Annotated in this window: 42 protein-coding genes; 28 read left to right on the top strand and 14 right to left on the bottom strand. The window is 48.5% G+C overall.

The window, feature by feature from the left end; translation table 11 throughout:
- The 3 genes from H141_RS21245 to pdxR form a co-directional block, all read right to left on the bottom strand.
- On the bottom strand, positions 1 to 188 hold a 188-nt coding region (locus H141_RS21245; RefSeq protein ID WP_019674993.1), incomplete at its 3' end, for a transposase domain-containing protein.
- A gap of 128 nt (positions 189 to 316) precedes the next feature.
- Positions 317 to 2,440: a TonB-dependent siderophore receptor gene (locus H141_RS0117340; protein ID WP_026349534.1), complete on the bottom strand. Its 2,124-nt coding sequence runs from the start codon at positions 2,438 to 2,440 to the stop codon at positions 317 to 319.
- Positions 2,441 to 2,535: 95 nt separating this feature from the next.
- A complete protein-coding gene (gene pdxR / locus H141_RS0117335) occupies positions 2,536 to 3,996 on the bottom strand; it encodes a MocR-like pyridoxine biosynthesis transcription factor PdxR (protein ID WP_019677556.1) in 1,461 nt (486 codons plus the stop codon).
- A gap of 122 nt (positions 3,997 to 4,118) precedes the next feature.
- On the opposite strand from pdxR, the gene H141_RS0117330 reads away from it, so the two are divergent.
- A complete protein-coding gene (locus H141_RS0117330) occupies positions 4,119 to 4,517 on the top strand; it encodes a GNAT family N-acetyltransferase (protein WP_019677555.1) in 399 nt (132 codons plus the stop codon).
- 15 nt (positions 4,518 to 4,532) lie between these two features.
- On the top strand, positions 4,533 to 5,153 hold the full coding sequence (locus H141_RS0117325; RefSeq protein WP_019677554.1) for an FMN-binding negative transcriptional regulator: 621 nt from the start codon (positions 4,533 to 4,535) through the stop codon (positions 5,151 to 5,153).
- Positions 5,154 to 5,174: 21 nt separating this feature from the next.
- Here the strand turns inward: H141_RS0117325 and H141_RS0117320 are convergent, their stop codons facing one another.
- Complete coding sequence (locus H141_RS0117320; RefSeq protein ID WP_026349532.1) at positions 5,175 to 6,482, bottom strand: short-chain fatty acid transporter; 1,308 nt, start codon at positions 6,480 to 6,482, stop codon at positions 5,175 to 5,177.
- A 37-nt stretch (positions 6,483 to 6,519) separates the two neighbouring features.
- Between H141_RS0117320 and H141_RS0117315 the strand changes: the two genes are divergently transcribed.
- On the top strand, positions 6,520 to 7,329 hold the full coding sequence (locus H141_RS0117315) for a hypothetical protein (RefSeq protein ID WP_019677552.1): 810 nt from the start codon (positions 6,520 to 6,522) through the stop codon (positions 7,327 to 7,329).
- Positions 7,330 to 7,725: 396 nt separating this feature from the next.
- The gene (locus H141_RS0117305; protein ID WP_019677550.1) at positions 7,726 to 8,514 is read left to right on the top strand and encodes a putative porin; all 789 of its coding nucleotides are present in this window, start codon (positions 7,726 to 7,728) and stop codon (positions 8,512 to 8,514) included.
- 75 nt (positions 8,515 to 8,589) lie between these two features.
- Here H141_RS0117305 and H141_RS0117300 read toward each other — a convergent pair whose 3' ends face one another.
- Positions 8,590 to 9,183: a hypothetical protein gene (locus H141_RS0117300; protein WP_019677549.1), complete on the bottom strand. Its 594-nt coding sequence runs from the start codon at positions 9,181 to 9,183 to the stop codon at positions 8,590 to 8,592.
- Complete coding sequence (locus tag H141_RS0117295; protein ID WP_019677548.1) at positions 9,173 to 9,697, bottom strand: RNA polymerase sigma factor; 525 nt, start codon at positions 9,695 to 9,697, stop codon at positions 9,173 to 9,175. Before H141_RS0117295 ends, H141_RS0117300 begins: the two co-directional genes overlap by 11 nt.
- Positions 9,698 to 9,879: 182 nt before the next feature.
- Between H141_RS0117295 and H141_RS21675 the strand changes: the two genes are divergently transcribed.
- From H141_RS21675 to H141_RS0117275, 3 genes are all read left to right on the top strand, one after another.
- Positions 9,880 to 10,035, top strand: a complete 156-nt coding sequence (locus tag H141_RS21675; protein ID WP_019677547.1) for a hypothetical protein — start codon at positions 9,880 to 9,882, stop codon at positions 10,033 to 10,035.
- Positions 10,036 to 10,038: 3 nt separating this feature from the next.
- Positions 10,039 to 10,317 carry a superinfection immunity protein gene (locus H141_RS0117285; protein WP_019677546.1) on the top strand — a complete coding sequence of 93 codons (279 nt, stop codon included), beginning with the start codon at positions 10,039 to 10,041 and terminating at the stop codon, positions 10,315 to 10,317.
- Between the two features lie 371 nt (positions 10,318 to 10,688).
- Positions 10,689 to 12,167, top strand: a complete 1,479-nt coding sequence (locus H141_RS0117275; protein ID WP_019677545.1) for an amidohydrolase family protein — start codon at positions 10,689 to 10,691, stop codon at positions 12,165 to 12,167.
- A 234-nt stretch (positions 12,168 to 12,401) separates the two neighbouring features.
- Here the strand turns inward: H141_RS0117275 and H141_RS0117270 are convergent, their stop codons facing one another.
- On the bottom strand, positions 12,402 to 14,246 hold the full coding sequence (locus H141_RS0117270; RefSeq protein WP_019677544.1) for a coiled-coil domain-containing protein: 1,845 nt from the start codon (positions 14,244 to 14,246) through the stop codon (positions 12,402 to 12,404).
- 169 nt (positions 14,247 to 14,415) lie between these two features.
- Between H141_RS0117270 and H141_RS0117265 the strand changes: the two genes are divergently transcribed.
- From H141_RS0117265 to H141_RS0117250, 4 genes are all read left to right on the top strand, one after another.
- Positions 14,416 to 16,473 carry a DNA topoisomerase III gene (locus H141_RS0117265; protein ID WP_019677543.1) on the top strand — a complete coding sequence of 686 codons (2,058 nt, stop codon included), beginning with the start codon at positions 14,416 to 14,418 and terminating at the stop codon, positions 16,471 to 16,473.
- Between the two features lie 90 nt (positions 16,474 to 16,563).
- On the top strand, positions 16,564 to 17,328 hold the full coding sequence (locus H141_RS0117260; RefSeq protein ID WP_019677542.1) for a peptidylprolyl isomerase: 765 nt from the start codon (positions 16,564 to 16,566) through the stop codon (positions 17,326 to 17,328).
- Between the two features lie 201 nt (positions 17,329 to 17,529).
- Positions 17,530 to 18,228 carry a nucleotide-binding protein gene (locus tag H141_RS0117255; RefSeq protein ID WP_019677541.1) on the top strand — a complete coding sequence of 233 codons (699 nt, stop codon included), beginning with the start codon at positions 17,530 to 17,532 and terminating at the stop codon, positions 18,226 to 18,228.
- Complete coding sequence (locus H141_RS0117250; protein ID WP_019677540.1) at positions 18,215 to 18,526, top strand: globin family protein; 312 nt, start codon at positions 18,215 to 18,217, stop codon at positions 18,524 to 18,526. Before H141_RS0117255 ends, H141_RS0117250 begins: the two co-directional genes overlap by 14 nt.
- A gap of 30 nt (positions 18,527 to 18,556) precedes the next feature.
- Here H141_RS0117250 and H141_RS0117245 read toward each other — a convergent pair whose 3' ends face one another.
- Together H141_RS0117245 and H141_RS0117240 are read right to left on the bottom strand one after the other, a co-directional pair.
- Complete coding sequence (locus H141_RS0117245; protein ID WP_019677539.1) at positions 18,557 to 18,979, bottom strand: DUF3010 family protein; 423 nt, start codon at positions 18,977 to 18,979, stop codon at positions 18,557 to 18,559.
- A 28-nt stretch (positions 18,980 to 19,007) separates the two neighbouring features.
- A complete protein-coding gene (locus tag H141_RS0117240) occupies positions 19,008 to 19,373 on the bottom strand; it encodes a hypothetical protein (protein WP_033425633.1) in 366 nt (121 codons plus the stop codon).
- Positions 19,374 to 19,521: 148 nt separating this feature from the next.
- Here H141_RS0117240 and ccoG point away from each other — a divergent pair, with 148 nt between their 5' ends.
- From ccoG to H141_RS0117225, 3 genes are read left to right on the top strand one after another with little or no spacing between them, the layout of a single operon-like run.
- Entirely contained in the window at positions 19,522 to 20,949 is a 1,428-nt protein-coding gene (ccoG, locus tag H141_RS0117235; protein WP_019677537.1) for a cytochrome c oxidase accessory protein CcoG, read from the top strand.
- Positions 20,936 to 21,955, top strand: a complete 1,020-nt coding sequence (locus H141_RS0117230) for a serine/threonine protein kinase (RefSeq protein WP_019677536.1) — start codon at positions 20,936 to 20,938, stop codon at positions 21,953 to 21,955. The genes ccoG and H141_RS0117230 overlap by 14 nt, the downstream gene beginning before the upstream one ends.
- Before the next feature lie 51 nt (positions 21,956 to 22,006).
- Positions 22,007 to 22,648, top strand: coding sequence for a thiol:disulfide interchange protein DsbA/DsbL (locus H141_RS0117225; protein WP_019677535.1), 642 nt, complete (start codon positions 22,007 to 22,009; stop codon positions 22,646 to 22,648).
- A gap of 96 nt (positions 22,649 to 22,744) precedes the next feature.
- Here the strand turns inward: H141_RS0117225 and H141_RS0117220 are convergent, their stop codons facing one another.
- Positions 22,745 to 23,608, bottom strand: coding sequence for a DUF817 domain-containing protein (locus H141_RS0117220; RefSeq protein WP_019677534.1), 864 nt, complete (start codon positions 23,606 to 23,608; stop codon positions 22,745 to 22,747).
- 117 nt (positions 23,609 to 23,725) lie between these two features.
- Between H141_RS0117220 and H141_RS0117215 the strand changes: the two genes are divergently transcribed.
- Together H141_RS0117215 and H141_RS0117210 are read left to right on the top strand one after the other, a co-directional pair.
- Positions 23,726 to 24,265: a DUF6942 family protein gene (locus H141_RS0117215; protein WP_019677533.1), complete on the top strand. Its 540-nt coding sequence runs from the start codon at positions 23,726 to 23,728 to the stop codon at positions 24,263 to 24,265.
- On the top strand, positions 24,258 to 24,728 hold the full coding sequence (locus tag H141_RS0117210) for a hypothetical protein (protein WP_019677532.1): 471 nt from the start codon (positions 24,258 to 24,260) through the stop codon (positions 24,726 to 24,728). Before H141_RS0117215 ends, H141_RS0117210 begins: the two co-directional genes overlap by 8 nt.
- Here the strand turns inward: H141_RS0117210 and H141_RS0117205 are convergent.
- Complete coding sequence (locus H141_RS0117205; protein WP_019677531.1) at positions 24,725 to 25,111, bottom strand: DUF4920 domain-containing protein; 387 nt, start codon at positions 25,109 to 25,111, stop codon at positions 24,725 to 24,727. The two genes, H141_RS0117210 and H141_RS0117205, sit on opposite strands and share 4 nt — an antisense overlap.
- Before the next feature lie 241 nt (positions 25,112 to 25,352).
- Here H141_RS0117205 and H141_RS0117200 point away from each other — a divergent pair, with 241 nt between their 5' ends.
- The 9 genes from H141_RS0117200 (at position 25,353) to H141_RS0117160 (ending at position 34,853) form a co-directional block, all read left to right on the top strand.
- Positions 25,353 to 26,141 (top strand): putative porin, encoded by a 789-nt coding sequence (locus H141_RS0117200; RefSeq protein ID WP_019677530.1) that lies wholly within the window; start codon positions 25,353 to 25,355, stop codon positions 26,139 to 26,141.
- A gap of 112 nt (positions 26,142 to 26,253) precedes the next feature.
- The gene (locus H141_RS20565) at positions 26,254 to 26,607 is read left to right on the top strand and encodes an RES family NAD+ phosphorylase (RefSeq protein WP_019677529.1); all 354 of its coding nucleotides are present in this window, start codon (positions 26,254 to 26,256) and stop codon (positions 26,605 to 26,607) included.
- A 93-nt stretch (positions 26,608 to 26,700) separates the two neighbouring features.
- Entirely contained in the window at positions 26,701 to 26,910 is a 210-nt protein-coding gene (locus H141_RS0117190) for a hypothetical protein (protein WP_019677528.1), read from the top strand.
- A 149-nt stretch (positions 26,911 to 27,059) separates the two neighbouring features.
- Positions 27,060 to 28,289, top strand: coding sequence for a DNA cytosine methyltransferase (locus H141_RS0117185; protein ID WP_019677527.1), 1,230 nt, complete (start codon positions 27,060 to 27,062; stop codon positions 28,287 to 28,289).
- Between the two features lie 183 nt (positions 28,290 to 28,472).
- Positions 28,473 to 30,011 (top strand): McrB family protein, encoded by a 1,539-nt coding sequence (locus H141_RS0117180; protein ID WP_157610999.1) that lies wholly within the window; start codon positions 28,473 to 28,475, stop codon positions 30,009 to 30,011.
- A gap of 15 nt (positions 30,012 to 30,026) precedes the next feature.
- Positions 30,027 to 32,408: a DUF2357 domain-containing protein gene (locus H141_RS0117175; RefSeq protein ID WP_019677525.1), complete on the top strand. Its 2,382-nt coding sequence runs from the start codon at positions 30,027 to 30,029 to the stop codon at positions 32,406 to 32,408.
- A 24-nt stretch (positions 32,409 to 32,432) separates the two neighbouring features.
- Positions 32,433 to 32,885 (top strand): very short patch repair endonuclease, encoded by a 453-nt coding sequence (locus H141_RS0117170; protein WP_019677524.1) that lies wholly within the window; start codon positions 32,433 to 32,435, stop codon positions 32,883 to 32,885.
- Positions 32,886 to 33,048: 163 nt separating this feature from the next.
- On the top strand, positions 33,049 to 34,377 hold the full coding sequence (locus tag H141_RS0117165; RefSeq protein WP_019677523.1) for an ATP-binding protein: 1,329 nt from the start codon (positions 33,049 to 33,051) through the stop codon (positions 34,375 to 34,377).
- A 14-nt stretch (positions 34,378 to 34,391) separates the two neighbouring features.
- Positions 34,392 to 34,853, top strand: a complete 462-nt coding sequence (locus H141_RS0117160) for a methyltransferase family protein (protein WP_019677522.1) — start codon at positions 34,392 to 34,394, stop codon at positions 34,851 to 34,853.
- Here H141_RS0117160 and H141_RS0117155 read toward each other — a convergent pair.
- The 3 genes from H141_RS0117155 to uvrA all read right to left on the bottom strand — a co-directional run bounded on the left by H141_RS0117155 (position 34,850) and on the right by uvrA (position 38,432).
- On the bottom strand, positions 34,850 to 35,224 hold the full coding sequence (locus H141_RS0117155; protein WP_019677521.1) for a hypothetical protein: 375 nt from the start codon (positions 35,222 to 35,224) through the stop codon (positions 34,850 to 34,852). The two genes, H141_RS0117160 and H141_RS0117155, sit on opposite strands and share 4 nt — an antisense overlap.
- Before the next feature lie 14 nt (positions 35,225 to 35,238).
- Positions 35,239 to 35,541 carry a type II toxin-antitoxin system HigB family toxin gene (locus H141_RS0117150; RefSeq protein ID WP_019677520.1) on the bottom strand — a complete coding sequence of 101 codons (303 nt, stop codon included), beginning with the start codon at positions 35,539 to 35,541 and terminating at the stop codon, positions 35,239 to 35,241.
- A 68-nt stretch (positions 35,542 to 35,609) separates the two neighbouring features.
- Entirely contained in the window at positions 35,610 to 38,432 is a 2,823-nt protein-coding gene (gene uvrA, locus H141_RS0117145) for an excinuclease ABC subunit UvrA (protein ID WP_019677519.1), read from the bottom strand.
- A gap of 396 nt (positions 38,433 to 38,828) precedes the next feature.
- On the opposite strand from uvrA, the gene H141_RS0117135 reads away from it, so the two are divergent.
- From H141_RS0117135 to H141_RS0117125, 3 genes are all read left to right on the top strand, one after another.
- Complete coding sequence (locus tag H141_RS0117135) at positions 38,829 to 40,193, top strand: MFS transporter (RefSeq protein ID WP_019677517.1); 1,365 nt, start codon at positions 38,829 to 38,831, stop codon at positions 40,191 to 40,193.
- A 19-nt stretch (positions 40,194 to 40,212) separates the two neighbouring features.
- Positions 40,213 to 40,800: a single-stranded DNA-binding protein gene (gene ssb, locus H141_RS0117130; RefSeq protein WP_019677516.1), complete on the top strand. Its 588-nt coding sequence runs from the start codon at positions 40,213 to 40,215 to the stop codon at positions 40,798 to 40,800.
- Positions 40,801 to 40,945: 145 nt separating this feature from the next.
- On the top strand, positions 40,946 to 41,614 hold the full coding sequence (locus H141_RS0117125) for a hypothetical protein (RefSeq protein WP_019677515.1): 669 nt from the start codon (positions 40,946 to 40,948) through the stop codon (positions 41,612 to 41,614).
- Positions 41,615 to 41,684: the final 70 nt, after the last annotated feature.

Raw genomic sequence — 41,684 nt, 5'->3', positions numbered from 1 at the left:
AACAGAGCCATTCCCAATACGGCCCATACCATTTGCTCCATAGGCAGCCGACGGGTCCGGATGGTTGATACGCCTGCAATACCAAGTCCTGTCTCAATAAGTGCAGGGTCTAGAACATCCGACAGACTGTCGAAACTAATGGTATGGCTGTTTACTAAAACGGTCTCAAGAGCTTGGCTAATGTGCATAAAAAAGGCCTACAGGGTTTATTCTGTAAGCCTTTATATACCAGCCCTTGGATCGGTCAACCGATCTGAAAAACTCTTATCTGATCGGCATTACGCAGACGCGGCCGTTTTTATTGTCAGCTTTTTATTTAAAACGACCAGGTTACGCCGAGGCTGAAGTTACGTGGTGCGCCATAGTTATATTGTTGGGTTAAACCGTTGTAATAGGTTTCATCAAACAGGTTATGCACGTTCAATTGTACCGAGAATTGCGCGTTAATGTCGTAGCGGGCCATCAGGCTGGCCAGCATAAAGCTGTCCTGTTTTATCTGATAGGTTTGATCGCTCAGTAACAGCGGCAGCACATCACTGTACGATTCACTCTCCCAACTGACGCCTGCGCCCACAGTTAAGCCAGCCAGCGCATCGAAAAACTGGTAGGTGGTGAACAGGTTAAGTTTTTTACGGGGATGGTTAACATTGATATCTGCACCGTTACTGGCTTCAGCTGTAAACTGCGAATAGCCGGCACTGATATTCCAGCTGTCATTAACCCGGCCTATAACTTCCAGTTCAAAGCCTTCACTGGTGGCGCCTTTGGCGGCAAACGACGGGAAAAAATTATTCTCCGGGTCATTATACGCGGCATCGGCCTGAGCTAAATTATCCTGCTCAATCCGGAATAGCGCCAGCGCCGTTTGCACTGCACCGTCCAGATAACTGCTTTTCAGGCCAAGTTCCTGATTACTGCCAATCACCGCATCCAGAAAATCGCCGTTGCGATCATAAGCATTTTGCGGGCTGAAAATTTCGGTGTGGCTGGCGTATAACATATGGTTATCGGTTAACTGATACGTCAGGCCAACATAAGGGACAAACTGGTCGTCGCCAAAATCCTGTACTGCGCCATAGTTGGTGCCGGAACGTTGCCAGTCAGTGTAACGGCCACCGGCAATCAGTTTCAGCTGTTCAGTTATGGCAACGCGGGTTGCGGCATATAAGCCGTGCTGCTCAGTATCTAAATCGACATCTTTAGTCGGGGTGGCTGCCCAGCCGGGTTCGGCGACACTGCCGTCCCAGTTATAGAAATTACCGGTGCCAGGCCATTCTAATGCAGCATACACCAGTACTTCTGACTGCTGTTTACTGTGCAAGGCGCCCAGTACCAGTTCGTGTTCACGACCCAGCAAGCTGTAACTGCCCTGTAGTTGGATATCCAGGCTATCCTGCTTGCTGAAGCCTTCACTGTTGTATGGCCAGGCAATCAGGCCTTCACCAGTATCGATATCAGCGGCACCATAAATGTACAGCAGGCGGGTGTCAGCGGTATTCTTGTTATGGTTGTAGTTGGCTTTTAGCTGCCAGCCGTTATTGAACTGCTTTAACAGGCTGACAAAGTGGTTTTTGCTGGTCGAATCCCAGCGGGTCCAGTTGGCAGCGGTGGTAGTTGCACGGTCCCAGTTAGTTGGCGTGTCGTCACTGAATAACGGCGGCAAGGCACCCCAGGTAGAGGCCGTCGGGTTGTTATCCTGATAGCTGCTGCCAAGGCTAAGCGAGATGCCATGCTCAAAATCGGCATCCACTACCCCGTACAAGACGGTTTTATCTTCTTTTGCTAAATCGCGGAAGCTGTCGCTGTGCTCTTTCTTCGCTACCAGCCGGGCCCGGATATTGCCGTCGCTAGTGAGTGGTGTGCTGATATCAGCAGTGATATGACGCTGATTCCAACTGCCAATACCGCCTTCGACGCTGCCACTTAATTCGCGGGCATTGGCATGCTTGCGTACCAGATTAATTGAAGCTGACGGCTCGCCCACGCCGGTCAGCAGGCCGGTGGCACCGCGTACTACTTCTATCCGCTCATAAATGACAACATCGGTAATGGTTTCACCGGAATCGCCAGCTAAACTCCAGGCCAGCGGCACACCGTCCAGCTGAAATTTATCGATATCAAAACCGCGGGCACTGAAGGTATTGCGGGTGCTGTCAAAGGATTTAGATGTCAACCCCGGCGTTTGCGTTACCGCATCCGCAATTGAACTGATATCTAAATCTTTAATCCGCTGCGCTGTCATCACACTGACTGACTGCGGGGTTTCCAGTAACGTCAGGCCAAGGCCAGTGGCAGTATCAATGGTTTCGTTTACCGTGTACTGACCACGCACGGTAATGGTTTCAATGGTTTTCTCATTGTCATTTTCTGCTACTGCAGCAAAAGTCGCTGTTGGCAGACAAGCCAGCTGGACCGCGATGGCCAGTTTTAATTTATTCATGGTTAACTGCATACTCACCTCCGAAATTGGCGATGATCATACAGTAATGATAACGATTATCAATACCGTTATCATCTGTGATGTTAAATATTATTTCAGGAACAAGTCTGCGCTTGTGTAGTCTCCGGATCTGCGCCGTTCAGGGCAGCTTTTAGCAAACTGATCAGCTTTAACAAAAAGGCTTCATCAGCATCGGCAATACCAATCACTAAACCGCGTTCTGGCTCATTTAAAAAGCAGTAGCGGCTGAATGGCTGCAGTTTAAAGCCGTGCTGGTTCAGGTGCTGGCACAGTGCCACATCGTCGGTGAGCCCCGGCAGTAGCAGGGTTAAGTGCAGGCCGGCGTCCTGGGCCAGTATGCTGCCGGTTGGAAAATGCTGTTGCAGCAATTGCACAGCCAGCAGTTTTTGCTGCTGATAACAGCGGCGCATTTTACGCAGGTGGCGGTTAAAGTGGCCTTCGCTGATAAAGTCGGCCAATACCGCTTGCGGCAGCAACGGAACATCGCCGTGCAGTGCCTGCAAAATGGCGCTGGCTGTGCCAACCAGTTCTGCCGGCAGCACCAGGTAGCCCAGGCGCAGCGCCGGAAACAGGGTTTTACTGAATGAGCCGGCAAACAGTACGCCTTTACCGTCAGCTAATCCCTGTAAGCTGGCAACCGGCCGGTGCCGGTACTGAAACTCGCTGTCGTAGTCATCCTCAACCAGCCAGCATTGCTCGGTGCGGGCCCATTGTAATAAAGCCATGCGCTGACTGAGCGGCAAAATGCCACCACAAGGATATTGATGTGATGGCGTTAAAAACAGCGCTTTGGCATTGCTCTGTAACGGCAGTGCTGTTGGATCTATTCCGGCGGTACCGGCTGCCGGCAGATAAGCAATATCCAGCTCTGCCAGTTGCAGCGCCTGTTTTAATCTGGGGTAGCCTGGTGATTCCATCAATACTTGCTGGCCGCTACGGCCAACAAGTTTGGCGGCGATAAATAGCGCCTGCTGTGCACCAGCCGTGATCAATACGGTGTTTTCATCACAGACCAGTTGTCGTGACTGGCGCAGATACTGCACCAGCGCCTGGCGAAGTGGCAGATAGCCCAGCGGATCGGCCATACCGCATAACACCGTGCGGTTAGCGTGGCGTTGCAGCAGTTGTTGCCATATTCGGAATGGAAAGTGCTGTACATTGGCTACACCCGGCTGCAAGCGGCCGCTATAGCCCGTTGCTTTGGCCGTTAAACCATAATCCTGCGTCGGTAAGTTGGTGCTTGCTGCCACTGAGGTATCGCTGGCGGCAAAAAAGCCGTCTGGCAAGGCCTGAACAATCTGATAGCCCCGCCCCTGCTGCGCCTCAAGATATCCTTCTGCAACCAGTTGCTGCAATGCCTGTTGCACCGTGCTGCGGCTAAGGGCCAGATCGGCGGCCAGTTGCCGCTCTGATGGCAGCAAGGCGCCAGCGGGCCAGCGGCCACTGAGCAATAATTGGCGCACGCTCAGGTACAGCTGCTGATACAGCCCGCCGCTGCCGCTTAACAGCAGCGCATCGGTATTCAGGCGCGGCAAAGGCTAGCCTCTCTGCTCAACTGGTATGCTCCATTTACAAAAACTGGTTATTTATATCAAGCCAGTTTAACGGTGCAATAGCGCTAAACACAATAGAACAAATCCGTACAGGAGATAGCGCTATGCCATTACAGTTTGCCACTGAAACAGATCTTAAAACTGATGAAGCCATCACTTTATATATCGCGTCGGGCATAAAGCGGCCGACCGATCAGCCAGAGCGGATGCAGCGCATGTTGCAGCACGCTAACTTAATTATAACGGCGCGCCACCAGGGCAAACTGGTCGGGCTGGCCCGCTGCCTTACCGATTATAGCTTCGTGGTGTATATCGCTGATTTACTGGTGGATAAAGCCTGGCAGCAACAGGGCATAGGTGCCAGGCTGCTGGCAGAAGTGCAGCGGGTTACTGGGCCACAGGTGCAACAGCTGCTGCTAAGTGTGCCCACGGCGATGGCTTATTACCCGCAACAGGGTTTTAGCCCGCTGACCAATGCCTTTGCTATTGGCCGTAAAGAATAGCGTAAGGAGTAACCTATGCTGTATTGTCCGCCCAACATGGCCTTCCCGGATAAAGCCAGCCTGCACGATTTTATTGCGCAGCATAGTTTTGGCTGCCTGATCAGTACGCCGTTCTTTTGTAGCCATTTGCCGTGGTTATTACAGCGCGATGCAGCGGAGCATGGCGTGCTCTATGGCCATATTGCCAGGCAAAACCCACATTGGCGCCAACTTAATCAGCAGCCGGTGCTTATTACGTTTAGCGGCCCGCACGCCTATATTTCGCCATGCTGGTACCAAAGCGACCAAGCGGTACCCACCTGGAACTACGCGGTAGCGCAGGTGTTGGGCCAGGCAGAATTGCTGGATGATGCGACAACCATGGCGCATTTAGCACAGCAGGTGGCTAAGTATGAGCCTGATGTAGCCGCAGCGATGGTGAAAATGCCGCATCCATATCAGCAAAAACTGGCAGCTGGGATTGTCGGGGTAAAAGTGACTATTACCGAGCTTAGCGGCAAGCTTAAGCTGGGCCAGCACAGAAGTGTTGCCGATCAGCAGGGCGTGTTTGCCGCACTTAGCAATAGCCCCCAGCCTGCCGCCCAGGCACTGGCGGCATTGATGCAGCAGTTACAATTAGGGGCAGGTGTCAGCTGAGCCTGTAACTAAGGCTGATAGTCAGGCAAAACTCAGCACCAGGCTGATGATTACCCCGGTAACGACCAGCTGCAGCAGACAAAACCCCATAATATCTTTGGCTTTTAAACCGGCAATGGCCAGTACCGGCAAGGCCCAGAATGGCTGAATAAGGTTAGTCCAGGCATCGCCCCACGCGACTGCCATCGCAACCCGGCTAACATCGGCACCTAACTCCAGCGCGGCCGGTAACATAATCGGCGCCTGCACTGCCCACTGGCCGCCCCCCGAGGGCACAAAAATATTGACGATACCGGCACTGATAAAGCTCCAGAACGCCAGGGTTTCAGCAGTAGCAAAGCTGACAAACCACTGCGACAGACTTTGTGCCAGCCCGGACTGCACCATCATGGCCATAATGCCGGCATAAAACGGAAACTGAATCACAATGCCGGCGCCGCCCTGCATAGCCTGCTGCAGGCTGTGCAGCAAGCGCCGTGGTGTGCCATGCAGCACAATGGCCAAAAATAAAAACAGGAAATTGACAATATTCAGGTTCAGGCCGCCGCCTTTGACAAAATACTGAATTAAATAGCCAAGGCCGGCAAAACCTACCAGCAACGCCAGTAACAGGCTATTTTCCAGTTTATCTGCAGGCCTGTCGGTGTCGCTAGCGGGCAAGGGGTGCTGTTGCAGTTTGGCCGGGTCGACATACATGCTGTCGGCTGCCTTGGGTAGCATCAGATAATTGACCAGTGGGATGGCGACAAACAGTATTGCCAGCAACAACAGGTTAAAACCGGAAAAAATGGTGCTGCTGGTGCTGATAACCCCGATAATTGACTCAGTAAAATGACCAGGGGTGGCGATAATAAGCGGTATTGAACCCGCCAGGCCACCATGCCAGACAATAAAACCAGAGTAAGCACTCGCCACCAGTAAGCGATAATCAACTTTAACTTTGCGCGCCAGTGCTTTGGCAAATAGCGCCCCTACCACTAAACCAAAACCCCAGTTCAGCCAGCTGGCAGCTAACGATACCACCGTCACCAGCACAATAGCCTGCCCGGCCGATTTAGCCCGTCCGGCCAACCGGTTCAGTATGGCATTAACCAGTGGCGTACTGGCCAGCATAAAGCCGGTAACCAGTACCAGCAGCATCTGCATAGAAAAGCTCAGCAGCCCCCAGAAACCATCGCCCCAAATTTGTAAAACCTGCAACGGTGACTGCTGCTCAAATATTACAGCGGCTGCAAAAACCACTATGCTTAGCAATAACACAAAGATAAAAGGATCCGGCAGGTAACGGTCAACCAGTTTTACCAGGGGTTTAGCGGCGGCATTTAGCATAGGAGGCTCGTTATTATTATGTGTTTGGACATTCAGCATGGCTGACTTTATTGGCGGCAGCCAGTATCAGGCTACCTTAGCCCGATTAGCCAATAAACTGCAATCCGACCTGATAAATGGGCGGCTTGCGGTTGTGGGTATTAGTGGCGCTCAGGGCACTGGCAAAAGTACCTTAGCCAGCGCCCTGGTAAAGTTACTCAGCTCGCAGGGTATGACAGCAGCAACAGTATCGCTGGACGACTATTATTTAAGTAAAACCCATCGCCAGCAACTGGCGCACACGGTTCATCCGTTACTGGCTCAGCGTGGTGTGCCCGGCACCCATAATATTCAGCAGGCTGTTAGTGATGCTCACGCGGTGCTGGCAGGCGAGGCAGTTGCCCTGCCTCGTTTCGATAAAGCCCTGGATGAACCGGCTGCACCCTTGCCGGCACAACAGCTGGATATATTAATTGTTGAAGGCTGGTGTCTGGGGGTTCTGCCGCAGTCCACGGCTGAACTGACGCAAGCGATAAATCAGCTGGAGGCTTCACAAGATAGCGAGGGTTACTGGCGGCAGTATGTTAACACTCAGCTGGCAGGGGCTTATGCTGACTTATGGCGCTTAATGAAACCGCTAATCTGGCTTAAAGCACCTGACTGGGACTGCGTTTGTCTCTGGCGTGCCAAACAAGAACAACAACTGTGGCAACAACGCGGTCGCGGCATGACTGAAACAGAGCTAGCGCGATTTATGCTACCGTTTCAGCGCTTAACACTAGCCAGCTGGCAACAGTTACCCGTTATCGCCAGCCATATTGTGCTGTTGGATCAGCTACAAAGGCCCACTTTACTGGCTGCTGATTAACTGCAGCACCGGTTGTAAGGTACGACCGAAGTGAATTTATAAGGTGGTTTGCTGGCGGGGAGCGAGCTGCAACTCGTTGCATTGATATCAGTCATCGTCATCAATGATGTGTCGTTGTTTATTTTGCTTACCATGGCACTCAGTATTAGCCGTTTAACCGGCATCCGGTCGATTATTTTTCTGGTGCTAACGGTGTTTTTGCTTAGTTTAGGCCTTGGCATGTTAATTTTGTAAATTTTAATTGAACCTTACCACACATTGCAGTCAAATATGCCAGCCTATGGCACAGCCGTTTTGTGACTAAAGCCTGGGTTACAACATTCATCACTTTCTGCTGTTGCATCAAACTCTTGAGATGATGAATTTTTTTACTGTATTGTTTAATAAGGATTTTAAATGAAGTTAGTTTTACCCTTTGCGCTTTTCGTCTGTGTAAATGCCGTTGCAGCAGAACCATTTTCTTCAGAGCTCACCTTTAGCCATTTTAATAACAACTATGAATATTATGGTTTTAGCAGTAACAATTTGGGTTACCGTTATTATCTAAGCGAAAATAGCACTGAGCAAAACCTGCCTTATGCTGCCTTGGAGCAATTTGGGCGGCGCAGTTCAGTGGCAATTAATTATTTGAGTTCAGATTTAGACCAAACCTTTTGGTATGAGCCACAATCCCTAAACGCTTGGAATATTGGCGGCATCTATCAGTCAACCGAACATGATTGGCATTTGTCACTGGAACACTTACGGTTAAATAAATCCTCAAGTCATAAAACCAGTTTCATTGCCGGTTATTATATTCAGCCTGGTTGGCTGGTAAAACTGCATTTGCAACATGAAGACGTAGAAAGCCGTGGCAGCTATCAGCATTTTGGTGTCAGTTCAGAAAAAATCTGGGCGTTTGACTCAGGGAGTTTTTTAAACTTTAGCGCAAGCTATTTCAATAACAAAGGGCTTCGTAATGATAGCCTGGCTCTGGCATTAGACTATTATTTTAATTCAGCGCTATCTGTTGGCGTTTTTATTAACGAAAAAACGCCGGAAGACTATTTAGTCAGTGTCGATCGTGTCGGCGTTCGCAGTAGCTGGTTTGTTACACCACAATTGCAATTAAAAGCCGGAATAGGGCTTGAAGATGTATCAGACTCGGAGTATGCCTGGGATCTGGGGGTAAGCTGGCGTTTTTAACCTAATCAACCACAACCGACACAGGTGCTGTGGTTGATTAAGTTGATAGTGCCACGCGGCTTCGCGGCACTATCATTATTCGCTTTGTTGAAAATCCTCTGTCAGCCTTGTCAGCTGCACAAGCTCAGCGGTTTTTTGTCGCACTTTTTGCTGCAGTCGGTACATGGCAAATAAGCACAGAGGCGAGACGATCAGGCTGTAAAACATTAACAGGCTGCCTGATGCTGTAGCCGGTTGCCACCAGCGTAATAGCCAAAGCGCGACAGTAAACAGCAGCAGAGCAACGCAACTAAGCTGGGTATAGCGATAGTAGCGCAAGCTTAGCTGACAGGCCCGACGGCGAAATTGCAGCAGGCCGCTGCTACTCCAGTTATCATACGCCAAGATTGGCCGGTGCACCTGCCAGCTGATATACACGGTGCTCACAGCTCCCAGCCCCAAAAATGCAGCCGCCAAATAACCCAGAGCATCTGGCATAGTTAATACCAACCAACAGGCCGCTGCGACCATTACCAGCGCACCGAGCCACTCGGCATACATCAGCAGCTTTTGCTCGCGCTGGCGCTGGCTGGCCTGGGCTAAATCGGCCGCACTGGGCGGCGTGTCTTCAACCACAGGTTGTTGCTGCCAGCTTTTCGCCAATGCAGCAAAATCAAAATTATCGGCCATCTTGCATTAACTCCATCAATTCTGTTTTGGCTCGGTTTAGCCGCACCCGCACTGCACCGTGGCTGATCTGCAGAATGTCGGCGATCTCCGGCGCATCTAAATCTTCCATCGCCAGCAGAATGACCTGCCGGTTAGCCGGCGATAAACACCGTACCGCTTGCATCAGCTGCTGGCTTTGTTGCTGCTCACCTAGCTGCTCTGACGGGCAATCATCCAGCAGCTGGTGCTGTATCTCCTCATCCAGCGACTGCCACTTATGGCGCTGCGCCCGGGCAATATGGTCTACCGTCACGTTGTGCACAATGCGAAACAGGTAAGCACGCGGCATCTCTGCTGCTTTTAGCCTGTCTGCCGCCTGGTGCAGCGCCAGAAAAATATCCTGTTTTAAATCCTGCCGCGCCGCCGGGTCGGCTTCATTGGCCAACAGCGCACGGCTAATAGCGCCCTGATGCTGTTGCCACAGCTGCAATACAAAATCGATCGCGCTTTGCGCGCTATTGGGTTCTGTTGTCAAACTAAGCTGCCTTGCTATTAAATTTTTTGGTCTGCATTACGCCGCTTTTTTACCGCGCCTGCCTGTTAAGTCTGGTTGTCGCTGCCAAGTGTTACACAAAAAAATAAAAAAATAATCTGTAACAGCTAACAAATAATCAATGACTTAACTGATGACAACATTAAAACAACGAGGATATGCAAATGGAAACTTTACAACAGTTGATAACACCCTTTACCACAGCCTGGTATCAGGCAGACAGCCACCAGCTGATATCGTTTGGCATTTTTTTTGCGGCGCTGTGGCTGATTGCCGCAGTGGTAGAAGCTGCGATAAAAAAAGCAACCAAGGAGAACTAACATATGGAAACCGTAAATCAATTTATCGCCACCTTTAGCAGTGCCTGGCAACAAGCTGACATGTTGTTTTTATTAGGTTTTGGTTTGTTCTTTTTAACGGTGTGGTTTTTGCCCAGTCTGCTGGCGCTGGCGTTTAACCGCCAGCATTTGGGTAAAATTGCACTGCTGAATATTCCGGCTGGCTTTTCCTGGGTTGCCTGGCTGGCGTTGCTGGTGTGGGCCATTACCGGCAAACTCAGTAATAGGCTGGCCGCTAAAGCCCGGTTAAAACCGGTGCTTTAATGGCCAGTGGTAAACTATAACGCCACACTATTACCTTCGTTTAAAATCAGCAGCGGCAACTGGCTATTCAGTTGCTGCTGCATGTGTAATAACCGTAGCAATGGCGAGTAAGGGTTGACAGCGTCCCGCTACTGCCATAGCTGCAATAAGAAATTGATAGCGCTTTGCGTGTTGTTGGGCTCTGTTATCAAACGATGCTGCCCTGCTATTTAGTGTTTGTTTGAGTGACGCAGTTTTTACCGCGCTCACCTGTTAAGTCTGGGCAATGGTGCCAAGTGTTACATAAAAAAATAAAAAAATAATCTGTAACACCTGAAGAAAATTCAAAGACTTAATCAGCAAACATCCAAAAAAGCAGCAGGAGCATTACTTTGAAAATACTAAATTTAAAAAAATCATTACTGGCCTGTCTGGTGGCGGGATTGTCATCGCAGCAGGTGCAGGCAGATAACGAACCTACTGTGCAGCAAGACAGCGTGCTGTACCACAATGCCACTTTACTTAATCCGGCCACTGAGCAACAGCTTAACGATGGTTGGTTGCTGATAAAAGATGGACGCATTGTGCAAATAGGCCAACAGCAACAGGCTGATGCCAGCTTACCCGCAGCGGCAAAGCAGATTGATTTACAGGATCAGTATGTATTGCCGGGTCTTATTGATGTGCATTTGCATCTGACCGCCGGTCCAATCAGGGTTGAGATGCAAGATGGCAACCCTGTGATTACCATGAAAGGCCATAGCGAACTGACGCGTTATCATGCCATTAGTACCCTAGCCACTGGGGTGACCACAGCGTTTAGCCCGGCTGGCGAGCCAGCAGCTAATGCCGAATATGCCAAACAGCAACAAGCCGGTAATTGGCCAGGTCCAAAGTTCAGTTATGCCGGTTTTGTATTTGAGCCAACGCCAATCCTGGGTGGTTCAGTGTATCCAAAGAATGAAGCTGAGTGGCAGGAAGAAATCGCCAGCCAAAAAGCCATGGGTGCTCAGTATATAAAACTTTATCAAGGCCTGACGAAAGATGAAGTGGCTATGGGGAATCGGTTAGCCAAAGCCGCCGGACTAAAAACGGTGGCGCACCTTGATAATGTAAGCTGGCAATATGCGGCAGACCTTGGCGTCGATATATTAACCCACGCCTTACCAACCAGTGCAGAGTTATTAACGGGCACGGCCAGAGAGGCTTATCTGGCTGAGCGCAAAAACCCTCATAACGCCCGGTTTACCTACAGTTGGTTTAAGCATGCCGACTATGACAGCGCTCCTGTGCAGCAGCTGATAAAAACACTGGCCGGCCAGCAAACACGAATCGATTTAACCCTGGTCGCCAACGAAATGATTTACTTCGCCCGTGAGCTGGAAACCTTATATCCGGAACCAGATATGACGGTGTTTCACCCGGAAATAAGAAAACGTTGGCGCGCGAGCTTACAGGCGCCCAGTTATGACTGGACAGCCGAAGACTTTGCCAGTGCGCAGCAGCAATTACCCAAAGTTCAGCAATTATTTAAACGTTTATATGACGCCGGTGTGCCATTGGCAATTGGTACCGACAGTGTGGCCAGCGGGCCGTTTTATCTACGTGAGTTACAACTTAGCCAGGGCGCTGGCCTGACCAACTGGCAGGTATTACAACTTGCCACCAATGGCGGCGCGCATCACCTCGGGTTAAATGACCACGGCCAGCTTAAGGCCGGTTATGTTGCCGATTTTATTGTCCTGACAGCCAATCCGCTGGAGGAGCTCGCAGCTTTGAATACCGTGCATACCGTGGTACAGCAAGGCACGACCTGGCAAGTCGACGAACTAAAAGCACGACTAGCTTCGCTGACTGATATTGAACTTTAACCACAACGCTTTACAAACAGATTAATAAACAACGAGGAAATAAAAAATGGATTCAGCCGCAACTAAGTTATAGCGATACGCTATCACCCTCATTTAAAATCAGCAGCGGCACCTGGCTATCCAGTTGCTGCTGCATATGCAGTAAACGCAGCAGCGGGCTGTGTGAACTATGATGCTGCCGGCTTAACGATTTTAAGCCGGCATAGCTAAAATAATAGTTCTGCTAAACGTTACTCAGTGAGCTTTGGCAGAATCTTTGTGTAGATCACGCAGTTTCTGTTCCAGTTTTTCAATTTTTTCCTGCGCCTGCTCCCGGTAACGGGTTAGCCGTTCAATGGTGGCCGTAGCATTACTTTTAACAAAGCTGACTTGTTCTTCCAACTGTTGTTTTTGTTTGGTCCAGCCGTTCTTATCGACCAGCATCTGCTGCATTTGATCACGTTGTTGCTGTAATTCATCCCGCAGTTGCTTAATGGTTTCCCGTTGTTCGGCTTGATGGTTGGCAGTTATTGAGCTTTGCTCTTTCATCATATTATTACTGGCGCGCAGCTGATCGACCAGTTGTTGTAAATCGGGTTGATCACTACCTTTTTCACTTTGCGCTTGTTGCAGGTGGTCAATTTGCTGCTGCAGTTCGCTGACCAGGTTACGTTGTGAGTCAGCTTCCTGCTGGGCCGCTTCGCGTTCGGCTTTCAGGCTTTCTAACGCCGCTTTGTGATCAGCTACCAACTGTTGTTGAGCAGCCAATGCAGCTTCCAGTTCAGCGTTATTATCCGGTTGTTGTTTACTCTGTAATTTTGCCAGTTGCTTTTGCTCAATGGCAACCTGATCCAGCGCAGCATCACGTTCTTCTTGCAGGCTGGCTTGCAGTGCTTCCAATTCGGCAACTTGCTGTAAAGCCTGATCGCGCTCTGCAATAATTGCAGCTTGCTGGCCACTGTCTGCACTGGCTTGGCCGCTTTCCTGTTGTGCCTGTTGCAGCTGATCGAGCTGCGATTGCAAGCGACGGCTTTGCGCCACAGCCTGCATTTCAGTTTTAGTTGCTTGCTGTAGTTTGTTTTCAAACTCACTCAGCATGGTTTGCAGTTCAACAATTTCATTGTTGCTATGTTGCTGCTCAGCCGCAAATTTTTTGGCTGCAACCTGCAATTTCTCTAACTCTTGCAGTTGCTGCTTATTCAGCTGCTGTTGATCCAGTAGTTTTTGTTCTAACGCCAGGGCATTCGTTAGCTTGTCCTGTAAAGCCTGTTGTTCTGAGCTTGCCGCGGCAAGCTGGTTTTGTAATTCGGCCAGCTGCTGGCTATGTTGTTCACTTTGTTGCTGCAATTGCTGTTGCAGCTGCTCGTTAGTTTGCTGCAGGGCTTTTAGTTCATCTGCAGCTTTTGCAACAGCCTGCTCACTGGCGGCCAGTTTAGTATTGGTATCTGTAAGCTGTTGTTGCAATTGCTCTAGCTGCTGCTGGCTTTTTTGTAGCTCATTCGCCGCTTTTTCAACTTCTTTTTGCAGCTGTTGCTCGCTTTGTTGCCGTTCAGTAGCGGCTATTTCCAGCTCTTTGTGCAGCTGATCAAGCTGCATCTTATGTTGTTCCTGAATTTGTTTTGACTCAGCCAGCTCTTGCTGCTGACTTTTCGCATGCTGCAATGCCTGGTCACGCTCATCTTTTACGGCACTATATTTCTCTGCCTGGACGGCAAGTTGCTGCTGCTGATGGGCCAGACTGACCTCAAGCTCTGAGCGCTTTTGCTGAAGCTGTTCAAGATCTTTCTGAATTTGTTGATTATGATCTGCTGCCTGCACTTCGGCCTGGATAGCCTGAGCTAATTGCTCTTTTAATTGTTCCAGTTGTTTATTGGCGTGCTGCTGGGCTTCGCGCTGAAAGGCCGTGACAAAATCTTCACTAAAGGCTGTTTCGGCAGCGGTTGGTGTGCGGGTAGCTTGTTCATTACGCCATTTCTGATAATGCACAACCAGACTGGCCTGAGCCCCGGATACTTTCGCCAACAGATAATCGAGCGACACCGGTTTGCCAGCTTGCTGCAATTCGTCACAGATCTTTTTGACTTCACTATATTGGGTCATAGTTATACATCCGATTCACTACTTTGATTTTGCAGAACAACTTTAAACAGCACAAGAAGCATACTGTAGTCGTTTTTGACTAAAAACTAAATTTTTATCACATAATTTTTGCATTTATCTGCTACACCTACTAAATTAACTGTTAATTTATACAGTGTAGGTGGCTGCAATGATTCTCTATATCGCTGAAAAACCCAGTATGGCACGGGCTATTGCTGCTGCCTTACCGAAACCCCAGCAAAAAGATTCTGGTTGCATCCGTCTTGCCAATGGCGATGTTATCAGTTGGTGTATTGGCCATTTACTGGAGCAAGCTGAACCACAGGATTACAATCCTGATTATAAACGCTGGCAGGCAGAGCATCTACCTATTATTCCCGGGCAGTGGCAGTTAAAAGCAAGAAAGTCTGCACAGCAGCAGCTGAATATTTTACAGAAGCTTATCAAGCAGGCCGACCAACTGATACATGCAGGAGATCCCGACAGGGAAGGCCAGTTGCTGGTAGATGAAGTGATAGCCTGGTGTAAGGTTCCTAAAAGTAAACTCGATAATGTTAAGCGCTTATTAATCAATGATTTGAATCCTGCGGCTATCCGCCAGGCATTAAAACAGCTGCAACCGAATAAAAATTTTGTGCCATTGTCCACTTCTGCGCTGGCCCGCAGCCGTGCCGATTGGTTGTACGGCATAAATATGACCCGGGCCTATACTTTGCGTGGTCAGGTGGCCGGATATCAGGGAGTATTGTCAGTAGGGCGGGTGCAAACACCTTTGTTAGGGCTGGTAGTTCGGCGTGATGCAGAGATAACCGATTTTAACAGCACAACTTATTATCAGGTGCAGGCAGAGCTGACAACACAGGCCGGCGCCACCTTTTCTGCATTGTGGCAGCCAAGCAGCGCCTGCGAGCCTTATCAGGATAGTGAGGGACGGATAGTGTTGCGGGCATTGGCGGTTAAAGTTCAGCAGGCGATTAAAAACCAGCCTGCGCTGATCACTAACCTGCAACAGCAGGATAAAAAGCAGCATGCGCCACTACCTTATAGCTTGTCGGCACTGCAGATTGACGCGGCCAGAGCTTATGGGTTCAGTGCGCAGCAAGTATTAGACAGTTGTCAGCAACTGTATGAGCGGCATAAATTAATTACCTATCCGCGGTCGGATTGTCGCTACCTGCCCACAGCGCACTTTACTGAAGCTGGTAAAGTGGGCCCGGCAATCATTGCAAATACTCCAGGGCTTGCAGCTGCGTTGGCTGGCGCAAACCTGCAGCTGAAAAGTAAAGCCTGGGATGACAGCAAAGTGCAGGCGCACCATGCCATTATTCCAACGGCTAAAACGCTGTCGGCCAACCGGCTTAGCGCCACGGAGCAAAAGCTTTACGATCTGATTGCCCGCCAGTATTTGATGCAATTTTATCCTGCCTGCTGTTATACCGATAGCAAAGCAGAGCTGCAAATTGGCGGCGGTTGCTTTGTGGCGAAGGCCCGCCAGCAAATATCCGCTGGTTGGAAAGCGCTGCTACCCGCAGCCGGAAATAAGCAGCATAGCAGCAAGTCAGACGCTGCCGGGGATGATCTTCCGTTACAACATGCCCTGCCAGAGCTTAAAGTGGGGCAGCAGCTATTATGCTACGACAGCCAGTTACTGGAAAAGCAAACTCAGCCACCTGCTCCATTTACCGATGCCAGCCTGCTGAGTGCCATGACCGGCATTGCCCGTTATGTGCAGGATCCGCAAATTAAACGGATCTTAAAAGACACCGATGGCCTCGGCACCGAGGCCACGCGCTCCGGCATTATCGAGTTGTTGTTTAAACGGAATTTTTTACAACGGCAGGGCAAACAAATCCGGGCTACAATCGCTGGCAAAGCCCTGATAGCGGCATTACCGCCTGAAGCATCACTGCCCGATATGACAGCACGCTGGGAGGCGGCTTTAAATGATATTTGCCAGCGTCAGCAAAGCTATCATGCGTTTATGCACCCGTTGACAGCCAGTTTGCAGCAGTTGATCAGCCAGGCTGGCGCAGTAATTCCACAGGGGCTGGGCAGTGGTCAGCAGAAAAAGTGGACCAGACAAGCCGTTAAAAAGCGGCCCGCAGCAAACAACACTAATCCTAAAAAAAGAGCGGATGCTACTGCTGGCAAACGTCGGCCTTATCGCAGTAAAACAACACCAGAACAAGGCGCTGCATTAGCGGCCAATACCGCGACAACTGTATGAATTAGTTAAGAAGTGTAATAGCGCTGGTAAGCGTCGCTAATGCTGATTATGCTCACGGCACTATTTTAACAGTGCGTTCCGGAGAAAACTTTGCATAAGCCAACATTTGTTTCAACTTTGGTTGCTGGCGCGATGTTGCTGGTCAGCCAACAGGCCTTAGCTACCATTGTGCAGGTAAAAACCAGCCTGGGTGATTTTGAGGTTAACTTATTTGATGAGACCACGCCGGTAACGGTGCAGAACTTTCTAAGTTATGTAAACAATGGCCGGTATAACGGGACGGTTATTCATCGCTCAGTACCGGGCTTTATTATTCAGGGCGGAGGCTTTCGTTTTATTGACCAGCTGCCGTTAACCCCCATTCAAACTAATGCAGCTATTATCAACGAGCCAAAGCTTTCTAACGTGCGGGCGACCATCGCCATGGCTAAGGTACCCGGCAACCCGAATAGTGCGACCAGCCAGTGGTTTATTAACCTGGCAGATAACAGCGCCGGCAGCCCGAAACTGGATATTGTTGAAGGTGCCTACACGGTTTTTGGCCAGATCAATGCCACCGATATGGAAGTGGTCATGGCGATTGCCAATTTGCCAACTTACACTTTCAATGGCATTCAGGGATTACCGCTGAGAAATTACACTGCTACGGATTATGCCAATAATGCGCCGCTTAGTAACGCTAATATGGTTACCGTTGAGAGTATTACGGTAGTTGATGCCAGGCCAAACAGTGCAGCAGGTTTAAACCCTAAACCCAATACCCTGCTACCAGAGCCAGAGAGTAGTAGTGGTAGCAGCAGTTTTAGCTGGCTATTGCTGGGGGCTTTATTATGGTGGCGGTGCCGCCAGCGCTAACAAGCCCTCTGCCCTGAAGTGGCAAAAGCAGGCGTGGCAAGGTTGGTCACGCCTTTTAGTTCTAATTCTTCTTTAAAAACCGTTATTTATATCAAATCAATCTTTTTAGCTACCATAAAGTTTTTAATCCTCGCCTACACTTGAATAATTGTGCTACTAATTATGCAAAAATAAGCTATTCAATTTTAGAAGGTGACACAAATGATAGTGTTAGTGGGTGGTGAAAAAGGTGGCAGCGGCAAAAGTTGTCTGGCACAGAACATAGCCGTTTATTTTTCCCGGGAAAAACAGGCCAATGTTATGCTGGTCGACTGTGACCCGCAGCGCACGACTTCAGACTGGGTACAGGAAAGGCATATGGATGCCAGTCTGCCCTGGATTAACTGCGTCCAAATGTACGGTAAAATCCGCTATGAATTGAAAAGTCTGGAATCGCATTACGACGTAGTGGTGGTTGACTGTGGTGGCCAGGACAGCGTAGCGCTTCGTTCGGCTATGGTAGTTGCCAGCCATGTGCTGTTTCCGCTGCGGCCAAAGCGGCGCGATTTAAAAACGCTGGAACACCTCGAAGATCTGGTAAGCGCCTGTAATATCGTTAACCCCGACATGATCGTGGGTTGCGTAATGACCCAATGTCCGTCGTTACCCAATCAGGCTCCACGGATCATCGATGCCAAAGACGTCTGTAAATCATTTAATATCCGGGTACTGGAAAATATTACCTATAGTCGGAATATTTATGATGACAGCGAAGAAAAAGGCTTGTCGGTGATGGATGTTGATGCTGATGGCAAAGCCTCCAGCGAAATCAGGGCAATTATCGAAGAACTCCTGGCAATGAAGGCGATACAAGAAGATGGCGCTGAGCGACCTGAAGAAAAAGTGTTTGCAGTCAAATAAACCAGCCTTTACCGCTGAAGAGTTTATTGACGATGCAAATAATTATGCGCTGGGGCTGCCGCGTATTGTCAGCTTGCGCAAACAATTACCTGAAGAAGACGATACCACCCGCCTGCCGATGCGCCACGCTACATTTACGCTGAGCGAAGAAGCTATAGCAGCGCTAAATGATCTCAGTGAGTTAACCGGTGAAGCTAAGTCAAAATTGATACGCCGCCTGATCCTGCGCGCGACTCAGGCCGTGCAGCTGGAACTGACGCAACTGCCTGCGACAAAAAATAAAACCGGCTCTGACTAGGCCGGTTTTATAAGTGCTTAGGTAAGTGCTTTATTTTGCTAAAAACGCATACGCGATAATAAATGCGGTTTCCTGAAACCCTTTTAAACCGGTATCTTTAAAATCAACCGGTAGTGGATGTTGTTTTAGTTTTTCTTTAATCGCATTGCCTGACAAAATCTGGCTGGGGCAACTGTTAATAAGCTGAATAGCCGCTTCAATTTTAAAGCCAACTGCGCCGCCGGCAAATTTGCCTTTCTGCGGCCGTTCTTTAATCACTAACTGTTCGATTTTGTAGTCTTCAACTAACTTTGCCAGATTAAACTGAAATTTCTGCAGGCTTTCTGCGTCTTTGTCGTTACTTAATGCCAACCTGGTTTGCCGGCATTCAGGTAAGTCGAATAAGCCGTCTTTTAAGGTCATCAGACATAGAATAGCTTCACTGCCTTTAATTTCAATTCCACATACACGCATAATAATACTCAATAATTTTGTGCCCGGGTTAAGGGCTGGTCAGGGCTTCTAACTGGCTGTCAATAATGCTGCAGCTTTTTCGTAAAGGCTCGCCAAATAAAATAGGGTTGAAGTCACGATTTACACAATAGCGTTGGTGAAAAACCAGCAGACTTTGTTTCGACTCTGCAGCTTTACTTAACTGTTGTTGCTGGCCTTCGCCCCAATCTGCGGTCAGTTCTTTAAATTGCTTTTGGATATACCGCATTGCCTGTTCGTCGGACATTTTTCCTGAGCTTGGTGCCTTGTCCAGGATCAGGCCGTAAATCTGATCGCGGTAAGGTCTGAGCAACTCATGATCTGAGAAAGTCAGGAGCAGTAAAACAATAACAGCCAGCCAAAAAAACTTTTTCATCTGATAGCGCACCTCTAAAATCGCATCCCTCATTGTAAAGTATTTTTGGCAAAGGCGCATCTGCTGCTCTGTGGCTTATTTTATATCAAATATTCTGGCGCCAAGGCTGTTATACTTGCCACAGTGCAGCAGCTGGTAAGAGGTAGCAGTGGATAACAACCGTATCGATATAAAGAATATACCGGTTAAGGTAGAAACCTATAAACCGGAGCAACCAAACCAGACCAAATATGCCTCACGTGACCGAATTTATGTCCGCTCTGTTAAGGGCCTGCATCAGAGTTTGCGCCGTAATATGGGTTTTATCTTCATGGCGCTGTTTATGCTGTTGCCATGGATCCAGTACAACGGTAGTCAGGCCATTCTACTGAATATTGGTGAGCAGAAATTTAATATATTCGCCCTTACTCTGTGGCCACAGGATTTTACTATTCTGGCCTGGATTTTTGTGATTGCGGCCTATGCCTTATTTTTTGTGACCGCCTTCTATGGCCGGGTGTGGTGTGGCTACCTTTGTCCGCAATCGGTGTGGACTTTTATATTTATGTGGTTTGAAGAAAAAATTCAGGGCAGCCGTAACCAGCGCATGACTCTGGATCAGGCTCCCTGGTCGGCGTCGAAATTTGCCAAAAAAGCCCTGACCCATTTCTGCTGGCTGGCCTTTGCGTTATTAACGTCCCTGATATTTGTCGGCTATTTTACCCCGGTCGGTCCGCTTTTTATTGAATTCTTCACCTTTCAGGCCGGCTTCTGGGCAGTGATCTCAGTGCTGTTTTTTGCTGCCTGTACTTATGGCAACGCCGGTTGGATGCGGGAAATTATGTGCACCCACATTTGCCCTTACGCCCGTTTTCAGTCAGCAATGTTCGACAAAGACACCTTTACTGTGACTTATGATGAAAAGCGCGGCGAAACCCGCGGCCCACGCAGTCGTAAGGATAAAGACTACAAAGAAAAGGGGCTGGGTGATTGTATCGACTGTAACCTGTGTGTGCATGTCTGCCCAACTGGTATTGATATCCGCAACGGCCTGCAGTACGAATGTATTAACTGTGGTGCCTGTATAGATGCCTGTGATGACACTATGGCGAAAATGGGCTATCCACCAGGCTTAATAAGTTACACCACAGAGCACAGTTTAAACGGCAAACCTACCAAGGTCTTGCGGCCTAAACTGGTGGGATATTTTGTGATTTTGTTGCTGGTATGCGCTGCGTTTGCCACCAACCTGTACCTGCGTAAACCGCTGGAGCTGGATATTATTCGCGACCGTGGTGCCCTGTATCGGGAAACTCCGGAAGGGTTAATTGAAAACACCTACACCCTGCGCATTATTAATAAATCGCAACAGGCCAGAAATTACCAGTTAGCGGTTACCGGTATTAAGGGTTTAACCTGGCTTGGCCCGACTGAAGTAACTATTGCCGGCGGTGACAATCTGAATGTGCCGGTTAGTCTGGCACTGGACCCATACAATGCAGCTAAACCAGTCTTGGATATTGAGTTCAGTGTTACTGAGTTATCGGACGATGGCTATAAAGTAAGCCAGGGGAATAAATTTTTTGCCGGCCGTTAACAGTGAAGTAATCAGCCGGTTTGATTTTGCCACTCTGGGGCCTGAACTGATATTAGATGCGCTGCTGCAACTGGGGTTGGATGTCAGTAGTGGCTTACTGGCGCTGAACAGCTATGAGAACCGGGTGTATCAGTTTACTGCTTACCCTGACCACAGCCTGCAGCCGCAAAAGTATGTGGTTAAGTTTTACCGGCCTGAGCGCTGGAGCCCGCAGCAAATTCAGGAAGAGCATGACTTTGCGTTTGAGCTGGCCGACGCTGATATCCCGATGGTGGCGCCGTTACGTTTTAACGGTAATAGCTTGTTGCAGTATCAGGGCTACTATTTTGCGGTATTCCCGAGCCGGGGTGGCCGCACACTGGAAGTAGATAACGACGAGCAACTGGCGATGTTAGGCCGATTTTTAGGCCGGATGCATCAGGTTGGGGCTAAAAAACCGTTCAGCAGCCGGCCGACCTTCAGTGTCGACAGCCACCTGTTGCAAAGCCAGCAGGTTCTGGCAAAACTGCAGCTTATTCCTGATTATATGCGACCGGCATTTGACACCGTACTGCAGCAGGTAATAGCTGAAGCCAGCCGTCAGTATCAGCCCGGCCGGCAAATCCGCTTACATGGCGATTGTCACGCGGGTAATCTGTTTTATGTAGACCAGGGGCCGTTTTTTGTTGACCTGGACGATTGCCGCACCGGGCCGGCTATCCAGGATATCTGGATGATGCTGTCTGGTGATCAGCAGGAACAACGGCTCACCCTGGAGCTGATGCTGGACGAATATGAACAATACTGTGATTTCGATCCTGCGGAACTAAAACTGATCGAGCCACTCAGAGCAATGCGTATAGTGCATTATATGGCCTGGCTGGCGCGACGCTGGCAGGATCAGGCCTTTGTGCAGAGTTTTCCCTGGTTTGCCACCGATAAATACTGGGAGCAACAATGTCTGGTGTTAAAAGAGCAGCTGGCATTATTGCAACAACCGCCGTTATCACTGGTGCCAGGCTACTGACAATTTGCTAAGCTAGTGGCTGAGTTCGCCCGATTAAGGAAGTAAGATAAGATGAAAAAGCTGTTATCACTGTGTTTGTTTGCGCTGTTATTGCCACTGGCGGTAAGCGCTAATTCAAAATTTGTCGAAGGTAAGCATTATCAGGTGATAGCAGAGCAAGCGTCTGCAAAACCTGTGGTCAAAGAATACTTTTCATTCTATTGCGGCGGTTGTTATGGGTTTGAGCCGGTAGCGCAAAGCCTGGCTAAAAAGTTACCGGATGGCACCGAGTTTAAGAAAGTACACGTCGACTTTATCCGTGCCGCCTCACCTGAAATTCAGAATATGTTGGCCCGTGCCTATCTGGTAGGTAAAAATATGGGTAAAGGCGACCAGATTGCGATGGCTATCTTTAACCAGATCCACCGCAGCCGGGTGCCGTTCGTTAACGAAGATGATGTGCGCAGCCTGATGCTGATCAACGATATTGAAGCCGAAGAATACGAAAAAGCGATGCGCAGTTTTTCGGTGCGTGGTGCTGCCAGTCAGATGAAAAAAGAGCAAACTGAACTGTCAGAAAGCCGGGTATTAAGCTCAGTACCGATGCTGGTAGTTAACGACAAATACAAAATTATTAACGAAGCGCTGAACCAGCGTAATCTGGAAAACGAGTTGCAGGAGCTTATCAGCTACCTGTTACAGAAAGACGCTTAATTTCAAAACGTTAGTTAAAGATAATTGTTGTTGAAAAATACTGTCGTTGCAAAGAAGTAAGATAAAAAGGGCTGGAATTTCCAGCCCTTTTTATATTTAACGCGGCACCTCTATCCGTTGCTTAACGTATTTCAGCTGCGCCACTATGGTAAAGGTCATAATAACCAGCAGTGACCATGAGCTCCATTTTCCTATATGTACCACCGACCAGGCGCCCAGCTGGTTCGGATAACTCCACAGCCCCATCAAGGTACTGATATTTTCGGCCAGCCAGATAAAAAAACCTACCAGCACAAATCCCAGTAATAGTGGCATGCTGCGTTCACGGTCCAGCGGGGTAAAATACACCACGGTGCGGGCGTAAAGCCCCAGCGTCGCAGCGGCAATATACCAGCGATAATCGCCGATAAAGTGATGAGTAAAAAAGTTAGCGTAAATCAGCAACGCTACCAGCACCGCCATCCAGTAGGGCGGATGATGCACCACCCGCTGCTGTAATAAACGCCAGCTCTGAATAATGTAGCTGCCAACAGCGGCATACATAAAACCGGCAAATAACGGTACGCCAAACACTTTGCTGTAAGCGAAGTCAGGGTAGCTCCACGATTGAATCGCCCCTGAGGTTTTAAACACCTCCAGCGCAAAGCCAACCAGATGAAACATACAAACCGCTTTTAACTCATCGACCGTTTCCAGCTTACTCCATACCATCCAGTACTGAATAAGCAGTGCCAGAATTAACAAAACATCATAGCGCGGTATGCCAAACAGGCCGGTGCGCGGAACCAGTAATACCGACGCGAAAAATAAACCAACAAACAGGCAAGCCCTTGCCTGCTTCAGACCAAAAAACCAGAACTCCCAGCAAAACCGTTGCAGTCCTGCGGTATGCTGCGGTGGTGCAGCTTGCATCAGCCAGTTATCCAGCCGGTTGACGGCAGAAGTTGTAAAAGATGACATATTCAAATCAGTCCGGGATAGCGTGATAAACTAAGCTAACCTGCCGCAAGCCTGCAGACAAGGTTAATGCAACAGCTTATGGTAAAGTAGTTACCTGAACAAATACTGAGTAAGGTTATGAAAAACCGGTTGTTATCAGCAAGCGGCTTTGGTGATCCTGCTGCCGGGTTCCGGGTATATATCGCGAACCGGCCGCCCATGGCCGAGTACGCGTATTTACCGGCGGTGCAACCACTGCAACGCGGTGAGATTGAGCTGATCAACAGTGCCTGTGGCAATGGCTGGCGCAAGATATTTAATGTCTACGCCAAATTACTGTTTGCGCTGGACGTTAAGCAATTTACCTATAGCCGGCAGGCTGCAAGCTGGCAACAGTTTCGCGACCAGTATTTACTGCAGACCGCCAGCGATACCGCGTTGCTGTTTAGTCCGCCTGAACTGCAACCAGGCAACAAAACCGTGCATATTATTGCCGGCCGCACTTATGCTAAAGCGCTGCCTGATGCCGGTTTACCGGCTCAGCTAAACTGGCTGAATAACGAATTTGCCATTGATAAAATTAACCGGCTGCTGGTTTGCCCTTACTTTGACTACCGCCAGCTTAATAATGAAAAGCTGGCATATTTAGCGCAGCTGATAAAGGCATTAGATGAATAATGAGAAATTACTAACCCAATTGCAGCAGTTGTCCGCAACATTAAAGGCATTTCAATTCGGGGTGGGTGGCAGTTGTCTGCTATGGCAGCTGGGGCTGGAAACTTCGCCAAATGATATTGATATTGTGTGCAGCGAGGATGACTTTGCGGTTATTTGTAATGAACTGGCAGCAGAGTATCAGTTGCGAGACCCACCACCTCATAGTGAATATGCCACTACACATTTTGCCCGCTTTAGCCGCTCTGGCTGGCCTGATATTGAGCTAATGGCCGGTATCGCGGTAAAAACAAACGGTAAAATGCAGCGCTGGCAGTTTAATCCGCAGCGTTGCCACTGGCAAAATGGCATTTGCTGGATGCCACCTGCTGATTGGCTGCAGCTATATCAGCTGTTCAACCGGCCACAGCGGGTAGCTCAGCTTCGTCATTACTTAGTGCAGTTGCGACTGGGCAGCCTGAGCTAATCTGCTATTTCAACTGCGCTGGGCACTAACTGATAGCCGTCCGCTTTATCTTCACCTTGCGGCCACAGTGTTACCACCCCTGTCGCATAAGCGGTTTTGCCTTTAGCGCTTAGCGGAAACACCATATCGCCATCACGCACTTTGATCCGGAATGGGCCATTTTCGCTGTCCGCAGTAAATTTCATCCAGCAGCCCTGTTTGCTGCAAACCGAGTCGACAGTGCCTGAAATGGTCACTACCTGCTGCAGGTGCGTTTGCGGTGCAGTTAATAACTGCTCCACCGGCATCGCTGCTGTTTTATCAACAACCTCACCAAAAACGGTAGCAGCCTGAGCGCTGAAAAGTGAAGTGGCAAATGCCAGAGCCAGAACGGGTTTATACATAGTTATCCTCCTGTGCGAATAAACCATTCTGGCGTAACAACCGAAAAACGCAAGCGATGGCCCCCTTTGTGGTTAGAGTTTTAAACAGGTGTACCCTGTTGATGTTCGAAAATTACCCTAAACCTGCCCAGCAAGTAAACAAACAGTTTTTAATGTAAAAAATATATGAATTTTCATTTTACTTTGGTTTTTGTGCGCTGTAGTATGCGCGCCGCAATCACCAACTTAGGGAAATAAAACAATGACGTTGAAGTACATACTGCCTGCTATCGCACTGACTGCTACTGCTGTTTCTGCTGAAGAATACCAATTATTCACTGAACTACGTGCTGACCATGTGCGCGTTAGCGGCGACAAAGAAACATTGTGGTCACTGGACGGCACTTATTTCTTTGATAAAAAGCAAACACTGGGCCCGCTGGACCAATTTGAATACATAAATAAGGTAAGCAATGTTTCAGTATCCTTTGCCCGTGCTTATGACGACAACAGCTATGGCATCCGTGGCGAGTACTTCGCTGAAAACAAATTTGTCGTGTCAGCCAGCCATCAGCGCTTTGCTGATTTCGACGTAACGTCTTTAGGCTTAGGCTACCTGATTTCTGATGACTTTATTGTACGTGCTCAGGCGGTTAAGCCTGAAGGCGAAGATACCAGTTTCCAGTTCTCTGCCAGCTATAACCACCAGTTGCAGGGTAATGACTACCTTGGTTTTACCGCTACAGTAGATGATGAATTCGATTTCTTTACCATCAGTAGCAAGTATTTTGCCAGCCTGGGCGACGAGCGTTTTATCACCATCGGCGCTGCAATTGCGGATAATGACGGCGACACCAGCTGGGCAGCTGAAGCAGATTACTATTTCTCTAAAATGACCTCAGTAGGCGTGTCTTACAATAAACAAGACAGCTACAGTCTGAATGCCAAGCACTTCTTTAACCTGAACTGGGCGTTAGAGGCCGGCTTTGGCAGCAATGCCGACAATTCAGACCTTAAAGTTTACAGCCTGGCGGTTATTGGCCAGTTCTAAGTTTCTCTGGTAGCTACACTGGTGTTTTTGGGCAACTTCGGTTGCCCTTTTTTATGCCTGCCTGACATTTTATGAAAACCGGTACTACGCCTCGGCCCATACCCTGCTTAGCGTGGGCTACCACAGAAAACGCGGCGTCTGTTTACAACGGGCGCCTTTTTCGCAGTATCAGGCTGAACTCAGCAGCAAAACAAGCTACCAGCAAACTCAGCAGTTGGGCAGCGCCATGCGCGCCGCCGGGGTAGAGTTATTTGAATACCGCTCGGCCCGCTCAGAGCCCGCTGCCGATTGTGTCGGCTTATTTTCAGCCAAAGCTTTCACCGCCAGCCAACCCGATCAAAGCAGCCAGTGGCTATGTGAACTCAGCGCCGGGCAGGTAGCGTTTAAACAAAACGACGACACTCAGGTTTACCAATTCAACGCTACTCAATTTATGGTAGATGGCAAATTGCCCACGCCGGCTTGATTAAAAAATATCACTTTATGTGACTTATCGTCCGTGGTGATTACCCTGCGCCCGGTAAATACTTTGTCAGTACCAACTGCTGGAGTAAATGCCATGGAAAATCAGCACACATCAGACGATTTAACAGTGCCCTACGAAGAAGAAGTAAACGGCTTCACCATTTATATAGAAGAAAACCCTGACCGCTGGTGTGGTGGTTATATCTGGTCTGTGTGTCAGGGTGAGGCAGAGGTGAGCTCAGGCTTCGAATTTACCATCAAGAGTGCGTTGCAGGCGGCAACTACTCAAAGCAGCGCAACCTAATCTCTCAAATTACGACTTATCACTGTAAACTCTGTTACCTTGTCTTTATAATCAATTCCGGCTTTGCGCGGAGGGTAGATTCTGCCCTGAAATTTGCTAAAAAGCAGCCTAAAAAAATAATCAAATCAAGAATTAATCAGAGATATAACGTGACTAACTATTTAAATCAGATTGAAAACGTACTTATTCCTCTAGCAGAAAAATATGTCCCGGAAGGTAGTTCTTCAAAAGCAGTAGTAGATCAGTGGTTACATGCTTTGGCTAATGGCAGCGATTTGTTTGCAAGTAACAAAGGAATTAGCAGAGACATCGTTCTTAATACATTAAATAGCGTGTTGCCTGAAGCTGAGTTTATTAATCTGAAAGAAATTGTGTACAGTCATCTTGCATTGAAACCGGAAGCATATCCGAAATTCAGATTTATTGATCTGTTTGCCGGCATCGGCGGAATGAGGCTTGGTTTTCAAAATAATTCTGGCTTGTGTGTTTTTTCCTCGGAGTTTGAGAAAAATGCCCAGGCAACCTATTCGGCTAACCATGGTGAATTTCCGTTTGGGGATATTACTAAAATAGATGCTGCTGATATTCCTGATCATGACGTTCTGGTCGCAGGTTTTCCATGTCAGGCTTTTTCTCACGCAGGCCTGAAGTTGGGTATTGATGACACACGCGGCACTTTGTTCCATGATATCGCCAGAATTCTGGAAGCGAAAAAACCAAAGTTTGCATTACTTGAAAATGTTAAAGGCCTGATTAGTCATGATAAAGGTTTTACTCTACAGGTTATTCTTAAAACCTTGACTAGAATTGGGTACAGCTGCAATATACCCAAAGATGTGATTCACCACGGCACTGCAAAGCAAATTCAGGCGGAAGCAAAAAAGATGGTTCTTACATCAACAGATTTTGGTGTGCCACAGAACAGACAGCGTATTTATATAGTGCTATGGCAGGATGGTTTGATAGATTCGTTTGAATACCCAAAACCAATTGGTGTAAATGTGAAAGTTGGCGACATTCTGGAAGCTAAACCAGATCCTAAGCTAACTATCTCAGATAGGCTTTGGGAAGGGCACCAGCGCCGGAAAATTGAAAACAAGAATAATGGTAAAGGATTTGGCTTTGGTTTAGTCACTGAAGATTCCCCATATACCAATACAATTTCGGCTAGGTACTATAAAGATGGCAGTGAGATTTTAATAGCGCAAGGCGGTGGAAATCCAAGAAAATTGAGCACTCGCGAAGCGGCACGTTTGCAAGGTTTCCCTGATTGTTTCAAGCCATCGATGTCAAATACACAAGCGTACAAGCAGTTCGGGAATAGCGTTTCAGTGCCTGTTGTAACAAAACTTGCCGAGAAAATAACAAAACATATATAAGGAATTATAATGTTGCATCAGGATTTGATTTCGTTTCTCAATACTTCAGCAATTAGAAGGTCTGATTTTAGTGCTGCGTTGGGTACATCAGGCGCTTACCTAGTCTTTAGCAATAGCGGCAAACGAGGCAGTGTTAAGAAGTTTAACTTGTCACTTGAGTCTATGTTGGCGGGCTTAGAGGACATGAAATCAAATATTTCAGCATTTTCTGCAAGTCAGTATTACGAGGAATCGAAATGGAGAGACTTGGGCTCCAGGTATTTTAATGACAACGTACTAAATTCAATCGTTACAGTTCAGACTAAACCAGTATTTACGACTTTCTCAAAAATAATTTGTTGGGCCAATGACCTGCAGTACGCAGGCGATAGCAATATTCCAATTACATTAGAAACACTTACCAAGGCTATTGAAAAAATTCAATTAATAATTGCTGAATACACACCTAAAGACATATCTACAAAGAAACAAACGAGTCAGCAAACTATTTTAAACACTTTAGGTACGCAATGTACTTTAAGTAAACCATTTATTCTGCTTGCCGGCATTTCCGGTACCGGAAAATCACGCTTTGTCCGTCAGCAGGCTGCTGCACAGGGCAATGAAAAAGAATTTTTGCAGATGGTGCCGGTTCGGCCGGACTGGCACGAGCCTTCTGATTTACTTGGTTATGTTTCCAGAATTGGCGGTGCGACTAAATTTATCGTAACCGATGCGCTGCGCTTTATGGTTAAAGCATGGCGTGCTGCCGGTGCGGAAGTTATAACGTTGCCGGATGGCAGAGCAGGTTGGGCCGGTAAACCGCTTGATAGCATCAACACCTACTGGCTTTGCCTGGATGAAATGAATCTGGCGCCGGTTGAACAGTATTTCGCCGATTATCTTTCTGTAATAGAAAGCCGCAGCTGGTTGTATGATGGCGATGCACAAGGACAAGACTATCTGTACTGCTGCGAACCTATTCTACCGGCATCTGCGTTGCAGGTTGTAACGGATCAGAATGCCTTAGCCAGAGAGCTTGGTCTGGATATTGATTCACCGGCTGATCAACAGCTTTGGGATGCCTTTTTACAACACGGCATTCCGGTACCGTTTAACCTGGTAGTGGCGGGTACGGTAAATATGGACGAAACCACCCATGGCTTTTCCAGAAAGGTTATTGATCGTGCACTTACTTTTGATTTTGGCCGGTTTTTCCCTAATGACTTTGCCAACCTGTGGGCCGGTCAGCCAGTGCCGAAAATATTAGGTTTTGCCCGGTATTCTCATGCCAGTCCGGAATTATTGGCAGACTGCAAAGAGGATAGCGATGGCCTTAAAACCATTAGCTTTCTGCAGGCGGTAAATGACGTATTGCGGGATACGCCTTTTGAACTGGCTTATCGTGCGCTTAATGAGTTATTGCTGGCAGTAATTTGCCATAGCCCTGCTGATGAGTCTGCACTGCAGGCGGTATGGGACGACTTTATGATGTGTAAGGTGCTGCCGCGCATTGAAGGTGACGATGAGAAACTTTCGGTATCATCTGATACCGTTAAAGCAGAAAACCTGCTGGACAAGCTGGAGCAGATACTGGAAAAGCAATTAACAGCTATCTGGTCCACTAACCGGCCCGAATTGCTGCTGGAAAGTGCCAATCCGGTACCCTGCCGCAGTAAAGCTAAGCTCATCTGGATGAAAGAACGGCTGGAACGAAACAGCTTTACCAGTTTCTGGCCTTAAACGGTGAGCTCAGGGATGCGCGAACTTCTGCAGATCGATACACCAGATTGGCAACTGGCTGTTTATGGGCCTGATGTTGCAGGTAAACAGCGGGTACTGGAAAAAACGATGGCCAGCCGTGGCAAACCTGCACCTACAGGCGCAGTTTTATTTGACCGCTTATTACACGTTACCACCTTTACCACAGAGCAGGGCATCACTGCGTTTAATGCTGAAGTTGGTGATTTAGTAAGCCCTAAAGCATTGTTGTTTGAAAACACCGACTATATGTTTGAACTGTTGTTTAAACATTACTCCGTTTCTGAACCGCTACCGCAGATCACACACAAGCTTACTGCAATCCAAAACGCATTTCGCAGCAAAAAAATCGGCAATCAGCTGTTGGTTAGTGGCACCCTTAATTTTGGTAACAACGTCGGCTGGTTTTCACTGCGATTTAGCTATTTTAGTAATAGCACGCAGCAGAATATTGTTGCTAAATTTAACGTCTTACCCACTAAGATGGACCTCGATTCAGATTTGCAGGCAATTTACCAACGACTGGATCATGACTATCCGTTGTGGCGATTTGCCTTTAGTAACAGCACCGAGTCGACGGCAGACGGCAAAAGACAATCTAATAATAACTTTCCGCTGTTATGGCTGGCCCGTTTTACCGGCTTGCGGGAAAAATTTGAGAAAAATATCTGTATTTTGCTGAATGCCCCCCACAGCCGGCTGGTGCAGGTAGATCGCAGGGTGAAAGCAGAACGGCTGAAAGGCAAGCTGTCAGTTGCTTTGCAGGAAAAACTGGAGCAGGACTTTAGCAATCAGCAGTATTACAACAGCTATGCCACCAGACGAAAGATCCTAAGCCTGGATACACCTGAAAACCGCTTTATTAAAATGGTGCTGCAGTATGCTCATTCCCAGCTGGGCCGGTTTATACAGCTGGTTACTGAAGCTAACAAAAAGCCGGACGCGCAAATCTTTTCCGGCTCATTTGTAAGCCAGCTTAATGGCTGGCAAAAAACAACGGAAAAATATCTGCATCATCCCATGTTTAAAGAAGTGGGTTCATTTAAAGGCATGAGCAAGGAGTCGCTGGTTTTACAGCAAAAAACCGGCTATAGCGGTGTGTATCAAACCTGGCACGAGCTAAAACGCTATCTGGACGTGATGGGCAGCCAAAGCTCTGTTTCAATGAAAACTATCGACCAATTGTATGAAGTATGGTGTTTCCTTGAAATCCGCCGGATCCTTTTAACAAAGGAACTGGGATTTAAGGAAACAGCGCAAAAACCTCATCGGCTTGGCTACTCAGGTGCTGAAGTTAAGTTTGATGATGTGATGGCTGATTCTTATCTCTTCACCCGCGAAGATGGCTTAACCATAAAGCTGGCACATGAGCCAACATTCGGTGAAAAAACTAAACCGGTCCGTTCGTGGTTATATGACCACAAACCAGACATAGTGCTGGAAGCAACCTTCGCTGACAGCTTCAAACTGCTGTGGTTGTTTGATGCAAAGTACCGGATTGACAATAAATCAGAAGACTCTGAGCAGGATTTGGTGCCGCCAGATGCCATTTACCAGATGCACAGATACCGTGATGCGCTGATCCATATCGAAAAAGCCGGAGAGCAAAGCAACAAAAGCCGTTCAGTTTATGGTGCCTATGCACTATACCCGGGGGCTAATAATCAGACAGAGTCGCCTACTAACAGCAAATATGCTGAAGCCATAGAGTCGATTGGTATTGGTGCTTTTCCGCTGCTGCCCTCTGCTGACGGTGAACAGGGTTGTATCTGGCTGAAAACCTTCCTGCTACAGCAATTTTCGGCTGTAACGGCAGCACCGGCGCCACCGGCAAAAGACCGTTATCTGTTGGAAGACTCTGCCCGCATTCCTCACCACGGCATGCAACAGGTACATTATCCGGATTTAACGCTGGTTATTACCGCAGCACCCGAGCAAGGCAGGGATCAAGCTTACATTGACAGCTTTAAACAAGGCACGGCGACTTGTTATCACACCAGGCTTGAGGCAACAGAACGCATAAATCTGGAAAAGAATGCAATAGCAGAAATACGCTACTGCGTTATAGCGACGACTGTAACAGGTAGTGCGGAACGTATAGCTAAATACATATGGCCGGTAAAATCTGTAAAGCTGGTACAAAGAAACAGTCTGAATAAACAGCAAACCGGAATTAACATTGATATTAGTGACCCTCGCTCAGCTGACAAGTATTGGTTATTTGAGTTCGGGCCAGCGTTTGAATTGCCGCAACGAATAACTGGCTTTTGCCAGGTGCATCATGAGGTAAAGTTAACAACACGCCGAAGCCTTGTTCACATTAGTCGTTTTGATAAAGTTGAACAGGTATACAGCGAGGTGATGGCTTATCAACCCTGAGAATCTAAAGGGGCTTAGTTTCTGATGACAGATGTGCATACTAAAACCATCAGAAGTAAAAATATGGCAGCAATCAAGGGTAAAAATACCAGACCTGAAATGATTGTTCGCAAGGGTTTGTACAAGGCCGGATTCCGCTACCGTTTGCATGTTGCCAGCCTGCCGGGTAAACCGGATCTGGTTTTCCCCAAATACAAAGCCGTAATTTTTGTGCAGGGGTGCTTCTGGCATCAGCACCAGTGCGCTATGTTCCACTGGCCGAAAACCCGCACTGAGTGGTGGAAGCAAAAAATAAGCTCAAACAGGGCACACGACGAAGCCGTGCAGGACAAACTGCGCGAGCTGGGCTGGCGGGTGCTGCTGGTTTGGGAGTGTGCGCTAAAAGGTAAGAATAGGGCGCCGCAGCCACAACTTACCGGTGACATCACAAATTGGCTGCAGCACGGCAGTAGCTTTGCAGAGCTACCGGCAGCCTGACTTTTAGCGCCATTCTCGTATCAGGCCTTGTGATTTCAGCACTTTTATGCGCTTATTTATGTGCTTTTTTGCACTTTTATGCACATAAAAGTGTGGTTTTTGTTTGTTTGTATGCGCATAAAAGTGTAATGTTGCCAAAAGTTGATAGTACACAGGTGGTAATATGGAACGCGAGTTACTGACAGAGCTGCTGCGCTGGAAAGCGAAACCTGAGCGTAAACCACTATTGATTGATGGCGCGAGACAAACCGGTAAAACCTATTTACTGAAAGTATTGTTGGGCCAGCATTTTTCAAAGGTATTGCGCATAGACTTCCTCGAGTCGCCACAAATGCTGGACGCTTTTGCCGGCTCGTTGTCGCCAGAAGACGTGCTGACCAATATTGAGTTATTAACAGGGCAACATTTTAATATTGAAACCGACTTACTGATCCTCGATGAAATTGCTGAATGCCCGCGTGCGGTTACCGCATTAAAGTACTTTGCCGAGCAAACGCCGCAGGCTTTTATTGCCGCCAGTGGTTCAAATATTGGCTTGCAGAATACTTTCCCGGTCGGCAAAGTTGAGCAATACAATTTACGGCCGTTAACCTTCCGCGAGTTCCTGTTAGCATCAGCTGAGACTGCATTAGTAAAGGTTTATGATGCCTGTCAGAACTCAGCGGCAGCGCACACTAAGCTGTTTGATAAGCTGACAGATTATTATTTTACTGGCGGCATGCCGGAGGCAGTAAGCCTGTGGTTCAAGCTGGCTGAGCAAAGCATTCTGCAACGTGTTAAAGCCGTGTCGCAAGTCCATGCCGATTTGCTGGCCGGTTATGTGCGGGATTTTGGCAAATATTCCGGTAAGGTTGATGCCGGACTGATTGAGTCGGTGTTTATGGCAGTGCCAGCGCAGCTCGCTGCTGTGGTGGATGAGTCAGTTAAGCGCTTTAAGTTTAAAAATGTGTATGAGCGAAAATCACGTTACCAGGAGTTGGAAAGCGGAATCCTCTGGCTGGAGAAATGCCGGCTAGTTTTGAAAAACTATCCGGTCGAAGGCACGCCACGCAACCCGTTAGCTGCCTATAAAAAAGATAATATGGTTAAGTTGTTTTTGTTTGATGTAGGTTTGCTTAATCATATGCTGGATGTCAGCTATCTTGAGATTAAACAGCAGAATTATGACTACAAAGGCTATATTGCAGAAAATTTTGTCCAGCAAGAGTTAGCAGCACTGGGCGTTGACCCCAGTTTTTCCTGGAGTGATGCCAGGGCTGAAATCGAATTTATTCTGGCTGATGGCGCCGGCAACGTTATACCGTTGGAAGTAAAAAGCGGTAAGCGCACCAAAGCCAGGTCGTTGCAGTCTTATATTGAAAAATGTAACCCGGTTAAAACCATTAAACTAACCGGTACTCAGGGCTCGCCGCCGCTGGAGCAACAGCATCTGGTTTATCCTTTGTACTACACAGCGCGTGCGGTGAATAAGCACTTGCTGTCATTAGCATAAAACAGGATGAGTTTATGAGGGCACTGGAACTTAAAATCCCCCCGGTTATTTTGGTTGTGTTATTTGCCTTAGCAATGTGGCTGGCAGCGCACTTGCTGCCGCCTGTGCCGCTACCCGCATTGTGGGGAAAGGCTTTGGCAATTGTGCTGGCTGGTGCCGGTATGGCGGTGGCGTTAGCGGGTGTATTGGCGTTTCGCCGGGCCAATACCACAGTAGACCCACGGGTGCCGCAGCAAACTTCCAGCCTGGTAATAAAAGGTATTTACCGCTATAGCCGTAACCCGATGTATCTGGGATTTTTACTGCTGTTAACTGCATGGGCGTGTTATTTAATGAGTGTGGCAGCTTTTGCGCTGCTGCCGCTGTTTGTGTGGTATATGAACCGCTGGCAGATAGCGCCGGAAGAGCGCTATTTGCTGGAAAAGTTTGGTGCGGAGTATCAGGTTTATACCAAACAGGTAAGGCGTTGGCTCTAATTTGACAGGTTTACCGGTGGTTTAATCAGTGACTCTGCCGGAATGCCCAACCCCTCGTGCAGCCGCCAGATCATTTTCAAAGTAAGTGAGCGTTTGTGATTTAAAATTTCATAAACCCGATTACTTTTACCAATCATTGGCTCCAGGTCTTTAACTGTCAGGCCTTTTCGTTCCATTTCAAACTTTATAGCCTCAACAGGATCGGGCAAATCGATGGGGAAATGTTTAGCCTCATAAGCTTCAATCAGCGTAACCATTACATCTAACTTCTCGCCGTCCGGCGTATCTGGCTGAGCCAGCATCAGTTGCTCGACTTCATGCAACGCCGCGCGGTAGTCGGCATCATTTCTGATAGGTCTGATATTCATCATTGCTTCTCCGGCGATTATATCGTTTGCACATCAATCTGATCATATTGGCTGTGAGTGCCGACAAACCGTACATAAACTACTTTGTAGGCATAATTAATCCAAACTACCAGCCGATATTTATTACCAGCTATGTTGAATACCACTCTGCCATCTTTGAGAATACTGGCATGCCTGAAATCTTGTTTTACATCTGCAGGCGAATGCCAGTCTGCACTTAATACGTGGCGATGCCAGGCGAGAATAGGCTCTTTGGCATCACTATATTCTGGTTTGTCCTGCCAGAATGCTTTTAACGTTGAGAGTGCAATAATTCTCATAGCGCAATTATAGTCCCATTATGGGACTTTGCAATGGTGTATTTTTTATCCGTCATTCAGTTAGTGCCTTAGCCCAACAACGGTTTTAAATACTGGCCGGTGTAGGATTTTTTGCAGGCGGCGACCTGCTCAGGGGTGCCTGCTACCAGTATTTTACCACCACCGTTACCACCCTCAGGGCCTAAGTCGACTATCCAGTCGGCGGTTTTTATTACGTCCAGATTATGCTCAATAACCACGATGGTATTGCCATGGTCGCGCAGCCGGTGCAGCACGTTCAGCAATTGCTGAATATCGTAAAAATGCAGGCCGGTGGTCGGCTCGTCCAGAATGTACAGGGTTTTGCCGGTGTCGCGTTTGCTTAGTTCGCGCGCCAGTTTTACCCTTTGCGCCTCACCGCCGGATAAGGTGGTGGCCGACTGGCCCAGTTTAATGTAAGTCAGGCCGACATCCTGCAGAGTTTGCAATTTGCGTTTTACTGCCGGGATCGCTTCAAAAAAGGCCAGTGCATCTTCCACTGTCATATCCAGCACTTCGTGAATATTCTTGCCTTTGTATTTAATCTCCAGGGTTTCCCGGTTGTAGCGTTTACTTTTACAAACATCGCAGGGCACATAGACATCAGGTAAAAAGTGCATCTCTACTTTAATCAGGCCATCGCCCTGGCAGGCTTCACAACGCCCGCCCTTAACGTTAAAGCTGAAGCGGCCGACCTGATAACCGCGCGAGCGGGCTTCCTGAGTACCGGCGAACAGCTCACGTACCGCAGTAAAAATACCGGTATAGGTGGCGGCATTCGAGCGTGGGGTGCGGCCAATCGGGCTCTGATCGATATCGATAACTTTATCGAAATGGTCCAGGCCTTTAATCTCATGATGCGGTGCCGGATCGGCACCCTCGCCTTTATTCAGCACCCGGTGCGCTACCCGGTACAGGGTGTCATTAATCAGGGTTGATTTACCCGAGCCTGACACTCCGGTAATGCAGGTCATAACCCCGAACGGAATGGCTAAATCGACATTTTTCAGGTTATTGCCGCTGGCGCCAAGTACTTCCAGCCATTTATCAGTTAACGGCGTGCGCTTTTCCGGTACCGCAATTTTGCGGGTGCCGGCCATATACTGACCGGTTAACGATTTGGGCTCAGCCATAATCTGCTCTATGGTGCCCTGAGCCACGATATGGCCGCCATGCACCCCGGCGCCTGGGCCGATATCGATAATATGGTCAGCCAGGCGCACTGCATCTTCGTCATGCTCGACCACGATAACGGTATTACCTAAGTCACGCAGGTGAGTCAGGGTACCGAGCAGGCGTTCGTTGTCACGCTGGTGCAGGCCGATCGAAGGCTCATCCAGCACATACATCACGCCGACTAAACCGGCGCCAATCTGGCTGGCTAAGCGAATACGCTGCGCTTCACCGCCCGACAGAGTTTCGGCACTGCGCGATAAATTAAGATAATTCAGGCCAACGTTTACCAGAAAGCTCAGCCGGTCCTGAATTTCTTTTAATACTTTCTCAGCGATTTTCGCCTTCTGGCCCTGCAGGCTAAGCTGCTGGAAAAAGGCTAAACAGTCGCCAATTGATAACTCAACGATTTCTGGCAGGTTGGTTTTACCAATAAACACATGGCGCGCTTCGGTGCGCAGCCGGGTGCCATGACAGCTGGGGCAGGCCTGGGTAGCGAGGTATTTACTCAGCTCTTCCCGTACCGAGTTTGATTCTGTCTCGCGGTAGCGCCGCTCCATGTTTGGCACTATGCCTTCAAACGGGTGGCTGCGTAGTACCACGTCACCGCGATCGTTCAGGTATTTAAAGTCGACCACGGTTTTACCGCTGCCGTATAAAATGGCGTCCTGCTGCTTTTTAGTCAGGCTGCTAAAGGGCACATCCAGCTTAAAGCCGTAATGCTCGGCCAATGCTTTTAACATCTGAAAATAATAGAAATTACGTTTATCCCAGCCGCGAATAGCGCCGCCAGCCAGGCTTAGCTGGTTACTGACGATGACTTTATTCGGGTCGAAAAACTGTTTTACCCCCAGACCATCACAACTGGGGCAGGCGCCGGCCGGGTTATTAAACGAAAACAGCCGCGGCTCCAGCTCGGTCATCGAATAACCGCAGGTGGGGCAGGCAAAATTGGCTGAAAATACCAGTTCGGCCGTGTCAGGTTCATCCATAAAGGCCACTTTGGCAACGCCACCCGATAACGCCAGCGCGGTTTCAAATGATTCGGCTAAGCGTAGTTTAATGTCGTCGCGCACTTTAATCCGGTCGATCACCACTTCAATGGTATGTTTTTTATGCAAATCCAGCGTCGGCGGGTCAGACAAGTCGCACACCTCACCATCAATCCGCGCCCGGATATAACCCTGGGCAGCCAGGTTTTCCAGGGTTTTAACGTGCTCGCCTTTGCGTTCCTGCACCACCGGGGCCAGCACCATTAATTTGGTGCCCTCCGGGAAGGCGGTCACTTTATCGACCATTTCACTGATGGTTTGTGCCGCTAACGGCTGGTCGTGCACCGGGCAACGCGGCTCGCCCACCCGGGCAAATAACAGCCGCAGGTAATCGTAAATTTCGGTAATGGTGCCGACAGTGGAGCGAGGATTATGCGAGGTGGACTTTTGCTCAATCGAAATCGCCGGCGACAAGCCTTCAATATGGTCGACATCGGGTTTTTCCATCATGCTTAAAAACTGCCGGGCATAAGCCGACAAAGACTCAACATAGCGGCGCTGCCCTTCGGCATACAGGGTGTCAAAAGCCAGTGACGACTTGCCGGAACCCGATAAGCCGGTGATCACAATCAGTTTATCGCGTGGGATTTGCAGCGAAATATTTTTCAGGTTGTGGGTACGGGCACCCCGAATATCAATTTTATCCATTGCGGTTTCCGGTTATCAGCAGTGAAGGCACTAAACTGTACAAATATACACTACATAGCATTAATAAAAAACCAGCTAGCTTAATCTGGCTGGGTTTAGCTGGTTATAGCACTTAGTTAGCGTAAGGTTAGAACCCCGTTTCGGTCACCACAGAGTGTCTGAGGCTTTACGCCAGTAAAGCCGAGTTGCTGTGGTGAGCCGGGGCGGGTGTTGTAACCTGAAGCTTAAAGGTCACTAGTACGCACACACTTTTAAATTGGCTTGTTATGCGAATATAAAAATCTGAATCAGGCGATAAGAATAACGTCGAATGTCCGCATATTGCCGTTAATCAACTTAAAGCATGCCGGTTCTGTGCTACACTTGCGCGCCTATTTCGGCTGTTAATCAAAATTAATGGATCAACTGAACGCTATTGAAAAACGGGCAGCACTGGCGCTGGCGCTGGTGTTCTCTACCCGGATGCTGGGCCTGTTTATGCTGCTGCCGGTATTTGCACTGTACGGCACTGAACTTATTGGCTACTCACCGCTGTGGATAGGCCTGGCCATTGGCGCCTATGGCCTGACTCAGGCAATTCTGCAAATTCCGTTTGGCTGGTTATCTGACCGGATTGGCCGGCATAAAGTGATGCTGCTGGGCCTGGCGTTATTTGTGCTGGGTTCGGTGGTAGCCGCCCTGGCTGAATCGGTATACATGGTAACGTTTGGTCGTATTTTGCAGGGCGCGGGCGCTATTGCCGGCGCGGTGCTGGCGCTGGCGGCCGATTTAACCCGCGATGAGCAGCGGCCAAAAGTGATGGCCATTATCGGCGCCAGTATCGGTTTGTCATTTGCGCTGGCGATGATAGCAGGGCCGTTAATGGCTAAATGGGCTGGCTTAAGTGGCGTGTTCTGGTTTACCGCAGTACTGGCTTGCTGCGCCATGTTAATAGTAGCCTTTCTGGTACCGAAAAGTGTTAGCAAGGCGCCTGCTGCAGAAACTCTGGCCGTGCCGGCAACTTTGCTCAGTATTATCAGACACCGCCAGTTGTTGCAGCTCGATATTGGCGTTTTACTGCTACATTTAATCCTAACGGCTATGTTTGTTGCCCTGCCGGTGCTGCTTAACCAATATCAGCTGGCTGCTGAGCAGCATTGGCTGGTGTACCTGCCGGTGCTGGTTGCCTCTTTTGTGCTGATGGTACCCATGATGATTATTGCCATGCGCCGGCAGCAGGAAAAAGGTTATTTTCTGGTGGCGATCAGCCTGCTGATTATTGCTATGTTACTGGCTTATATTGCCACTGACCTATGGTGGTTAATTGCCGCTTTATTGTTATTTTTTACCGGCTTTAACTTTTTAGAAGCCAGCTTGCCGGCAATGGTATCGCGGGTGGCACCGGCCGGAAAGCGCGGTAGTGCTATGGGCATTTACTCCAGCAGCCAGTTTTTCGGGGCCTTTGCCGGTGGTCTGATCGGCGGCCTGGTGGCTCAGCATTTTAGTTATACAATGGTGTTTGCTGTGATGGCCGCTATTGGTTTAATATGGCTGCTTATTGCCCGGACGATGCGGGTGCCTGCCCGGGCCCAGCGCCTGTCGCTGGCAGTGCAGGTTAATTCAGAACAACAGGCCAGCGCATTGGCCGGCCGTTTAGCAGAGCTTAACGGCGTGCAGGAAGTGACCATTTTACTGGCCGAACAACGCTGTTATTTAAAAGTCAGTTCGCAGCAATTTGACCTGGCACAGGCCCGGTCATTGGTTGGTACAAACCAACCCTAATTTTTTCAGGAGAAATCGCATGGCGCGTGGAATTAATAAAGTTATCTTAATCGGCAATCTGGGCGCCGACCCGGAAGTGCGTTACATGCCACAGGGCGGTGCCGTAGCAAATATGACACTGGCCACCTCAGAAAGCTGGACCGACAAAAACACCAATGAGAAAAAAGAGCAGACTGAATGGCACCGGGTGGTAATTTATCAGCGTCTGGCTGAAATTGCCGGTGAATACCTGCGTAAAGGCAGCAAGGTTTATATTGAAGGTAAACTGAAAACCCGCAAATGGACTGACAAAGATGGTGTTGAACGCTACACCACCGAAATCGTCGCCAATGAGCTGCAAATGCTGGATGGCCGGGGTGAAGGTCAGCAGCAGGGCGGTGGCATGGGTGGCGGCCAGCAAGGCGGCTATCAGCAACGTGCACCACAACAACCTGCCCAGCAGGGCGGCTACCAGCAACCACAGCAAAGTGGTGGCGGCTACCAGCAGGCACCGGCACAGTCAGCACCGCAGCAAGGTGGCTATCAAAAGCCGGCTCAGCAACCAGCTCAGCAACAACGGCCGCCAATGGAACCGCCAATCGACTTTGACGACGATATCCCGTTCTAGTTTTCCAACTTTTACACTGTAAAGATTTTAATATGTAAAGCCCCTATATAAAGGGGCTTTTTTTATTTTTTATGTAAAATTTATTTGCTGACTGTTTTTTGACCTGCTATAAATATACCAAGTTGAAAGTGTAAAGGTTTGTGGCATGAAGCTTCGCAAAGTCAGAATGGGCGGGATCAATGAAGTCGGATGCTTGGTTGTCGATGACAACGGAGTGCCTATCGATCGCATTTGTCGCTACACCTTGATTGATCTTTCTGGGCAAGCGGATACGACACAGGCGAATATCACTCGACATGTCATTCACATCGAACGATGGGCTCAAAAACATGGGGTCGACTTGGAAGATGAGGTTGTTCTCGGTGGTCTGTCAAAGGGGGAGTTGTTTACATCATTTGTTCGCCACTTAGAGAGATTTTCAGATCAATCAAGTGTTGTTTCTATTGGAACAGTTGAACCTGAGTATTTTAATCAGCGAATTGATGCATCTATTGCCTATTTTGACTACTTAGTCAGCCGAGCGAATGCTCGGCGTCACACCGGTGACCCGATGATCATTCAAATCATTAAATTAGCTGAGAAGTTAAAAGAGCGGCTCCAGAAACGACGGAGACACGTCGCAAAAAACTCACAGGTTTATGGGTTGTCTCTGTTGTTACAGGCATCGCTGTATCAAGGGTTGAGTGATCCCAAATACTTTGGATGGAATCGAAATACGGCTTTGCGTAACAAATTGATTTGTCGGATCTGTTATGAAACAGGTGTTCGTCGAGGCGAATTATTGTTGCGTATTCTGCCCCAAAGTGAACACTGATTCTGGTTTAATGTGAACACCCGTACTGATTTAATATGAACACCTATTCTGGCGCAAAGTGAACGCTTTT

Source organism: Arsukibacterium perlucidum DSM 18276, assembly GCF_000382165.1.
Classification (GTDB): Bacteria; Pseudomonadota; Gammaproteobacteria; order Enterobacterales; family Alteromonadaceae; genus Alishewanella; species Alishewanella perlucidum.
Note: the sequence above shows the minus strand (reverse complement) of the source record. Positions and strands in the feature narration are given on the sequence as shown.

What these genes read in the sequence shown, in the direction of transcription:
- H141_RS0117175 (WP_019677525.1), top strand. Translation starts at nt 30,027, where the DNA reads ATGCGCGAACTTCTGCAGATCGATACACCAGATTGGCAACTGGCTGTT.
- H141_RS0117180 (WP_157610999.1), top strand. Translation starts at nt 28,473, where the DNA reads ATGAAATCAAATATTTCAGCATTTTCTGCAAGTCAGTATTACGAGGAA.
- H141_RS0117305 (WP_019677550.1), top strand. Translation starts at nt 7,726, where the DNA reads ATGAAGTTAGTTTTACCCTTTGCGCTTTTCGTCTGTGTAAATGCCGTT.
- H141_RS0117205 (WP_019677531.1), bottom strand. Translation starts at nt 25,111, where the DNA reads ATGTATAAACCCGTTCTGGCTCTGGCATTTGCCACTTCACTTTTCAGC.
- H141_RS0117340 (WP_026349534.1), bottom strand. Translation starts at nt 2,440, where the DNA reads ATGAATAAATTAAAACTGGCCATCGCGGTCCAGCTGGCTTGTCTGCCA.
- H141_RS0117125 (WP_019677515.1), top strand. Translation starts at nt 40,946, where the DNA reads ATGAAGCTTCGCAAAGTCAGAATGGGCGGGATCAATGAAGTCGGATGC.
- H141_RS0117215 (WP_019677533.1), top strand. Translation starts at nt 23,726, where the DNA reads ATGAAAAACCGGTTGTTATCAGCAAGCGGCTTTGGTGATCCTGCTGCC.
- H141_RS0117255 (WP_019677541.1), top strand. Translation starts at nt 17,530, where the DNA reads ATGATAGTGTTAGTGGGTGGTGAAAAAGGTGGCAGCGGCAAAAGTTGT.
- H141_RS0117220 (WP_019677534.1), bottom strand. Translation starts at nt 23,608, where the DNA reads ATGTCATCTTTTACAACTTCTGCCGTCAACCGGCTGGATAACTGGCTG.
- H141_RS0117225 (WP_019677535.1), top strand. Translation starts at nt 22,007, where the DNA reads ATGAAAAAGCTGTTATCACTGTGTTTGTTTGCGCTGTTATTGCCACTG.
- H141_RS0117200 (WP_019677530.1), top strand. Translation starts at nt 25,353, where the DNA reads ATGACGTTGAAGTACATACTGCCTGCTATCGCACTGACTGCTACTGCT.
- ssb (WP_019677516.1), top strand. Translation starts at nt 40,213, where the DNA reads ATGGCGCGTGGAATTAATAAAGTTATCTTAATCGGCAATCTGGGCGCC.
- H141_RS0117265 (WP_019677543.1), top strand. Translation starts at nt 14,416, where the DNA reads ATGATTCTCTATATCGCTGAAAAACCCAGTATGGCACGGGCTATTGCT.
- H141_RS0117150 (WP_019677520.1), bottom strand. Translation starts at nt 35,541, where the DNA reads ATGAGAATTATTGCACTCTCAACGTTAAAAGCATTCTGGCAGGACAAA.
- H141_RS0117300 (WP_019677549.1), bottom strand. Translation starts at nt 9,183, where the DNA reads ATGGCCGATAATTTTGATTTTGCTGCATTGGCGAAAAGCTGGCAGCAA.
- H141_RS0117135 (WP_019677517.1), top strand. Translation starts at nt 38,829, where the DNA reads ATGGATCAACTGAACGCTATTGAAAAACGGGCAGCACTGGCGCTGGCG.
- H141_RS0117330 (WP_019677555.1), top strand. Translation starts at nt 4,119, where the DNA reads ATGCCATTACAGTTTGCCACTGAAACAGATCTTAAAACTGATGAAGCC.
- H141_RS0117270 (WP_019677544.1), bottom strand. Translation starts at nt 14,246, where the DNA reads ATGACCCAATATAGTGAAGTCAAAAAGATCTGTGACGAATTGCAGCAA.
- H141_RS0117245 (WP_019677539.1), bottom strand. Translation starts at nt 18,979, where the DNA reads ATGCGTGTATGTGGAATTGAAATTAAAGGCAGTGAAGCTATTCTATGT.
- uvrA (WP_019677519.1), bottom strand. Translation starts at nt 38,432, where the DNA reads ATGGATAAAATTGATATTCGGGGTGCCCGTACCCACAACCTGAAAAAT.
- H141_RS0117320 (WP_026349532.1), bottom strand. Translation starts at nt 6,482, where the DNA reads ATGCTAAATGCCGCCGCTAAACCCCTGGTAAAACTGGTTGACCGTTAC.
- H141_RS0117165 (WP_019677523.1), top strand. Translation starts at nt 33,049, where the DNA reads ATGGAACGCGAGTTACTGACAGAGCTGCTGCGCTGGAAAGCGAAACCT.
- H141_RS0117325 (WP_019677554.1), top strand. Translation starts at nt 4,533, where the DNA reads ATGCTGTATTGTCCGCCCAACATGGCCTTCCCGGATAAAGCCAGCCTG.
- H141_RS0117285 (WP_019677546.1), top strand. Translation starts at nt 10,039, where the DNA reads ATGGAAACCGTAAATCAATTTATCGCCACCTTTAGCAGTGCCTGGCAA.
- H141_RS0117240 (WP_033425633.1), bottom strand. Translation starts at nt 19,373, where the DNA reads ATGAAAAAGTTTTTTTGGCTGGCTGTTATTGTTTTACTGCTCCTGACT.
- H141_RS21675 (WP_019677547.1), top strand. Translation starts at nt 9,880, where the DNA reads ATGGAAACTTTACAACAGTTGATAACACCCTTTACCACAGCCTGGTAT.
- H141_RS0117210 (WP_019677532.1), top strand. Translation starts at nt 24,258, where the DNA reads ATGAATAATGAGAAATTACTAACCCAATTGCAGCAGTTGTCCGCAACA.
- H141_RS0117155 (WP_019677521.1), bottom strand. Translation starts at nt 35,224, where the DNA reads ATGATGAATATCAGACCTATCAGAAATGATGCCGACTACCGCGCGGCG.
- H141_RS0117190 (WP_019677528.1), top strand. Translation starts at nt 26,701, where the DNA reads ATGGAAAATCAGCACACATCAGACGATTTAACAGTGCCCTACGAAGAA.
- H141_RS0117315 (WP_019677552.1), top strand. Translation starts at nt 6,520, where the DNA reads ATGGCTGACTTTATTGGCGGCAGCCAGTATCAGGCTACCTTAGCCCGA.
- H141_RS0117170 (WP_019677524.1), top strand. Translation starts at nt 32,433, where the DNA reads ATGACAGATGTGCATACTAAAACCATCAGAAGTAAAAATATGGCAGCA.
- H141_RS0117160 (WP_019677522.1), top strand. Translation starts at nt 34,392, where the DNA reads ATGAGGGCACTGGAACTTAAAATCCCCCCGGTTATTTTGGTTGTGTTA.